50 protein-coding genes and 1 pseudogene (1 of these 51 only partly in view) are annotated in these 56,658 nt (G+C 73.1%); 29 read left to right on the top strand and 22 right to left on the bottom strand.

The genetic code is table 11. From position 1 onward, the window contains the following. The 3 genes in view from ACPYN7_RS12640 to ACPYN7_RS12630 are tightly spaced (at most 40 nt apart) and all read left to right on the top strand, a layout consistent with a single transcriptional unit that may run on beyond the window. A protein-coding gene (locus ACPYN7_RS12640) for a DUF1326 domain-containing protein (protein ID WP_424347876.1) crosses the window boundary here: on the top strand, positions 1-760 show its 3' portion. Its footprint begins 11 nt before the window's first position; only the last 760 of its 771 coding nucleotides appear in the window; the start codon falls outside the window, past its left edge; its stop codon occupies positions 758-760. 11 nt (positions 761-771) lie between these two features. After that, complete coding sequence (locus tag ACPYN7_RS12635; RefSeq protein WP_424347875.1) at positions 772-1,647, top strand: DUF2182 domain-containing protein; 876 nt, start codon at positions 772-774, stop codon at positions 1,645-1,647. A gap of 40 nt (positions 1,648-1,687) precedes the next feature. Continuing rightward, positions 1,688-7,681 carry a multicopper oxidase domain-containing protein gene (locus ACPYN7_RS12630; RefSeq protein ID WP_424347874.1) on the top strand — a complete coding sequence of 1,998 codons (5,994 nt, stop codon included), beginning with the start codon at positions 1,688-1,690 and terminating at the stop codon, positions 7,679-7,681. 599 nt (positions 7,682-8,280) lie between these two features. On the opposite strand, the gene ACPYN7_RS12625 is transcribed toward ACPYN7_RS12630, so the two are convergent. Continuing rightward, complete coding sequence (locus tag ACPYN7_RS12625) at positions 8,281-9,510, bottom strand: FAD-dependent oxidoreductase (RefSeq protein ID WP_424347873.1); 1,230 nt, start codon at positions 9,508-9,510, stop codon at positions 8,281-8,283. Positions 9,511-9,718: 208 nt separating this feature from the next. On the opposite strand from ACPYN7_RS12625, the gene ACPYN7_RS12620 reads away from it, so the two are divergent. Continuing rightward, on the top strand, positions 9,719-10,276 hold the full coding sequence (locus tag ACPYN7_RS12620) for a dihydrofolate reductase family protein (protein ID WP_424347872.1): 558 nt from the start codon (positions 9,719-9,721) through the stop codon (positions 10,274-10,276). Between the two features lie 21 nt (positions 10,277-10,297). Here ACPYN7_RS12620 and ACPYN7_RS12615 read toward each other — a convergent pair whose 3' ends face one another. Further along, positions 10,298-12,061: a RecQ family ATP-dependent DNA helicase gene (locus ACPYN7_RS12615; RefSeq protein WP_424347871.1), complete on the bottom strand. Its 1,764-nt coding sequence runs from the start codon at positions 12,059-12,061 to the stop codon at positions 10,298-10,300. Positions 12,062-12,184: 123 nt separating this feature from the next. Between ACPYN7_RS12615 and ACPYN7_RS12610 the strand changes: the two genes are divergently transcribed. Further along, complete coding sequence (locus tag ACPYN7_RS12610) at positions 12,185-12,937, top strand: TSUP family transporter (RefSeq protein ID WP_424347870.1); 753 nt, start codon at positions 12,185-12,187, stop codon at positions 12,935-12,937. A gap of 27 nt (positions 12,938-12,964) precedes the next feature. Here ACPYN7_RS12610 and ACPYN7_RS12605 read toward each other — a convergent pair whose 3' ends face one another. The 3 genes from ACPYN7_RS12605 to ACPYN7_RS12595 all read right to left on the bottom strand — a co-directional run bounded on the left by ACPYN7_RS12605 (position 12,965) and on the right by ACPYN7_RS12595 (position 15,799). After that, entirely contained in the window at positions 12,965-14,263 is a 1,299-nt protein-coding gene (locus tag ACPYN7_RS12605) for an FG-GAP repeat domain-containing protein (RefSeq protein ID WP_424347869.1), read from the bottom strand. 174 nt (positions 14,264-14,437) lie between these two features. Then, positions 14,438-14,860: a ChaB family protein gene (locus tag ACPYN7_RS12600; RefSeq protein ID WP_424347868.1), complete on the bottom strand. Its 423-nt coding sequence runs from the start codon at positions 14,858-14,860 to the stop codon at positions 14,438-14,440. A gap of 36 nt (positions 14,861-14,896) precedes the next feature. Then, positions 14,897-15,799 carry an SDR family oxidoreductase gene (locus ACPYN7_RS12595; RefSeq protein ID WP_424347867.1) on the bottom strand — a complete coding sequence of 301 codons (903 nt, stop codon included), beginning with the start codon at positions 15,797-15,799 and terminating at the stop codon, positions 14,897-14,899. A gap of 201 nt (positions 15,800-16,000) precedes the next feature. Between ACPYN7_RS12595 and ilvD the strand changes: the two genes are divergently transcribed. Then, entirely contained in the window at positions 16,001-17,692 is a 1,692-nt protein-coding gene (gene ilvD / locus ACPYN7_RS12590; protein ID WP_058873095.1) for a dihydroxy-acid dehydratase, read from the top strand. Between the two features lie 145 nt (positions 17,693-17,837). Here ilvD and ACPYN7_RS12585 read toward each other — a convergent pair whose 3' ends face one another. Then, a complete protein-coding gene (locus tag ACPYN7_RS12585) occupies positions 17,838-18,665 on the bottom strand; it encodes an SRPBCC family protein (RefSeq protein WP_424347866.1) in 828 nt (275 codons plus the stop codon). Positions 18,666-18,912: 247 nt separating this feature from the next. On the opposite strand from ACPYN7_RS12585, the gene ACPYN7_RS12580 reads away from it, so the two are divergent. From ACPYN7_RS12580 to ACPYN7_RS12560, 5 genes are all read left to right on the top strand, one after another. Next, on the top strand, positions 18,913-19,434 hold the full coding sequence (locus tag ACPYN7_RS12580) for a hypothetical protein (RefSeq protein ID WP_058873093.1): 522 nt from the start codon (positions 18,913-18,915) through the stop codon (positions 19,432-19,434). A 12-nt stretch (positions 19,435-19,446) separates the two neighbouring features. Next, on the top strand, positions 19,447-20,649 hold the full coding sequence (locus ACPYN7_RS12575; RefSeq protein WP_424347865.1) for a sensor histidine kinase: 1,203 nt from the start codon (positions 19,447-19,449) through the stop codon (positions 20,647-20,649). Continuing rightward, positions 20,646-21,350, top strand: coding sequence for a response regulator (locus ACPYN7_RS12570; RefSeq protein WP_058873091.1), 705 nt, complete (start codon positions 20,646-20,648; stop codon positions 21,348-21,350). The genes ACPYN7_RS12575 and ACPYN7_RS12570 overlap by 4 nt, the downstream gene beginning before the upstream one ends. A 180-nt stretch (positions 21,351-21,530) precedes the next feature. Then, on the top strand, positions 21,531-22,067 hold the full coding sequence (locus ACPYN7_RS12565) for a hypothetical protein (protein WP_424347864.1): 537 nt from the start codon (positions 21,531-21,533) through the stop codon (positions 22,065-22,067). Between the two features lie 151 nt (positions 22,068-22,218). Continuing rightward, positions 22,219-22,542: a hypothetical protein gene (locus ACPYN7_RS12560; protein WP_058873089.1), complete on the top strand. Its 324-nt coding sequence runs from the start codon at positions 22,219-22,221 to the stop codon at positions 22,540-22,542. On the opposite strand, the gene ACPYN7_RS12555 is transcribed toward ACPYN7_RS12560, so the two are convergent. The 4 genes from ACPYN7_RS12555 to ACPYN7_RS12540 form a co-directional block, all read right to left on the bottom strand. Continuing rightward, positions 22,517-23,044, bottom strand: a complete 528-nt coding sequence (locus ACPYN7_RS12555) for an Lrp/AsnC family transcriptional regulator (RefSeq protein ID WP_058873248.1) — start codon at positions 23,042-23,044, stop codon at positions 22,517-22,519. The genes ACPYN7_RS12560 and ACPYN7_RS12555 overlap by 26 nt on opposite strands. A gap of 315 nt (positions 23,045-23,359) precedes the next feature. Then, on the bottom strand, positions 23,360-24,373 hold the full coding sequence (locus ACPYN7_RS12550; protein ID WP_424347863.1) for a permease prefix domain 1-containing protein: 1,014 nt from the start codon (positions 24,371-24,373) through the stop codon (positions 23,360-23,362). 5 nt (positions 24,374-24,378) lie between these two features. Beyond that, positions 24,379-24,735, bottom strand: a complete 357-nt coding sequence (locus tag ACPYN7_RS12545; RefSeq protein ID WP_424347862.1) for a PadR family transcriptional regulator — start codon at positions 24,733-24,735, stop codon at positions 24,379-24,381. Positions 24,736-24,909: 174 nt separating this feature from the next. Continuing rightward, on the bottom strand, positions 24,910-26,313 hold the full coding sequence (locus ACPYN7_RS12540) for an aldehyde dehydrogenase family protein (RefSeq protein ID WP_424347903.1): 1,404 nt from the start codon (positions 26,311-26,313) through the stop codon (positions 24,910-24,912). Positions 26,314-26,530: 217 nt separating this feature from the next. On the opposite strand from ACPYN7_RS12540, the gene ACPYN7_RS12535 reads away from it, so the two are divergent. Then, complete coding sequence (locus ACPYN7_RS12535; protein ID WP_424347861.1) at positions 26,531-28,084, top strand: GMC family oxidoreductase; 1,554 nt, start codon at positions 26,531-26,533, stop codon at positions 28,082-28,084. Positions 28,085-28,093: 9 nt separating this feature from the next. Here the strand turns inward: ACPYN7_RS12535 and ACPYN7_RS12530 are convergent, their stop codons facing one another. Then, a complete protein-coding gene (locus tag ACPYN7_RS12530) occupies positions 28,094-28,885 on the bottom strand; it encodes a nitroreductase family protein (protein WP_058873085.1) in 792 nt (263 codons plus the stop codon). A 30-nt stretch (positions 28,886-28,915) separates the two neighbouring features. Beyond that, positions 28,916-29,314, bottom strand: coding sequence for a hypothetical protein (locus ACPYN7_RS12525; RefSeq protein WP_058873084.1), 399 nt, complete (start codon positions 29,312-29,314; stop codon positions 28,916-28,918). Between the two features lie 129 nt (positions 29,315-29,443). Between ACPYN7_RS12525 and ACPYN7_RS12520 the strand changes: the two genes are divergently transcribed. From ACPYN7_RS12520 to ACPYN7_RS12500, 5 genes are all read left to right on the top strand, one after another. Further along, positions 29,444-30,211: a methyltransferase domain-containing protein gene (locus tag ACPYN7_RS12520; RefSeq protein ID WP_424347860.1), complete on the top strand. Its 768-nt coding sequence runs from the start codon at positions 29,444-29,446 to the stop codon at positions 30,209-30,211. 54 nt (positions 30,212-30,265) lie between these two features. After that, positions 30,266-31,480 (top strand): NAD-dependent epimerase/dehydratase family protein, encoded by a 1,215-nt coding sequence (locus tag ACPYN7_RS12515; RefSeq protein WP_058873082.1) that lies wholly within the window; start codon positions 30,266-30,268, stop codon positions 31,478-31,480. 8 nt (positions 31,481-31,488) lie between these two features. Beyond that, the gene (locus tag ACPYN7_RS12510; RefSeq protein ID WP_058873081.1) at positions 31,489-32,646 is read left to right on the top strand and encodes a glycosyltransferase; all 1,158 of its coding nucleotides are present in this window, start codon (positions 31,489-31,491) and stop codon (positions 32,644-32,646) included. A gap of 114 nt (positions 32,647-32,760) precedes the next feature. Next, complete coding sequence (locus tag ACPYN7_RS12505; RefSeq protein ID WP_424347859.1) at positions 32,761-34,164, top strand: rhodanese-like domain-containing protein; 1,404 nt, start codon at positions 32,761-32,763, stop codon at positions 34,162-34,164. Between the two features lie 401 nt (positions 34,165-34,565). Beyond that, positions 34,566-35,393 (top strand): hypothetical protein, encoded by an 828-nt coding sequence (locus tag ACPYN7_RS12500; protein ID WP_157571285.1) that lies wholly within the window; start codon positions 34,566-34,568, stop codon positions 35,391-35,393. Between the two features lie 65 nt (positions 35,394-35,458). Here ACPYN7_RS12500 and ACPYN7_RS12495 read toward each other — a convergent pair whose 3' ends face one another. Next, positions 35,459-36,541 (bottom strand): FUSC family protein, encoded by a 1,083-nt coding sequence (locus ACPYN7_RS12495; RefSeq protein ID WP_058873078.1) that lies wholly within the window; start codon positions 36,539-36,541, stop codon positions 35,459-35,461. A 78-nt stretch (positions 36,542-36,619) separates the two neighbouring features. Here ACPYN7_RS12495 and ACPYN7_RS12490 point away from each other — a divergent pair, with 78 nt between their 5' ends. The 3 genes from ACPYN7_RS12490 to ACPYN7_RS12480 all read left to right on the top strand — a co-directional run bounded on the left by ACPYN7_RS12490 (position 36,620) and on the right by ACPYN7_RS12480 (position 37,814). Next, entirely contained in the window at positions 36,620-37,030 is a 411-nt protein-coding gene (locus ACPYN7_RS12490) for a fluoride efflux transporter FluC (RefSeq protein WP_058873077.1), read from the top strand. After that, positions 37,027-37,398, top strand: a complete 372-nt coding sequence (locus ACPYN7_RS12485) for a fluoride efflux transporter FluC (protein WP_424347858.1) — start codon at positions 37,027-37,029, stop codon at positions 37,396-37,398. Before ACPYN7_RS12490 ends, ACPYN7_RS12485 begins: the two co-directional genes overlap by 4 nt. 158 nt (positions 37,399-37,556) lie before the next feature. Further along, positions 37,557-37,814, top strand: coding sequence for a DUF6480 family protein (locus tag ACPYN7_RS12480; RefSeq protein WP_082696946.1), 258 nt, complete (start codon positions 37,557-37,559; stop codon positions 37,812-37,814). Between the two features lie 39 nt (positions 37,815-37,853). Here ACPYN7_RS12480 and ACPYN7_RS12475 read toward each other — a convergent pair whose 3' ends face one another. Continuing rightward, a complete protein-coding gene (locus tag ACPYN7_RS12475; protein WP_058873075.1) occupies positions 37,854-38,723 on the bottom strand; it encodes a VOC family protein in 870 nt (289 codons plus the stop codon). 339 nt (positions 38,724-39,062) lie between these two features. Between ACPYN7_RS12475 and ACPYN7_RS12470 the strand changes: the two genes are divergently transcribed. The 3 genes from ACPYN7_RS12470 to ACPYN7_RS12460 all read left to right on the top strand — a co-directional run bounded on the left by ACPYN7_RS12470 (position 39,063) and on the right by ACPYN7_RS12460 (position 42,410). After that, positions 39,063-40,061 (top strand): zinc-dependent alcohol dehydrogenase family protein, encoded by a 999-nt coding sequence (locus tag ACPYN7_RS12470; RefSeq protein ID WP_058873074.1) that lies wholly within the window; start codon positions 39,063-39,065, stop codon positions 40,059-40,061. A gap of 128 nt (positions 40,062-40,189) precedes the next feature. Further along, positions 40,190-40,705 (top strand): flavodoxin domain-containing protein, encoded by a 516-nt coding sequence (locus ACPYN7_RS12465; protein ID WP_424347857.1) that lies wholly within the window; start codon positions 40,190-40,192, stop codon positions 40,703-40,705. Positions 40,706-40,802: 97 nt separating this feature from the next. After that, positions 40,803-42,410, top strand: a complete 1,608-nt coding sequence (locus ACPYN7_RS12460) for a DUF4389 domain-containing protein (protein ID WP_424347856.1) — start codon at positions 40,803-40,805, stop codon at positions 42,408-42,410. A 43-nt stretch (positions 42,411-42,453) separates the two neighbouring features. Here the strand turns inward: ACPYN7_RS12460 and ACPYN7_RS12455 are convergent, their stop codons facing one another. Then, positions 42,454-43,215, bottom strand: coding sequence for a DUF6544 family protein (locus ACPYN7_RS12455; protein WP_424347855.1), 762 nt, complete (start codon positions 43,213-43,215; stop codon positions 42,454-42,456). Continuing rightward, a complete protein-coding gene (locus ACPYN7_RS12450; RefSeq protein ID WP_424347854.1) occupies positions 43,212-43,910 on the bottom strand; it encodes a hypothetical protein in 699 nt (232 codons plus the stop codon). Before ACPYN7_RS12450 ends, ACPYN7_RS12455 begins: the two co-directional genes overlap by 4 nt. A gap of 91 nt (positions 43,911-44,001) precedes the next feature. On the opposite strand from ACPYN7_RS12450, the gene ACPYN7_RS12445 reads away from it, so the two are divergent. The 4 genes from ACPYN7_RS12445 to ACPYN7_RS12430 all read left to right on the top strand — a co-directional run bounded on the left by ACPYN7_RS12445 (position 44,002) and on the right by ACPYN7_RS12430 (position 48,483). Then, the gene (locus ACPYN7_RS12445; RefSeq protein ID WP_424347853.1) at positions 44,002-46,017 is read left to right on the top strand and encodes a serine hydrolase domain-containing protein; all 2,016 of its coding nucleotides are present in this window, start codon (positions 44,002-44,004) and stop codon (positions 46,015-46,017) included. Between the two features lie 129 nt (positions 46,018-46,146). Beyond that, the gene (locus tag ACPYN7_RS12440; protein ID WP_424347852.1) at positions 46,147-46,395 is read left to right on the top strand and encodes a hypothetical protein; all 249 of its coding nucleotides are present in this window, start codon (positions 46,147-46,149) and stop codon (positions 46,393-46,395) included. 278 nt (positions 46,396-46,673) lie between these two features. Further along, positions 46,674-47,909, top strand: a complete 1,236-nt coding sequence (locus tag ACPYN7_RS12435; RefSeq protein ID WP_424347851.1) for an FG-GAP repeat domain-containing protein — start codon at positions 46,674-46,676, stop codon at positions 47,907-47,909. 163 nt (positions 47,910-48,072) lie between these two features. After that, positions 48,073-48,483, top strand: a complete 411-nt coding sequence (locus tag ACPYN7_RS12430) for a hypothetical protein (protein ID WP_424347850.1) — start codon at positions 48,073-48,075, stop codon at positions 48,481-48,483. A gap of 63 nt (positions 48,484-48,546) precedes the next feature. Here the strand turns inward: ACPYN7_RS12430 and ACPYN7_RS12425 are convergent, their stop codons facing one another. The 6 genes from ACPYN7_RS12425 to ACPYN7_RS12400 form a co-directional block, all read right to left on the bottom strand. Continuing rightward, positions 48,547-49,599, bottom strand: a complete 1,053-nt coding sequence (locus tag ACPYN7_RS12425) for a hemolysin family protein (RefSeq protein ID WP_424347849.1) — start codon at positions 49,597-49,599, stop codon at positions 48,547-48,549. Then, positions 49,596-51,104 (bottom strand): hemolysin family protein, encoded by a 1,509-nt coding sequence (locus ACPYN7_RS12420; protein ID WP_424347848.1) that lies wholly within the window; start codon positions 51,102-51,104, stop codon positions 49,596-49,598. The genes ACPYN7_RS12425 and ACPYN7_RS12420 overlap by 4 nt, the downstream gene beginning before the upstream one ends. Before the next feature lie 165 nt (positions 51,105-51,269). Further along, positions 51,270-52,277 carry a DNA topoisomerase IB gene (locus ACPYN7_RS12415; RefSeq protein WP_424347847.1) on the bottom strand — a complete coding sequence of 336 codons (1,008 nt, stop codon included), beginning with the start codon at positions 52,275-52,277 and terminating at the stop codon, positions 51,270-51,272. Positions 52,278-52,370: 93 nt separating this feature from the next. Then, positions 52,371-53,468, bottom strand: coding sequence for a hypothetical protein (locus ACPYN7_RS12410; protein WP_058873066.1), 1,098 nt, complete (start codon positions 53,466-53,468; stop codon positions 52,371-52,373). Between the two features lie 123 nt (positions 53,469-53,591). Next, complete coding sequence (locus tag ACPYN7_RS12405; protein ID WP_058873065.1) at positions 53,592-53,969, bottom strand: TIR domain-containing protein; 378 nt, start codon at positions 53,967-53,969, stop codon at positions 53,592-53,594. 136 nt (positions 53,970-54,105) lie between these two features. Further along, the gene (locus tag ACPYN7_RS12400) at positions 54,106-55,074 is read right to left on the bottom strand and encodes an NAD(P)/FAD-dependent oxidoreductase (protein ID WP_058873064.1); all 969 of its coding nucleotides are present in this window, start codon (positions 55,072-55,074) and stop codon (positions 54,106-54,108) included. Positions 55,075-55,293: 219 nt separating this feature from the next. On the opposite strand from ACPYN7_RS12400, the gene ACPYN7_RS12395 reads away from it, so the two are divergent. Both ACPYN7_RS12395 and ACPYN7_RS12390 read left to right on the top strand, forming a co-directional pair. Beyond that, on the top strand, positions 55,294-56,403 hold the full coding sequence (locus tag ACPYN7_RS12395; protein ID WP_082696945.1) for an iron-siderophore ABC transporter substrate-binding protein: 1,110 nt from the start codon (positions 55,294-55,296) through the stop codon (positions 56,401-56,403). A gap of 13 nt (positions 56,404-56,416) precedes the next feature. Continuing rightward, positions 56,417-56,658: pseudogene (locus tag ACPYN7_RS12390) on the top strand (iron ABC transporter permease); the annotation flags it as partial.

The raw sequence follows: 56,658 nt of genomic DNA, 5'->3' as shown, positions 1-56,658 counted from the left end.
ACTGACAGGCGACTTTCTCGAGGCCTGCGACTGCACCGTCATCTGCCCCTGCTGGGTGGACGACGACCCTGTGGAGGGACACTGCACCGGGTTCGTCCTGTGGGAGTTCACCCAGGACGGCCAGGGCATCGAGTCGAGGATCGATGACCTCGTCGTCACCGGATGCAAGGTCGTCAGTGTCGCGATCCACTCGGGCAACCGCCGCGACAGCGCGGCCCCAGCCACTTCGATGATCTACATCGACGTCTCGGAGCGCACCAACAAGGGAGCCACCGAGGACCAGCTCATTCAGGCCTTGCGGAGTGCTTTCGCCGAGCATCCCACGAAGAAAGGAGGGGGCATCGGGCCGCTGGCTGAGCTGGCCGAGATGAGTGGAACTGTGGTCGGGGCCGAGTCGGCCAGGATCTCCTTCGACTTCGACAAGGACGGCGACGCGGACAAGAACGAACGCTTCTGGACGGCCACAGTCACCCGTACCCGAACGAACCCGGAGGAACCGGAGGCGAGACCCATTGAAGACCGGCTGATCCATGCCACCGGGCAGCCGGAGCGGTTCGACGTGGCCGAGGACGCTAAGAGGCAGCCGCTGGAGCTGTCCAACACCGCGCTTTCCTACGAGCTGCAGGCTCAGAACCCGGTGACTGCCCAGGCGGGGGAGGAACTGATCATCAACGTCGGGGCCCTGCCCGGAGGCAACATCCACGTCAAGGACCGATCAGGCATGCGCGGCACCTTTCGCTACCACCACCCCGCAGCCTAGGAAGCGCCGGCATGACTACCACCTCCTCGGCGACTCCTCACCGGTCCGTGGCACCCCGCCGCCTCGACATGAATCTCCTTGTTCTGGGCACGCTTGTGATGGCAGCGATGGCCTGGGGAGTCCTGCTGTTGACCCACGGGCCCGGGGGCCACGGCCTGGAAGGCCACACAGTGACCTCTGAGGTGCTCGCCCCGGGCGGGGCCGGGGAAGTACACGCTCAGCATGGTGGTACGACCGCGTTCGTGATTCCTCCTGCTCTGGTCGGTGGTGCGATTGCCATGGGCGCCTGGGGTTTCATGGTGGTCGCCATGATGCTTCCGCCAGCACTTCCGCTGCTGCAGACGGTGCGACGGCTGGTCTCCCACCAACCGGACCCGTGGCGTCTGACGATTTTGAGCGCCATGACTTTCGTGGGGGCCTGGATGGTTGTCGGGGCGGTTCTCGTCGCAAGCGATCTGGGTGTCCGGGAGTTGGCTTCCAGCGGATGGCTGGTGATCGATCCCCGCTGGGTGACAGGGGCCGTCCTGATTGGCGCCGGTGTCTATCAGTTCACCCCGCTAAAAGATCTGTGCCTGCGCGGCTGCCGGAGCCCACGCAGCTTCGTGCTGGCGCACTGGCAGGGTCGACGCTCCTCCGGCGCGGAGACCTTCGCCCTGTCCGGTGCCTACGCGCTGTCATGTATCGGGTGCTGTTGGGCGCTGATGCTCATCTGCTTCACCGTCGGCACCGCGGCCCTGCCTGCGATGGTCGCGTTGAGCGTAGTCATGGCCGCAGAGCGTCTCGTCTCGTGGGGCCGGCGCCTCGTTCGACCGGCCGGGTTCGCCCTCATCGCTCTGGGAGCGGCTACGGCGCTGATTCCCGTTATTTCACAGTCACATCTGTTGTAGACCTTTTCTGCCGCTGAGCGGCTCGATCACGGAGCTCACCATGTCGCGCACCCAATTCCGCACGTACCACGTTGTGGCCATGTCCTTCCCGATCGTCTACTCGCTCGAGGGCGACCACGATCCTAATGGTCTGCTCTACACCTTGCGCGTGTACCAGCCCCTCTTGGAGTGGGTGAAGGAACAACGAAAGAAGAACGGCGAATACCTGACCACGATGCACCGTAAAACCCAGCTCATGGAGACAGTGGTCTACGCCGTGCCACGGTTCCTCGAGATGCGCCGGATCCTATCCGAAGGACGGGAAGGGAATCGCTACCTCCTGCAGGAGTTCGGTGGTGAATCCGAGGTTCTCGACCGGGAGGACCGGGACTCCCACAGCCCACGGTTGGAACCGCACGACCGGGCGATACGCCAGAACTACCGGGCCACGGTGGATGAGTTGGTCTCCGCTTTGCGGGAACTGACCGCCGGGCGGATCTCCAGCCTCCACCCCAAGTCTTTGCAGAGCCCTAAGCGACAAGGGGAACAGCAGGCGCAGGAAGAGCAGGACGATATTGAGCAGGCCCTGCAGCAGCTCCTGGGGGAGTTGAGCACCTCATGGCTAGGGCAGCTCGAGGAGGCCGAGCGAGCCATCGAGGAGCAACTGGAAAAGCTCCGCCACGACTGGCCGGAGACACTGGCTTGGTACCGGAGGCATCGCCCTGGCTCTCAGCTGAAGGATAAGGACATCGAGCGGCTGATGTTCAACGACCACAGCCCTGACGTGCTCCATGAACATAGACATGAACGCGAACAAACTCCGCCGTACAACCGGTGCAATCCGCTCAAGCCCATCCCCCTGGTGCGTCCGCTGGTGCTGCGGGCATGCCGGGGAGAGCAGGTGAAGGTGCGGTTCGAGAACAGCATCCGCGGCCGCGAAGTGGGCATGCACGTGCAAGGAGACGGGCTCGGAGGCACCATCCCAGGTCGCGGCACCGGTACCGGGGTCCGGTACGGGGATGGGGCGTGCGTGGGCGACAACGACCCCACCACTGTCCCCTACCAATCGAAGATGACGTACCGCTGGACGTGCGCTCGGGAGGGCGTGTGGCCGATCAACGATCTGGGCGACATCCGCGGAACCGACCGTGGCACCAACAACCACGGGTTGTTCGCCGCTCTGGTCGTCGAGCCCGAGGGCGCGAGGTGGTACGACCCCGAGACCGGGCAACGGCTCGACGACACGGACCACCCCGACGGGCTCTACGCCGACGTCGTGCCCCGGGAGGAACACGGCCTCAAGGACGGGAAGGTGGCCACTCCCCAGGAGGACTGCCGCGACGACCAGCATGAGGATTGCCGGGTGGGCAATCGGTGCCGGAAATGGCGGAAGGAAAACTTCATCGACTTCCACCACGCGAAGAAGGATCCGGAGCAATTCGCCGGCAACTGCAGTTTCCGCGAGTTCACCGTCTTCTTCCACGACGAACCTGAGACGCACAGCGGCATCCCTCACCCCCTGCCTCACTCGGCGATGCCCCTGTCCTACCGTGCCGAACCCATGCACAACCGTCTTCCCTACCGGCTGCACCAACGCCTGCGCAAAGGCGCCCCGCAAGCAGAACCCGACGAGAACGGGATCGACCACTCAGCAGTCGAAGTCAGAATCGACCAGGAAACACTCGGAGAAGAATTCTGGGTGGCCAAAGACGAGAACGGCACATTCCTCGAGCGCGTCTCCGGTGAGGAACAGCATCACAGTTCATGGCTGTTCGGCGAACCGGTGACGCCGATCCTGCGCGCCTACCGCGGGGACCCCAGCCGAGTGCGGCTGGTGCACGCCGGGGTCAAAGAGACCCACGTCTACCACCTGCACGTCCACCAATGGCGAGCCGTCGCCCAGGACACCGCTGAGCCCTCAGTGTGGAAGACGGGCGAGCACCACGGCTCGCAGCTGCTGGACTCCGTGTCCATCGGCCCGCAGACAGCCATGACCATCGACCCGCTCTACGGCTCGGGCAGCCGCCAGCACGCGGTGGGCGACATCATCTGGCACTGCCACCTCTACCCCCACTTCCACCACGGCATGTGGGGACTGTGGCGCAGCTTCGACCGAATGGTCGACGGGGAGAGGGCCTACCCCGACGGCACGCCCTGTCCCGCGCTGAAGCCATTGCCCGGCCGCAACCCCGACCCCTGGACCGACGAACAACCCGGGTTTCCGTGGTTCATGGACTCCAGCTATCCACGCAAGTCTCCACCGCCGCCCTCACCTAACAAGAACGACGTGCAGAAAAGGGATGCGAACGCGACGATCCCGGTTGACGGGCGACGCCAACTGTTGCGGATGCCCAACTGCTCTGAGAAGGAGCGGGCAGCTTTTGCACCCAACTGTCGATCAGGTGCACAGCCCGGCGCCCTCTTCGTCGACTTGGACGGCCTCGCCCAGGACTGGAACACCAAGGCGAAGGTGCCCGAGCGACGGATCATTCACTACGACATCGCCATGGCGGAACGGGGAATGATCTACAACTCCGCCGGCTGGTACGACCCCCACGGCCACCACTATCGGCTCGAGGGAATCAGTGTCACCCGTCTCGACGATGACGGACCCCGGGAGGGGGACCCGGTGCCGTTCAAGCCGCCGGTCACCGAGAAGGACGGCGGGGTGGACGCGTTTTTCCCACGGGCCAATCACGGCGACATCGTGGAACTGCGCCTGCACAATACGGTGGGCACCGTCGAAGGCGACCACTTCGACTTCCCTGGTCACCCAGTGGAATGTGGCTTGCACGTCCACCTGGTGAAGTTCGACGTGCTCGCCGCCGACGGCTCAGCCTCCGGCTGGAACTACCTCTCGGGTGCCAGTTCCCCCGATGCCATTCCCGACGATGAGATCGGCGATCCCCCCGCGAACGTTTCTTTGCACCGGTGGGTGGTGGATGAGGAGTTCGGCCCGTGCTTCTTCCACGACCATCTCTTGGCGAACTTCCGGCAAAAGCGGGGCCTGTTTGCAGCCCTGATTGCCGAGCCCAACGGCACCCGCTGGTACCTGCCCGACCAGCAGACCCCCGCATGGGTTGGATCCCAAGCCGTGATCGTGCCGCGGAATTCGGACGAGCACGGGGACGTCGCTTTGAAGGAACCCTTCCGGGAAGCCGGATTGGCACTTGGGGACTTCGTTCCGCTGAACCGACCGAAGGACGACCGTCCTCCAATCCCCGTCCCTCCTCAACCTCGGCCAGAGGATGATCCGCTGAATGAGCCGAACCTGTTGGGTGGTGATGACGATCCCGGTGTTATGGGCGTCAACTACCGGTGCGCCCCCATGCGATATCGCGGCAAGGACCCCTCCGAGTGGTTCAGTTCCAGCCGTTCCTCGTTGGAGAACGAGGAAGAGCAGCAGCGGAAGGTCCTCGACGTGCAGGCCCCGCAGATGTCTCCGCCCCTGCCTGTGCCGCCGAAGCACAAGGGTGACCCTGACACGCCGGTGATCTACACCTACCCGGGGGAACGACTGCGCATCCGCATCTTCCAGGGCTCCCACGAGGAGCAGCACAGTTTCATGCTCAACGGCATGCGATGGCGCAAGGACTGGCAGAACCAACAGTCGCCGTGGGTGAACCAGCAGACACTGGGCATCTCTGAGGCCTTCACCATGGACATCAACCCACCGGAAATCGGAGCCGACGGAGAACCCGTGGTGACGAGCCCGTACGGTGTCGGCGACCACTTGTGGCAGTTCACCGTCATGGACGACCTGTGGCTGGGATGCTGGGGTCTGATCCGTTCGCTCCAGCCCAGCTCGGAAAACTTCCGAGAGCTCCCGCCGTTGCGGTCCATCACCAAGCTCGTGCCCGAAACCGAGGATGACAGGGGACGCGGGGCGCCTGCCACCGAGCAGGAACTGAACGAGGCACTGGACCTGTTCCGCCTCTCCCAGTCCAACGGATTCCTCCCCGCTCGCCCCCTCCGGATGCCCGGAGGAACGTCGTCGGGAGGAAAGGTGCGGGAGTACGTAGTGGTCGCCCAGCGCCACGAGCACCAGTACGCCGGCCAAGCGCTGACCGACCCGTGGGGTCTTATCTACCGGACAGCCGAAGAGTTCGTCGCCGAGACCAGAACCGACGGAAGCGAGACCGGAAATCTCCGGGCAGTGGACGTGGACGATTGCGACCAACCTCTGGTCCTACGGGCACATCCCGGGGAATGGATCAAGATCACCCTCATCAATGAGGTACTCCTACCGCAGGAGAACCTCCCCGACCAGGACTTCGCGACAAAGAATCCCCGGCTGCCGGACTTCGGACCGGAAGTGAGCCCGCCGCGGCTGCCCGTCGAGCACCGTGACCATCTGGGCTACCCGGACCGTCGAACGGTCAGCCCCCGGGTCTCCCTGCACCCCAGCCTGCTGCTGTACGACGTGCACAGCGACGACGGCGCGTACGTGGGGCTGAACCAGGACGGCACCGTGGCCGCCCTGGACGTGGACGATGGTGCTCACGTCGTGCACGGCGGGCACGACGACGCGGTCAATGCCGTGGTGCACCGCACCGACCACGGGATCGGGCACCGGGACGCAAACTGGCGGGAGTATTGGTGGTACGCAGATCCGGCCCTGGCTTTTGACACATATCAGGACGGGCGCGAACGAGGCCAAACCTGCTACCTGTTCGATATGGGCGACATCCGCAATCACCGACATCACGGCCTGATCGGAGCTGTCGTGATCGAGCCCAGAGACATCACCCCGGTCGACCCGCAGAACGAGGACGAGCCGAAGTGGACAGGCTCCCATGTCCATCTGAAGAAAGGCGAGGAAATCATAGCCCAAGAATTGGTTTTCTTCCTCCAGGACGGGCTGCGTCACTTCCTGCACGGTGATATCGATCAGCCACTTCCTGACATCTCTCCGAGCGACCCGCCCGTGGATGTCGGGCAGAAGGCCATCAGCTACCGATCTCCGCTGACGCCACACCAGAACCCCATGGCGCTGCCCAACCTCACCGCCCCGATCCAGCACGCCAGCAGGGACCTGCCCATCTGGTGGCGACTGGTGTGCGCAGGCGACAAACCTCGAAACCACACCTTCACTGTCCACAACTTCGCCTGGGACGTTGCCCCCTGGGTGCGAAAGGTAAAGAACTCTAGTCCCGAAGCCGGGTCGGTCACCGCCATCTCGGCCGGCTTCACCCAGGACCTGGTCATGGAGCCCGAAGGACGCTGGGATCCAGGGGACCACGCCTACCGCAGCGGTTCCTTCCGCTGGGCAGCCAGTCAGGGGATGTGGGGCATCATCCGCATGGATGACAAGAGCGCCCACAGCAGAAACGGAACGGGACAATCAGCACTACAGCGGTTGAGGTCACACTGGGCCAGCAAACTGCCCGAGCTGGTCAGTTCACGGCGTCGTCACATTCCGAAACAGGGAGGCAAGATAGGCGGAAGATCAACCAAAAGCAAAAGTCATGATGTAAATGCGGAAGGAGGAGCGTCAGGTCGCGGCGGAGGGCGTGCTGGGCGAACATCCAGTAATGCGGACGTCGGGCAAGAAGAACGTGCTGTCACGGCTCATGACTGCCTGCATGAAGTACGGGAGTACTTGCAAGGGCATATCGAATCCAACGAATCAGATTCCGCCCTTCACTTCGTCTTGAAAGACAATCCCCAAACCCTATCCGATTTGATGGAAGAATTCCGGTACTGCTCCGACCGGCTCGGTAGCATTCTCAACGAAATGCCACGGCCGGAAAGAATCCTAGCCATGGAGCAGGGAGACCCACCTCGTACGAAATCAGAAGAAAATTGGTTCGACAATTTGGAGCGTCATCGAGTCACCAGGTCCAGTGTCAGGCTGAAGTTGAATTCATTCCGCCGAGCAGCTGGTACTCGCATCAACAAGAAGTTCAAAGACTTGAAAAATCCTCGCAGTGTGGCCATGGCCCTGGATGTTGCCGTCACAGTGGTAGGAAGTATTTTGTCAGACGTTCCCGGATCGAGTGCAATCTCAGAGGCATTGGAACTGGGAAAACAAGTTGCGGAATCTTCTCCCTAGTGGTCCGTCTTTGAAGTCGTTGAGCAACTGGCCTTTTCCAGGATCTCGCTGCTGGTCCTTGTCCACGCCAAAAAATGAGACCGGTCGTTCCAGCCGGTGACGAAGGCCCGATTCCGCTTGTTGCACCCGGCTGCCGAGGCGATGTCGGTCCGGCGATCGATGATGCCCAGCCACGACTCGGCCGGGTTCAGCCATCACGCCGACGTCGAGATGAAGTGTCTGCGGAACCTCGAGTTCTCGGCCAGCCGAGCCTTCGCCGCATGAATCTCGTGCACCGCAGAGTTGTCCATCACAAAGTGTAGTTGCACCCTGAGGCAGGTCAGGATCGCCTGTTGCAGGAACGTCAGGACCTGTTGGCGAGCCCGCCGCCGTAGCCCCGCCGCGGCCCTGGTCGTAGAGAGGGGAATCGGGCTCGTCACCGCAGTCACCATCCTGGTCATTTGAACCCCTCCCGGACAGGTCAGGGACGGAACTGCCTTCACCTCGCTGGGCGGAGCGCGCACCCTCGTAACGCCGCCACAGAGTGGGTAGTTGACGGAATGACCGTGTTTCACGGAGGTGTCCACGGCGAGGAACTGCCCGGGCACGTCCGTGCGGGATCAGAGCGGACGGACGTGCTCGGGCCGGAGGCCGATGCCGATGGCCCGTCCGGTCACGTGGGGCAGGAACGGCAGCGCCCGCACCACGCCCAGCGGCACCGGCGGCCGCGGCGCCTGCCCGGGCCGGGAGGGGACCAGCCGGCGGGCCAGCACGAGCTGGAACAGCTGCGTGACGCGCGCCGGCCACGCCCGCCGCCGCTGCACCCGCGCGAGGTCCCGCGCCCGCACCCCGCCGTGCAGCAGGCGCGGGCCGAGGAGGTTCGCCGCGGCCACCGCGTCCTGGATCGCCAGGTTGATGCCCACGCCGCCGGCCGGGGACATCGCGTGGGCGGCGTCGCCGAGGAACAGGACGCCGGGCCTCCACCAGCGGCGCAGCCGGTCCACGCGCACGCGCAGCAGCTTCACCTGCTCCCAGTCCTCGATCGCGGCGAGCCCCTCCCCCAGCCCGGGGGCGAGCGCGCGCACCCGGTCCCGGAAGGCCTCCAGCCCCTGGGCGCGCAGGGCGTCGTGCTCACCGGCCCGCACGATCATGGCGGCCTGCCAGTAGCCGGTGCGCGGCAGGGCGACCACCGCCCCGTCCCCGGCGTTGAACAGCGGCTGCTCCTGGCCCTCGCTGCGGGGCACGCGGAACCACAGCACGTCCATCCGGGACGGCGAGGCCCGCGGGACCAGGCCGGCGGCGGCCCGCAGCACGGAGTCGCGGCCGTCGGCGGCCAGCACCAGCTCGGCCCGGACCTGCACCGGGGTCCCGTCGTCGTCGTGCGCCGTGACGCCGGTGCACCGCCCGTCCTCGACGAGCAGGCCGTCGGCGGCCGTGGAGCGCAGCAGCCGGAAGCCGGGCAGCGCCTGGCCTTTCTCGGCGAGCAGGTCCAGGAAGTCCCACTGCGGCAGGAACGCGATGAACGGGCAGCGCACGGGCAGACGGTCGAAGCGGCCGACCACGACCGTCTCCCCGCCGAGGGAGACGGTGGCGCGCTCCACGCGGGTGTGCGGCAGCGCCAGGACGTCCTCGAGCCAGCCGAGCTCGGCCATCACCTCCAGGGTGGAGGGGTGCAGGGTGTCGCCGCGGAAGTCCCGCAGGAAGTCCGCGTGCTTCTCCAGCACGACCACGTCCACGCCCTGCCGCGCGAGCAGCACCCCGGCCAGCAGCCCGGCCGGGCCTCCGCCCACCACGCAGCACGTGGTCCGCACCTGCGCCACCGTCCGCCCGGTCGCCTGCTCCGCCGCCACGGGTGCCTCCCGGACCCTCGCCGAACCCTCGTCCCTGCCGAGGGTCCCACCGCGGCCCCGGCCGCGCAAGAGCGCGGCACGGGGGACCGGCACGCCCCGGCCGCCGGCCGATCCCGTCATGGGGCGCCGAGTCCTTTCCACCGCCGCGCGGCCACGCCAGAGTAGGAACCGCAGACAGGAGCACCGACCGCACCGGCAGGAGATCCCCGTGGGCCAGCTGATCATCACCGAGTTCATCACCCTCGACGGCGTCGTCGACTCCCCCGGCGGCGGCCCGCACCCGCACGCAGGCTGGACGTTCCAGCACGTCCCCTACGACGAGGCCGCCTACGAGCTCAAGGACCGGGAGCAGAAGGAGGCGGCGGCGATGCTGATGGGCCGGGTCAGCTACGACGAGTTCGCCCCCGTGTGGCCCTCGATGGAGGAGTTCGCGGAGTACAACGCCATGCCCAAGTACGTGGTCTCCTCCACCCTGGAGGACCCGCAGTGGCACAACACCACCGTGCTGCGCTCCCTCGACGAGGTCGCGCGGCTGCGGTCCACGGTCGACGGCACCGTCCTGGTCCACGGCAGCGCCACCCTGGCCCAGGGCCTCGCCGCCGCGGGACTCGTGGACCGGTACCACCTCCTGGTGTTCCCCGTGCTGCTCGGGGCGGGCCGCCGCCTCTTCGACGACAGCACCGACACGTTCCGCAGGCTCGAGCTGGTCGAGCACGAGGCCTACGCCAACGGCGTCCTCAAGGCCGTCTACGACGTCGTCCGCTGACCGGCGGGCGCCTCCCGGGGCTCACGCGCCGTCCTCCCGCCGCTCCTCGGGGCCGCGCTCCAGCAGGCCCTCGTGCTCCTCGACGAGCCGCAGGGACAGCTCCTTGTAGCCGACCGAATCGAACAGGACGATGATCCGGTCCGGCTCCGCGCCCATGACGATCCCGTGCCCCCACTCGCGGTGGGTGACCGGGGTCTGGATCTCCCACCCGTGCGGGGTGGCGGCGGCCCGCTCCTCGGCCTCGGCGGCGGAGCCCGTCTCCGCACAGTTGTCGCAGTTGCCGCACCAGCCGCCGGTCTCCTCGCCGAAGTAGTTGAGCAGCCAGTCCCGCCGGCACCCGTCCGTCTCGGCGTAGCCGCGCATCATGTCGATCCGGGACCGGTCGATCCGGTGCCGGGCCTCGGCCTCCGCGAGCGCGGCGGCGACGGCGGATTCCGGCGTGGCGCCGTCCACGGCACGGCAGCCCTCGCGCCGGGCGAGCACGCCGCCGCTGTGCTCGAGGAGGTGCAGGGCCCGGGCCTGGGCGCGCGGGCCGAGCCCGGTGTGCTCGCGCAGCTCCCGGGACCGGACCGGCCCGTGCCGGCGGACCGCGCGGAAGACCTTCTCGAGGTCCTCCGGCTCGGGGGCGGCCCCGGCGAAGTACTGCTGCAGCCCCAGGTCCTCGGAGCGGTAGTGCAGCACGGCCAGGGCGGGCCGCCCGTCCCGGCCCGCCCTGCCGATCTCCTGGTAGTAGCTGTCCAGGGAGTCGGGGATGTCCGCGTGCACCACGAAGCGCACGTCCGGCTTGTCGATGCCCATCCCGAAGGCGGTGGTGGCCACGACCACGTCGAGCTCGTGGTCGTGGAACCGGGTGTGCACCTCGTCCCGCTCGGACTTCCGGCGCCCCGCGTGGTAGGCCTCGGCGCGCACCCCGCGCCGGGTGAGCTCCGCGGCGTAGTCCTCGGTCTCCTTGCGGGTGGCGACGTAGACCAGCCCGGGGCCCCCGAGTCCGGCGACCTCGTCGAGCACCGCACGGCGCTTGTCGGAGGAGCGGTGGTGGCGCACGACCCGCAGCTCGATGTTGGGCCGGTCGAAGCTGTGCACCAGGACCAGGGGGTCGCGCAGGCCGAGCCGGTCGACGATCTCGGCCCGGGTGTGCGGGGAGGCGGTGGCGGTGAGGGCCACGACGGGCGGGCGGCCCAGCCGTTCGGCCGCCTCCCGGAGCACGAGGTAGTCGGGGCGGAAGTCGTGGCCCCAGGAGGAGATGCAGTGCGCCTCGTCCACCACGAACAGGGACGGCGGGTGCGCGGCGAGCCGCTGCGTCGTCTCCTCCCGGGCCAGCTGCTCGGGGGCGAGGAAGAGGAACTTCGCGTCCCCGCGCTCCACCGCCGCCCAGGCGGCACGCTCGCGGCGGGCCCCCACCGCGGAGTTCAGCGCGAACGCGACCTCCGCCCCCAGGTCCTCGTTGATCGCCTCGACCTGGTCGTGCTGGAGGGCGATCAGCGGGGACACCACCACGGCCGTCCCGGGCAGCGCGGCGCCCGGGACCTGGTAGATCGCGGACTTGCCGTGGCCGGTGGGCATCACCGCCAGGACGTCCCGGCCGGTGGCCGCCGCCGCCATCGCCTCGAGCTGCCCCTCCCGGAACTCGTCGATGCCGAAGCGGGACGCGGCGACCTCCCGGAGCCGTTCCGCGGAGACCTGCGCGGTGCGCTGCGCCGGGCCGGAGCCGCTGTCCCCGGCGGTTCCGGCGCCGGCGGAGAACCCGTGCTCACCGGTGCAGACCAGGTCTCGGGTGATGCTCATGGCGCGCCTTTCGGTCGTCGTCGTCCCGCAGGGACCTCGCGTAACAGCAAGGGTACTTATCGAATCCGGGAAGTGCCACGACCGGCCGCGTGCGCACCGGGACCGGGCGGACGGGGGCGCAGAATGGGACCCGTGGAGATCATCGTCGTCGCCGCCCTCGCGATCCTCGTGGGCTCGGTCCTGCAGCGCGTCTCGGGCACCGGGGTCGGCCTGGTGGTGGCCCCGACCCTCGCGCTGCTGCTGGGCCCCGCCACGGGCGTGCTCGTGACCAACGCGACGACGACCGTCTCCGGGTTCCTCATCATGCTCTCGGTGTGGCGCCACGTGGACTGGCGGCGCTACGCGCTCATCGCCCCGGCCGCCGCGGTGGGCGCCGTGCCGGCGGCGCTCGTGGTGCGCGAGCTGCCCGCGGCCTGGCTGCAGGTGGTCGTGGGCGGCGTGGTGCTGCTGGCGCTGACCACCATGTTCGGGCTCCCCCGCCTGCCCGAGTGGCCGGGGCGGCTGCCCACGGTGCTCGCCGGGGCGATCGGCGGCTTCTTCAACACCACGGCGGGGGTGGCCGGGCCGGTCATGGTGATCCACTCCCGGCTGGCCCGCTGGGATCAGCGCTCCTTCGCCGCGACCCTGCAGCCGGTGTTCATGACGATGGGCGCCCTGTCGGTGCTCACCAAGACCCTGCTCGGGGCGGCCGGCACGGACGGGATGCCCCCGTGGTGGGTGGCGCCCGGCGTGGTCCTCACGGTGGTGCTGGGGATCCGGATCGGCGCGGTGGTGGCCCGCCGGGTACCACTGAGCGCCGCCCGCACCACCGCACTCGTGCTCGCCGGCCTGGGCGGAGCCGTCACCCTGGTCCGGGGCCTGCTGGCCCTGTCCTGAGGCGTCCCGCCCGGTGGGTGCTGCGCGTCAGAGCAGCCGGACGTACGTGCGTGAGACGCCGAATCCGACGATGTCCGCCCGGCCGTCACCATTGACGTCGGCGAGCTCCCGCGGATGCTCGCCCACGCGCCAGCCCTGGGCGACCCCGAAGTCGCCGACCACCAGGGACGCGGGAGCCAAGGTGCCGTCCGCTCGCGACTCGGCCGCGTAGACCCCGGCGTCGCCGAAGCCCACCACGTCGTCCCGGCCGTCCCCGGTGACGTCGGCGACGGCCCGCGGGTGCAGCTCCACGCGCCACCCGCCGTCGTACCCGAAGCTGCTGGATCTCAGTTCCGCCTCGTCGAACCAGCCGTTGGGGATGCCGTCGGGACGGGAGGCGGTGGCGATCCAGGTGCCCGCGTACCCGAAGCCCACGATGTCAGCCAGCCTGTCCCCATCGACGTCCCCCAGCACCCGGGGGTGCCGGTCGCCCCGCCAGCCGTAGTAGCCGGCGGTGAAGTTGCTCCCCCTGGTCTCGGGGTAGGTGAACCCCCCGGGCTCCTGGAAGAAGGAGACGACGACGGAACTGTCGGAGAAGCCGATGATCTCCGCCACGCCGTCCCCGGTGATGTCGGCCAGCTCCCGCGGGTGGTCCTCGACGGTCCACCCGCCGCGGCTGCCCATTTCCGGACCCACCCGCATCGTCTGCAGGACGGCGGGAGCGAAGGTGCCGCCGGGGAGCGACCGGGAGAGGTACGTGCCGGCGTCACCGAAGCCCACCAGGTCGGCCCGCCCGTCCCCGTCGACGTCGGCCGCGCGGCGCACGTGCAGGTCGGTCCGCCACCCCTGGGCCCAGCCGAAGTTGCGCACCACGAGCGCTGCGGGCCCGAACGTGCCATCGGCCCGGGCATAGGCCACGTGCACGCCGGCGTCACCGAAGCCGAGGAGATCGGCGCGCCCGTCGCCGTCGACGTCCATCACCTTCCGGGGGTGACGGTCCACCCGCCAGCCCTGGGCCCAGCCGAAGTCGCGCACGGCCAGGACTGCGGGGGAGAACGTGCCGTCGGCTCGGCCGCGGGCGACCAGGACGCCGGCGTCGCCGAAGCCGACAACATCGGCGCGCCCGTCTCCGTCGACGTCGGCCACCGCTCGGACGTGTCTCTCACCGCTCCACCCCTGGGCCGCGGAGAAGTCGTCGACGGCGGCTGCGGGGGCCACCGCCGTGACGCCGGGCGTCGCCTCCGCCGCCGTGCCGCCGCCCGTGAGCACCAGCACGGCCGCCGAAAAGCCCGCGGCCCCGCGCGACCGGGATCGTCGGAGCAGCCCCGGCCACATCGAGGTCTTCATGGGAACGCTTCCTTTTGGGGCACGAGCCCTGTTCGTTCGCACCGGCCCGGCTGTCCGAAGCCCACGACATCCGTTCGGCGGCGCCGGGCCCGGCCGAGGATCGGGCCCGTTCCCAGGATAGGTTCGGCGACGAGATGCGCTCACAACGAAACCATCACGACGCCGAGCAGCCCCTCAGCTCCCCCGCGCCTCCCGCGTCGCGGCGTCGTTGGCCTTCCGGATCGCGTCGACGAGCTCCTTCTTGGTCATGTAGGAGCGGCCCTCGACGCCGAGCCGCTTCGCCACCTCGTAGAGGTGCTGCTTGGAGGAGTTCGCGTCGACCCCGCCGGCGGTCTCCGCACGGGAGTCGCGGCCCCCGGCGGCGTGCTCGTCGGAGGGCCCGGGCTCCTCCTTGCCCTCCCAGTGGTCGCCGACCTTCTCGTGGGTGTGCTTGAGCGCGCTGTAGGCCGTGCGCGCCGCGCGCGCCTCGTCGTCGTACTGCTCGAGCGCGGAGTCGTAGGTCTTGGCGAACGTGTCCTGCGCCTTCCGCCCCGAGCGCTGCAGGGTGGAGGGCAGCTCGCTCTTCTTGGCGTGGTCGTCCTGGCCGGTCTTGGGCACGAGGTGCTCCTTCCGTAGGGGTGCGGGGGGCGCCGCTCAGAAGACGGGCATGCCGCCGGTGACGCCGAGGACGATGCCGCTGACGTAGCTGGCCTCGGCCGGGCTGGCGAGGAAGACGTAGGCGCCGGCCAGCTCGGCGGGCTGGGCGATCCGCCCCAGGGGCGTCTCCTTGCCCATGTTCGCGACCGCCCCGGGCTCCTTGGTGGCCGGCCCCAGCGGGGTCCACACGGGCCCGGGGGCCACGGCGTTGACGCGGATGCCGTCGGGGCCGAGCTCGGCGGCGAGGTTGGCGGTGACGTTGTTGAGGGCCGCCTTCGTGGCGGCGTAGTCGACCATCGACACCGAGGGGTCGTAGGCCTGCACGGACGTGGTGTTGATGATGCTGTCCCCGCGGCCGAGGTGCGGCAGCGCCGCGCGGCTGATCCACAGGGTGCCGTAGAGGTTGGTGCGCACGGCCCGCTCCAGGTCCTCCGTGGCGAGCCCCTGGAGCCCCGCCTCCCCGCGCGCCCAGTGGAAGCCCGCGTTGTTCACGACCACGTTGAGCCCGCCGAGACCCTCGACCGCCCGGTCCACGATCTCCTGACAGTTCCGCTCCTCACGCACGTCGCCGGGGACCAGGACCGCGGTGCGCCCGGCCTTCTCGATCCAGCCCACCACGTCCTGGGCGTCCTCCTGCTCGTCGGGGAGGTAGTTGATCGCGACGTCGGCGCCCTCCCGGGCGAACGCGATCGCCACGGCCCGGCCGATCCCGGAGTCCCCGCCGGTGATCAGGGCCTTGAGCCCCTCGAGCCGGCCCCGCCCCTCCCAGGACGCCTCCCCGTGGTCCGGCACGGGGTCCATGGCGGCGGTCAGGCCCGGGGGCGTCTGCTGCTGCTCGGGCATCCCGCCCTCGTCGTCGGCCATCGCGCGGGCGTGCTGGGAGACGGGCGCCTCGGGCATCTGGGGCTCCTTCGATCAGGTTGCTTATCGTTGCCTGCTCCCACCCTAGGAGGGCCGGGCACGCCTTGTCTTCCCCCTGCGGGCACAAAGTTCCGCGCCGGCCATGGACATCGCTCGACGTTCCTCGAGTTCCGTTGATAGGTTCGCGGCACGCCCTGCCCCGCGCATCCCACCGCGCACCGACGACCCGGGAGAGACCGCATGAGCCCCGACATGAAGCCCCGCAGCCGTCAGGTCACCGACGGCATCGACGCGACCGCCAGCCGCGGCATGCTCCGTGCCGTGGGCATGGGCGACGCCGACTGGGAGAAGCCGCAGATCGGCATCGCGAGCTCCTGGAACGAGATCACCCCGTGCAACCTCTCCCTGGACCGGCTCGCGCAGGGCTGCAAGGAGGGCGTCCACGCCGGGGGCGGCTACCCCCTCCAGTTCGGCACGATCTCGGTCTCGGACGGGATCTCGATGGGCCACGTGGGGATGCACTTCTCGCTGGTCTCGCGGGAGGTCATCGCGGACTCCGTGGAGACGGTCATGCAGGCGGAGCGCCTCGACGGGTCCGTGCTGCTGGCCGGGTGCGACAAGTCCCTGCCCGGCATGCTCATGGCCGCCGCCCGCCTGGACCTGGCCTCGGTGTTCCTCTACGCCGGGACCATCGCGCCGGGATGGGTGAAGCTCAGCGACGGGACGGAGAAGGACGTCACCCTCATCGACGCGTTCGAGGCCGTGGGCGCGTGCAAGGCAGGCCTGATGGGCCGGGCCGACCTCGACCGGATCGAACGGTCCATCTGCCCGGGCGAGGGCGCCTGCGGCGGGATGTACACGGCCAACACCATGGCCTCCGTGGCCGAGGCCCTGGGCATGAGCCTGCCGGGTTCCGCGGCCCCGCCCTCGGCGGACCGGCGGCGCGACCAGTTCGCCCACCGCTCCGGGGAGGCCGTGGTCGAGATGCTCCGGCAGGGCATCACGGCGCGGGACGTCCTGACGAAGGAGGCCTTCGAGAACGCCGTCACCGTGCTCATGGCCCTCGGCGGGTCCACCAACGCCGTCCTGCACCTGCTGGCCATCGCCCACGAGGCGGAGGTGGAGCTCACCCTGGAGGACTTCAACCGGATCGGTGACCGCGTCCCCCACCTCGCGGACCTCAAGCCGTTCGGCCGCTACGTCATGAACGACGTCGACCGGCACGGCGGCATCCCCGTGGTCATGAAGGCGCTGCTCGACGCCGGGCTGCTGCACGGCGACGCCCTCACCGTGACGGGGCGCACGGTGGCCGAGAACCTGGCCGCCCTGGACCCCGATCCCCTGGACGGCGACGTGATCCGCACGCTCGACAACCCCATCCACCGCACGGGCGGGATCACGGTGCTGCACGGCTCCCTGGCGCCGGAGGGCGCGGTGGTGAAGTCCGCCGGCTTCGACGCCGAGGTCTTCGAGGGCCCGGCCCGGGTCTTCGAGCGCGAACAGGCGGCGATGGACGCCCTCGAGGCCGGCGAGATCACGGCCGGGGACGTGCTCGTCATCCGCTACGAGGGCCCCAAGGGCGGTCCGGGCATGCGCGAGATGCTGGCCATCACCGGGGCGATCAAGGGCGCGGGGCTCGGCAAGGACGTGCTGCTGCTCACCGACGGGCGGTTCTCGGGCGGCACCACGGGCCTGTGCATCGGCCACATCGCGCCGGAGGCCGTCGACGCCGGGCCGATCGCGTTCCTGCGCGACGGCGACCGGATCCGGGTGGACCTGGCGGCCCGTTCCCTGGACCTGCTGGTGGACGCCGAGGAGCTGGCCGGGCGCCGCGAGGGCTGGGCCCCCCTGCGCCCGCAGTACGAGGGCGGCGTGCTGGGCAAGTACGTCAAGCTGGTGCGCTCGGCGTCGCTGGGGGCCGTCACCGGCTGACCGGCCGTCCCGCCGGCCGGCAGTCCCCGGCGGCCGGTGGTCCCCGCGCCCGGTCCGGACGCGGCTCGGCCGCACCGGGCACCCCTTCCGTGCACCGGGCCCCCGACCGCGGCGGTCGGGGGCCCGGTGCACGGAAGGGGCCGGCTCAGAGCGCGCCGCCCGCGGGGCGGTCGTCGATGCGCCGGCTGGTGGGGTCCACGTCCAGGTCCGCGTCGACGGTGTCGTCGGTGAGCGCCTCGTCCACGGTGGGGATCGGCGGGACCTCCCCGGTCACGGTCTCGCCGGGGGTCACCGGCGCCGCGGGGGCCGCCGGTGCCGCGGGCGGCGCCGTCGACTCGAGGGTGACCGGCTCCGTGTCCGGAGCGGAGTCCTTCTTCTTCGCCGCGGCGGCCGCCCCGGCGGCCGCGACACCGGCCGCCGCGACGCCGGCGGCGACGGCCTTGCCCGACACCCCGGCCTTGCCGTCGTCCCCGCGGGAGGCGGCGGCGTGCTCGACTCCGGGCGTGCCGACGGGAGCGCCCTCGTTGACGGAGCCCCGCCAGGCGCCGGTCGCGTAGCCCTCGTCCTCGATGAACTTCTTGAACCGCTCGAGGTCGCCCTCGGCCTGGTTCTCGACCACGTTGAGCTTGTCCCCGACCTTCTCCACGAGACCCTCGGGCTCGTACTCGAGGACCAGGTGCACCTCGGTCCGGCCGTTGCCCGCGTCGTGGAACATCACGGTGCCGGCGTTGGTGGCGCCCTCGGTGGCGGCCCAGGAGACCCGGCGGTCCGGGACCTGCTCCACGATCTTCGCCTCCCACTGCCGGCGGACGCCGCCGATCTCGGCAACCCACTCGAGGCGGTCGTCGCCGAGCTGCGTCACGCTCTGCACGCCGCTCATGAAGTGGGGGAAGTCCTCGAACTGGGTCCACTGGTTGTACACGGTGGTCAGCGGCACGTCGACCACGACAGTCTTCTCGACCTTGGTGCTCATGGCATCTCCTTCGTTCCGTCTCGACGATCAGCGGTGACGAAAAACAACAAATTCGCCAGTCTGCTTACGGTACCGCGCACGGCCCCGCGAGACCAGGGTTCCGGGACCCCCGGAGGCGCCGCGGAACGCACCGGCCGGCCCGCCGGGGACGCCGACTATGGACTTGACGTGGGCGGACGAGGAGAATTGCCGCACGACTCGCGGGGGGCTCGGCATGGCGACACTCGAGACAGAATTCCGGACACTGGTGTCCGTCCAGAACGCGCGAGCGCCCGACGCCGTCGAGGGGCACCTGGCGTGGGGACGGCTGGTGGACAGCGACTACGTGCTGGTGCAGGGCCCGCCGGACTGGCTGGGACGGGACGTCGACCCGGAGGTGCTGATCGCCCGCGTCGCGTCGGGGCGCACGGACGAGGTCGAGCGGATCAGGATCTCGCGGATCCTGCTGCACGGCGTCCTGCACGACCCGGACTCCGAGATGACGGGCATCCGGCTCGAGCACCCGTCCGGGTGCCCCGCGCAGGGCCCCCCGGACGGCGCGGGCTCCGAGCGCCGGCTCGCCACGGGCGCCGAGCTGTGCTCGGCCGTGGAGACCGCGCTGGGGGCACGGCCCGCCGAGGTCCCGGACTGCGCCGAGGACGCCCTGCGACCCGTGGTGGCGTGGGAGGAGATCCGGCGCCACTCGATCGTCGAGGACTGCCGCCTGCCCGCCCCTCCCGTCGAGCGGATGTGGATCTGCACCGTCTTCGGCAGGTCCGTGTGCAGCTGAGCAGGGGGGCCGATGAGATCCTGGAGACACCCCTCGCGCGTGGCCCTGGACCTCGTCGCGGTGCCGGTGCTGTGGGGCATCGAGCTCCAGATCACGTGGGACCGCACGGCGGAGCCCGGCGCGGTCGCCCCCTGGCTCGTCGTGCTCTCGGCGGCGCTGCTGTATCTGCCCCTGTTCTGGCGCCGCCGGTGGCCCCTGGCCGTGCTCCTGCTGGTCGTGCTGGGCGCCGTGGCCGTCGCACTGCTCGGCTTCGGATTCCACCCCATCTTCTGCGTCTGGCTGGCCCTCTTCGCGGTGGCCGCGCACTGCCCGGACCGCAGGGCGGTCCCCGGCCTGGCGATCGCGTTCCTGCCGGTCGCCACCAGCGTGCACGCCACCGTCCAGGACACCCCCGACCCGTCGATGCGGGCGGCCTCGTTCCTCGTCGCGGTCCTGTTCCTCACCGTGGCCCACCTCGTCGTCTTCGGCGTGGGCCGGTGGGTCCGCTGGAGCGTGGCGCAGCGCGAGCTCGTGGCCCGGCTGGCCGCCGCCCGGGCCGAGGCCGAGGAGCGCCAGCGCATCGCCCGGGAGCTGCACGACGTCGTGGCGCACGCGGTGAGCCTCATGGTGCTGCAGGCCGGAGGGGCCGAGCGCGTCATGGAGCGCGACCCGGACCGGGCCCGGGCGGCGCTGCGGCAGGTCGACGAGCTCGGTGAGCAGGCCGTCACGGAGCTGCGGCGCATGCTGGGCCTGCTCTCCCCGGCGCCGGCGGCCCGGGCGGAGCAGGAGCCGGTGGGCCTGCAGCGCCTGGACGGCCTGCTGGACCACCTGCGCGCGGCGGGCCGGGAGGTGGAGCTCTGCGTGGCGGGCGAGCCCTGCGCCCTGGAGCCGGCCGTGGACGAGGCCGCGTACCGCATCGCGCAGGAGGCCCTGACCAACGCCGTCAAGCACGCCGCCCCGGACCGCCCTGTCCGGGTGGCCCTCGACTGGGGCCCCCGGGACGTCGAGCTCTCCGTCCGCACGGACGGCGCCGGGGCCCGCGGTCGCCTCGCCGCACGGCTGTCGACCGGGCACGGGGTGCGGGGGATGGCGGAGCGCGCCCGGGCGGTGGGCGGCGAGGCGACGGCCGGACCCGACCCGCACGGCGGGTACCTGGTGTCCGCGCGGCTTCCCGTCGGCCCCGCCGACCCGCACGGCGCCGCGGCGGCCACCGCGGGCGGGGAGGCCACCGGATGACACGCGGCACGGAACCCGCACCCGTCCGGGTGCTCCTGGTGGACGACGAGGCGATGGTGCGCTCCGGGCTGGCCATGCTCCTCACCGCCGAGCCGGACCTGATCGTCGTCGGCGAGGCCGCCGACGGCGCGGCGGCCGTCGAGGAGACGGCCCGCCTGCAGCCGGACGTGGTGGTCATGGACGTGCGCATGCCCGGCACGGACGGGGTGGCCGCCACCCGGGTGCTCACGTCCGACGCGTTCCTGGACCGGGTGCCGAACGTCGCCACCGTCCTGATGCTGACGACGTTCGACGAGGACGCCGCCGTCCACGCCGCGCTGCGGGCGGGCGCCTCCGGCTTCATCCTCAAGAGCTCCGCGCCGAAGGTCCTGGCGGACGCCGTGCGCTCCCTCGCCCGCGGCGGGGGCTGGCTGGACCCGGACGTGACCCGCAGGCTCCTGACCGAGTTCAGCCGGCACCCCGACCCTGCCGTCCCGCCGCCGGAGCAGCTGCAGCAGCTCACCCGGCGGGAGCGCGAGGTCCTGGTCGCCGTCGCCCACGGCCTGACCAACACGGAGATCGCCCGGCGGCTGTTCCTCAGCGAGGCGACCGTGAAGACCCACGTCCACCGGATCTTCCTCAAGCTGGGCGTCAGCGAGCGCGCCCAGGCGGTGACGGCCGCGTTCAAGAGCGGGCTCGTCAAGCCCACGGACAGCTTCTGAGTCCTGCCCCCGGCCTCCCGCGTACCACCCCGGTTGTACGCCGGAGTTCAACTCCCGGGTGGACGCCGCACGGTGCCCCCGACTGCGAATCTTGTCCTGTCGGTTCGAGAAGTTCCCCGCCGGACCCCGGGGGAGGAACCACCGGCAACCACGCAGTCCCTCTTCCGCAGGAGACCCGAAATGTCCATCGAAACCACCTCGTCCGCAGCCCCGCAGCCGGCCGGCGCCCGCCGCTACGCCCGCAAGGCGGTGCTGTCCCTGGCCTCCCTGACCCTGGCCGCCGGCGCCCTGCCCCTGCTGGGCTCCCCCGCCCAGGCGGCTCCGGCGCCGGCCGACTCGGCACAGTCCTCGGTGCTCGGGACGGAGTCGCACAAGCCGCACCAGAAGCACTGCTCGGTCGACGCCCACAAGCCCTCCTGGACGTGGCACCACGGGAAGAAGATCGTCAAGTACCCGTTCCACGTGAAGTGCCCCAAGGGGTACAAGGTGGAGGTCAAGCAGCACTACTACGCCGTGAGCAAGCACGGCCACCACCACTACACCGGCGGCGACCACTACTACTACTGGGGCGGCGCCTGGGGCGGCGGGCACTACAAGCACCTGGACCACCACGACGACAAGAAGGTCTACCACGTGGTCAAGTACCGCTACTACGACGGCTACTCCTGGTCCCCCTGGTACCAGGACACCAGCCACTGGACCGGTCTCGGTCACTGACCGGACGGCGCCGGGGCCGGCCGCACACCGGCCGGCCCCCGGACCGCCCCCTCCTTCCTTCCGCTCTTCCTCCCTCACCTCCCGTTCCCGGGGCCGTTCCCCGGCGCTGTGCGCCGGCCGGACGGACTCCCCTCCAGCTCAAGAGCCGATCATGGACCTCACCCATCAGCACCCCACCGCCAGGGCCTGGGACCTCACCCCCGGCGACACGTTCCACGGCCGCACCATCACGGCGGTCCACGGCGTGGTCGGCCTGGCGCTCAGCCCGGTGGCCGTCATCTCCTTCACGGAGGACAGCTGTGAGCCCCGCGCCCAGGCCCGCATCGGGGCCGCCCACTGCGAGACCCACCAGTACTACGACGAGATCATGCTCAGCGCCCGCGCGTGGGTCCGCACCCACGGCCTGCACGAGGGCGACGACGTGGACCTGGACCGGCTGCGGGCCGAGGTCATGGGCGCGGCCGCCCGGAACTGACCCCACCCCTCCCCGGCGTCCCGCCCTCCGCGAGCAGCGGCGCCACCCGGTACGGGATGACGGTGCGCAGGAACATGCTCGTCGACGTCCGCAGGATGCCGGGGCACAACCGGATCTCCTCGGAGACCCGGTAGAGGTCCTCGGGGTCCTTCGCGACCACCCGGCACAGCAGGTCCGTCTGCCCGGCGGGGGCGAACACCTCGATGACCTGGGAGATCGCCTGCAGACCGGCGATCGCCTCGTCGAGCTGGTGCTGGTCGAGCTCCACGGCCACGCTCGCGGCGAGACCGTAGCCGAGCGCCGCCGGCGTCACCCGGGTGCTGTGCGGGCGCAGCGCGGGGCTCGCGCGGTAGCGCTCGAGCCGGGCCTGGATGGTCCCGCGCGCCAGGCCCGTGCGCTGCGCCAGGGCCAGCACGGTCATCCGCGGGTCCTCGTCCAGCGCCGCCAGGATTCTCCGGTCCGTCGGGTCCAGCGGCCCCGTCCCGGCCCCGCCGTTCGTCATGCTGACCACAGCAGCCCCTCCTTCCCGACCGAAACTGGTCGATCTGATCAGGTTCAGAGTAGACGTTTGCGCATCGTGCTGACCACGGTGTCAACTGGTGATCACACGGTGCGCCACCGGACCCGGTTCCGCGCATCCCGGCCGGCGCCGGACGCCCACGAAGCGTCCTGCGCTCCGCACCGCTCGGCACCCCGCGGCGGCAGAGGCCCTCTCCCGGCCCGCGGGAGCTCCGAGGAGCTCCCGCGGGCCGAGCGCTGTCCCGGAACAGCACGGCCGCCGCCCGGACCGGGCCCTGCCCGGTCCGGGCGGCGCCGGTCAGTGCTGCCGGGCCACCGACCGGCGGCAGGAGAGGAAGGTCGCCACGAGGTCCCAGACGGTGACGCCTACCACGACCGCGACGCCGATCTGCGCGAACTCGTCGCCCACCCAGCCGCGCTCGCGGAGCACCGGGTTCACCACGGACTCGGTGCGCAGCACGGTGACGAGCAGCGCGGCCATGGCGAGGTCCAGCACGGCGTTGATCCCGAACAGCGCCCACGACCACCGGCGGCGGCGGAAGCGCAGCAGCTCCCACCCCCAGGCGAGCAGCACGATCCCCAGGTAGAGCGGCACCCACGGCGTCCACACGGCCGGGTCGAGCAGGGGCTCGCCGGCGAGCGGGCCCTCGCGGAACAGCGGCCGCGAGAGCAGGAACGGCGCGGCGAAGGCCAGGCCCAGGGCGATGGTGGCCCAGACCAGCTCCCCCGCGGTGCCGTCCCGTTCGGGGCGCGGCGGCGGCAGCCGCTCGACGGTCCACCGCGGGGGCGCCTGCCCCCCGGTCCCACCCCGGTCGCCGCGGCGCGCCGCCTCCGCGGCCTCCGTGCGCTCCACCACGGCGAAGACGACGACGGCGATGCCCGCCCCCATCAGGGCTCCCTGGATCGCGGCGCCGACCGCGGGGGCGAGCGAGAGCACGAGATAGCTGACCAGGTCCTCGCGCCCCGCCTCCCCGAAGAGCCGGCCGAGCAGGGTGAGCCCGCCGAAGAGTCCGGCCAGCACGGGCACCAGGACCCGCAGCAGCTCGAGGAAGTCGTGGTAGTGCGCAGGGCCGATCAGGTGCCGGGGACCGGGACCGTAGTCCTCGGCCAGCAGGGCGGGGTCGCCGAGCTCCTCGAGGGCGCGGCGTTCCGCCTCGTCCGGCGGGAGTCCCTGCGCCACGCCGTCGTCGACCATGTCGGCGACGGTGCCCCGCAGCTCCCGGGACACGTCCGCGCGGGCTCCGGGCGGGAGGCGCCGGGCGACCTCCTGCAGATAGCTCTCGGTGCGCGGGGTGAGGGTGCTGGCGGACACGGCGATCAGTCCTCGGGAGGAGTCGGGCGGGAGAGGGCGGACAGCGCCGCGTGCAGCCGGAGCCGTTCGGCCTCGAGGGCGTCCCGGGCGCGGGCCCCGAGCCCGGTGATCCGGTAGAACTTCCGGGGCCGGGACTCGTCGGTGTTCCAGTCGCTCTCGAGCAGGCCCTGGGTCTCGAGCCGGCGCAGGAGCGGGTAGAGGGTGCCGGCCTCGACGTCGAGCCCGGCATCGGCGAGGGTCCGGAGCAGGGCGTAGCCGTAGCGGGGCTCGTCCAGGACGAGCAGACAGGCCAGGACCGTCGTGCCGCGGCGCAGCTCCTGGGTGTGGGAGGCGACGACCTGGTCGACCGGTTCCGGTGCCATGCCCACATCATAGTGTGCGTCACACACTATTGGAAGAGCCATCCCGTGCGGCCTGCCCCCACCACCGCCGAACTCACCGGCTCCGCCCGAGACCGGCGGATCTCGTCTGCGGTCTCGGGCGGAGCCGGTGAGTTCGACGAAGGAGGGCGGGGCGGGGCGGGGCCGCGGGCTCCGTCAGGACGCGATGACCTTCGGCACGCCGAACGCCTTGAGGCCCTCCACCCCGAACTCCACGCCGAAGCCCGAGCCCTTGATCCCGCCGAAGGGCATGCGGGGGTCGATCGCGCCGTGCTTGTTGATCCACACCGTGCCGGCCTGGATCCGCGCGGCCACCTCCCGGGCGCGGTCGGTGTCGGTGCCCCACACGGAGGCGCCGAGCCCGACGTCCAGCCGGTTGGCCATGCGCACGGCGTCGTCCACCGAGGAGTACTTCACGATGGGCAGGGCCGGCCCGAACTGCTCCTCGGTCACGAGGGGGTTGTCGTCGTCGAGGTCGGCCACCAGGGTCGTCGGATAGAAGTGCCCCGGCCGGTCCTCGTCCGGGTCCCCGCCGAGCAGCACCCGCCCCCCACCGGCCCTGGCCTTCTCCACGAGGTCGGCCACGATCTCGAACTGCGACCTGTTCTGCAGGGGGCCCAGGACGTTGCGCTCGTCCCGGCCCTCGCCCATCGGCATGGCCGCCGCGACCTCGGTGAGGGACTCGCACACGGCGTCGTAGACGTCCTCGTGGACGTAGAGGCGCTTGAGGGCCGCGCAGGTCTGGCCCGTGTTGATGAACGCGCCCCAGAACAGGCCCTCGGCGATGGCCTGCGGATCGGCGTCCGGGAGCACGATGCCGGCGTCGTTGCCGCCCAGCTCGAGGGTCAGCCGGGTCAGCGTGTCCGCGGCCGAGCGCATGATCGCCTTGCCCGTGGCGGTCGACCCGGTGAACGTGAGCTTGTCCACGCCGGGGTGCCGGGACAGTGCCTCGCCGACCTCCCGGCCGCCGGGGACCACGGTGACGAGACCCGCGGGCAGCACCTGGTTCACGACGTGCGCCAGGCCCAGGACGGAGAGCGGGGTGTGCTCGGAGGGCTTGAGCACCACGGTGTTGCCCATGCGCAGCGCCGGGGCGATCTGCCAGACCGAGATCATCATGGGCCAGTTCCAGGGACCGATCGCCCCGACGACCCCGATGGGGTCGTAGGTGAGGACCGCGGTGCCGGACTCGTCGTCGAAGACCGTCTCGGGCTCGAGCGGCAAGGACGCCGCGGCGCGCATCCAGGCCGCCGCGCCGCCGACCTCGAACATGGCGTTCGGCCCCTGGTGCACCGGCTTGCCCTGCTCGCGCGAGAGCAGCTCGGCGAGCGCCGGGGCGTTCGCCTCGATCGCGTCGGCGGCCCGGTGCAGCAGCGCGCAGCGCTCGGCGTCCGGGACGGCGGCCCACTCGCCCTGCTCCTGCCGGGCGCGGGCCAGGGCCTGCTCCAGCTCCTCGACCGTGGACTCGTGGACCCGGCCGACCAGCTCCCCGGTGGCCGGGTCCAGGATCTCGCGGCCCTCCGGGTCGGTGACGGCGGCGAGCAGGTCGCCGTAGGTCATGGGCGCGGTCTCGGTCGTGGTCTCGGTCGTGGTGGTCACGGGGTCTCCTTCGGGACGGACGGATCAGGACTGCCCCCATGGTGACCCGGGACACGTCACCGCGGCTTGTCCGTGCGAGCACGGCTCTTGACCCACAGCGCGGACCGGCGCGCTGTGGGTCAAGCGCCGTGCACGCCGGGACAAGGTGCCGCGGTGTGCCCCGGACCACACTGGGGCCATGGACAACGAGACCGCCAAGACCTACGTCGTCGTGGGCGCCGGCACCGCCGGCAGCATCCTGACCCGCCGCCTCCTGGACGCCGGCCACGAGGTGATCCTCCTCGAGGCCGGGGGCAAGGACCTGAATCCGGCGATCCACCTGGTGTCCCGCCTGGGCGAGCTCTGGCACTCGCCCGAGGACTGGGACTACTTCACCGTGCCCCAGCGGCACGCGGACGGCCGGGTCATCCACTGGCCCCGCGGGCGCGTGCTCGGCGGCTCCCACGCGCTCAACGCCACCATCTGGGTGCGCGGCGCGGCGCAGGACTACGACGCCTGGGCGGCGGACGGCTGCCCGGGGTGGGGCTGGGACGACGTGCTGCCGTGGTTCACCGCGGTCGAGGCCTACGTGCCGCCCGCCGGGGCGGTCCCGGACGGCAGCCGGGGCACCGACGGGCCGGTCCCCGCGGTGCAGGACTACCCGCTCAACCCGATCTTCGAGTCGATCGTCGAGGCCGCCGAGCACGTGGGCGTGCCCTGGAACGAGGACTACAACGCCGGCACGCTCGACGGCGTCTCCCAGCAGCAGATCAACGTCCGCGACGGACGGCGCTTCAACACGTACATGGCGTACGTGGCGCCGGTGGAGGACCACCCGCGGCTGACGGTCCGCACCGGCGTGCTCCTCCAGAAGGTCCTGCTCGAGGAGGCCCGCGCCGTCGGCGTGGCCGTCGTGCCCCTCGACGACCCGGACGGCGTCCCCGAGCGGATCCACGCCGACGAGGTGATCCTGTGCGCCGGGGCGCTCGACTCCCCCAAGATCCTCCTGCGCTCCGGCATCGGCCCGGCCGAGCACCTCGCCGACGTCGGGGTGCCCGTGGCCCACGACCTGCCCGGGGTGGGCGCCAACCTGCACGACCACCTGCTGGCCCCCGTCATCGCCGAGGCGACGAACCGCACCATCGAGCACCCCGCCTCCGACTGGTCCGTCACCCAGACCCACCTGTTCTGGCGCTCCCGGCCGGAGCTGGACGCGCCCGACACGCAGCCGATCCACTTCTCGGTCCCGATGTACGACGACGGGATGACGGGGCCGGCGAACGCCTTCACCCTGCACTCCGGGCTGGTCCGGCCGTACTCCCGGGGGACCGTGCGGCTCACCGGGCCGGGGGTCTCGGACCCCGTGGAGCTGGACCCGAACATCTTCGACGACCCGCGCGACCGCGAGGCGCTGCTGGCCTCCTTCCGCCAGGCCCGCGAGATGGTCGCGGCGCCGCCGCTGGCGCAGGGATGGGGCGCCGAGGAGCTCTACCCCGGGGCGGAGGTGCGCACCGAGGAGGAGGAGATCGCCTACGTCAACAGGTTCGTCACCACCTACCACCACCAGGTGGGCACGTGCCGCATGGGCACCGGCCCGGACGCGGTGGTCTCCCCCGAGGACCTGCGCGTGCACGGGATCGACCGCCTGCGGGTCGTGGACGCCTCGGTCATGCCGCGGGTGCCCAGCGGCAACACCAACGCGCCCACGGCGATGATCGCGGAGCGCGCCGCGTCCCTCATCACCGGAGGGTGACGGCGCCCCTCAGTCGTCCCAGCCCTGCTGCGGCGTGGCGCAGGACTCCCGGAACACGTACTGGGAGATCCGGCGCCGCTCCCGGCTGGACCAGTCGATCGCCGGGCGACGGTGCTCCTCCGGGACGTAGCCCAGCCGGTAGACGGCCATGAGCTCGAGGTCCTCGGGCACGTCCAGGAGGTCCACGATCTCGGCCCACCGGGCGGGGGCCTCCATGGGGAAGGAGATGAACTGGATGCCCATGCCGAGCTCCACGGTGGTCAGCCACAGGTTCTCCATGGCCGCGCCCATCGAGAAGAGCGAGTAGAACCCGGAGAGCTCCCCCGGGCGGTACTCGCGGCGGTCGAGCATCACGCCGAGCAGCAGCGGGGACCCCGCCACGAGCTTGTGGTTCTCCGCGCCCAGGGTCTGCGGCACCCGCAGCCGGTTCATCATCGCCTGCCCGCCCGGGGTGAACGCCTTCTTGGTGAAGGGGCGCAGCACCGCGGGCAGCTTGTCGAAGAGCATCCCGAAGCGCTGCTCGTCCATCTCCTGCTTGCTGAAGCGGAAGTAGCGCTTGTACCGGTCGAAGAACGTCCCCTCGGCCATCACCTGCGTCATCGAGTCGGCGCTGATCCGGGCGATCCGGTCGATGGTCCCCCGGTCCTCGATCAGCACGAAGCGCCAGGGCTGGCTGTTGAACTGGGAGGGCGCGGCCGCGGCCGTGCGCAGCAGCAGCTTCTGGTGCTCCGGGGACACCCGCTCCGGCAGGAACGGGCCGTTCGTGGTGCGGCGGTTGAAGACGACGTCGAGGAACTCCATGTGCTCTCCGGTCAGATCGGGCGGATCGGGTCAGGACGGGCGGGTCGGTCCGCGGGCGGCGCGGGCGCGGCCCAGGGCCGCGGCGTAGAACGGTGCCGCGGACAGCGCCGCGAGCGCGTGGCGGCGCGGGTGCCCCTGGGCCGGCGTGCCGATGCGCGGGAGGGCGAGCAGGGGCAGCAGCGCCGGCGCCAGGGCTCGGCCCGCGGCGCGCCCGGAGGCGGAGGACGAGCAGGCGGCGAGGAGCGCGGCGGCCGCCGTCGTGGTGGTGGTGGCGATGTAGAGGGCGTGGTGGATCCAGCGGAACCGGCCCGTGCGCACGAGCCCGGCGCCCACGGACGCGCCCAGGGCGGCGTTGGCGGCCCAGCACGCGCTCGCGAGACCGATCCACGGCGCGGGCGACGAGCCCACGGCACGCACGGTGTGTCCCACGCGGCCCCCTTCTCCCGTCTGCTCCTGCCCGGCGCCGGCAGAGATCCCCAGTCTAGTGACGGCACGGCACGCCGCTCCCGGCCCGCCGCGCTCCTTGGCGGATCGTGTCGTCCTGCGCAGAATGGGCAGATGCCCTCCGTCCTGCCGCGCGCCCGGCCCGACCTCTCCCGGCGGGACGCCGGGCTGCGCGAGCTCATGGACGACCCCGGCTGCGACCTCGCCGCGCTGGAGCGCACCTACGCGCGCTTCGACCTCGTCAACTCCCTGGTCGCCGGCTGGTCCGCCACCTACCGGCACCGGATCCGGCCCCTCGCCGCGACCGGCCGCCCGCTGAGCCTCCTGGACGTCGGCTGCGGCGGCGGGGACGTCGCGCGCGCCCTGGCCCGGTGGGCGCAGCGGGACGGGATCGACCTGCGCATCACCGGCATCGACCCGGACGCCCGCGCCCACCGCTGGGCGTCGGCACGGACCGCCCGCTGGGCGGTCCGGCACCCGCGGGCGGCGCCCCCGGCCTTCCGGCGGGTCACCAGCCGGGAGCTCGTCACGGCCGGCGAGACGTTCGACGTGGTGGTCTCCAACCACCTGCTCCACCACCTGGACCCCGGGCCCGTGCGGGAGCTCGTGGCGGACTCCGAGCGGCTGGCCGGCCGGCTCGTGGTGCACAACGACCTCGTGCGCAGCCCGGCGGCCTACCGGCTGTACGCGGTGGGCGTCCTGCCCCTGGCCCCGGGCTCGTTCCTGCGCACCGACGGGCTGCGCTCCCTGCGCCGCGCCTATCTGCCCCACGAGCTGCGGGAACTGGCCGGTCCGGCGTGGGCGGTCGGCCCCGGTTCGTTCGGGCACCAGCAGCTGGTCCAGGACCGTTCACTCCGGGTTCACACGCGTCCTCCACGCTGACACCGACACCGACACGACGGGCCCGGCACCGGCCGGGCCGGGAACGGAGCACCAGTGAAGATCCTGATCCTCGGCGGTGACGGCTTCTGCGGCTGGCCCGCCGCCCTGCACCTGTCCGCGCGCGGCCACGACGTGGTCGTGGTCGACAACCTCTCCCGGCGCGCCATCGACGTCCAGCTCGGGACGGAGTCGCTGACCCCCATCCGCGGCCTCGACGAGCGACTGGCGGCGTGGGCGGAGCGCACGGGCCGGCGGCTCGGCACCGCCGAGATCGACCTCGCCGAGGACTACGAGGCGTTCCTGGACCTCCTCGTCATCGAGCGCCCGGACGCCGTGGTGCACTTCGCGGAGCAGCGGGCGGCGCCGTTCTCCATGAAGAGCCCGCGCACCAAGCGCTACACCGTGGACAACAACGTCAACGCCACCCACAACGTGCTGTGCGCGATCGTGGAGTCCGGCCTGGACGTCCACCTCGTGCACCTGGGCACCATGGGCGTCTACGGGTACGGCACCGCCGGGATGCGGATCCCCGAGGGCTACCTGGACGTGGAGGTCCCCGGCCCGCGCGGCGGCGTCGCCCAGCAGATCCTCTACCCGTCACACCCCGGCTCGCTCTACCACATGACCAAGGTGCTGGATCAGACCATGTTCGCGTTCTACGCCAAGAACGACGGGCTGCGGATCACCGACCTGCACCAGGGCATCGTCTGGGGCACCGGCACCGCCGAGACGGCGCTCGACGAGCGGCTCGTCAACCGCTTCGACTACGACGGCGACTACGGCACGGTCCTCAACCGCTTCCTCGTCCAGGCGGCGGTCGGGCACCCGCTGACCGTGCACGGCACGGGCGGGCAGACCCGCGCGTTCATCCACCTCCAGGACACGGTCCGGTGCGTGGAGCTCGCCCTGCTGAACCCGCCGGAGGCCGGGGACCGGGTCAAGATCTTCAACCAGATGACGGAGACGCACCGGGTCCGCGACCTCGCCCGCCTCGTGGCCGGGCTCACCGGCGCGGAGGTGGAGACGGTCCCCAACCCCCGCCAGGAGTTCGCGGAGAACGACCTGCACGTCGAGAACGCCGCGTTCCTGGACCTCGGACTGCGACCCACCACCCTGTCGGAGGGCCTGCTCCGGGAGGTCGAGCAGACCGCCGTGCGCTGGGCCCACCGCGTGGACCTCTCCCGCATCCCGGCGACGTCCGTGTGGAACGCCCGCCGCCGCCCGGGCGTCCCGTCGCGGCCGGCCCACCCCGTGGCCGTGGGCGCCTGAGCCGGCGGATGCGGATCGCGCTGTACACGGACGTCTTCGTCCCGAACGTCGACGGGGTGGTGACGCGCCTGACGCGCACCCTCGACGAGCTCGGGGAGCTCGGCCACGAGGCGCTCGTGCTCACGCCGGGGAACCCGCCCGGGCACTGGGGCCCGCACCGGGTGCTCAGGGTCCCGTCCGTGGCGTTCCCCTGGTACCGGGACGTCCGGGGAGGCCTGCCGTCCCCGCGGGCCGAGCGCGCCGTGTCGGCGTTCCGCCCCGACGTGGTGCACGCCGTGAACCCGGTGTGGTTCGGCGCGTGGGGCGCCCTCTCGGCCCGGGCCCGGGACCTGCCGCTGCTCGCGTCCTTCCACACCGACGTGCCGCAGTACATGAGCGCGTTCAGGCACGGGCTCGGCGTCCTGCGCCGGCCCGTGGAGCGATGGATCCGCACGACCCACAACCTCGCCGGCATCACGCTGTGCACGTCGGACCCCATGGTGGAACGCGCGGAGGCCCTGGGCGTGCGCGGCACGGCGCTGTGGCCCAAGGGCGTCGACACGGAGCTGTTCCACCCCGCGAAGGCGTCCCCCGCGATGCGTGCCCGGCTCACCGACGGGCACCCCGGCGACCGCCTGGTGCTCTCCGTCGGGCGGCTGTCGCGGGAGAAGAACGTGGCGGCGCTGCTCGAACCGCTGCGGCGGCTGCCGGGCACCCGGCTCGCCGTGGTGGGCGACGGCCCGCACCGGGCGGAGCTCGAACGGCGCTTCGCGGGCGCCCCCGTGGTCTTCCCGGGGCGGCTCGCCGGGGAGGAGCTGGCGGCCGCCTACGCCTCGGCGGACGTGTTCGCGTTCCCGTCCACCACGGAGACCCTGGGGCTCGTGGCCCTGGAGTCCCTGGCCAGCGGGGTGCCGGTGGTGGGCGCCCGGGCCGGCGGGATCCCCTTCGCGGTGCAGGACGGGCGGACCGGACTGCTCGTGCCGCCCGGGGACACGGACGCGCTCACCGGCGGCCTGGCCCGGCTGCTCGACGACGCGGCCCTGCGCGCGCGGATGGGCGCGGCCGGCCGGGCCGACGCCGAGGGCCTCGGCTGGCGGGCCGCGACCGAGGCCCTCGTGGCGTCCTACCAGGAGGCGGTCGAGCGGCACCGCACCCGCCGGCAACGATCCCGGCGCCCCGCCCGCTAAATACCCCCGGGGGTACTTGCGCTATACCCCCAGGGGTATTATCGTTGTGCTCAGCACGACGCGGGAAGCCCCGACGGGGCACGCGTCACCAACCAGCGAACCAAGGAGAGCACCATGCTGATCGAGCGCATCTACGACGAGGACCTCGCCCAGGCCAGCTACTTCATCGGCTGCCAGCGCACCGGCCAGGCGCTGGTGGTCGACGCCCGCCGCGACATCGACGTCTACCGGGACCTGGCCGTCAAGAACGGCATGGAGATCACCGCGGTCACCGAGACCCACATCCACGCCGACTACCTCTCCGGCACCCGCGAGCTGGCCGCCGCCACCGGGGCCACCATGCACGTCTCGGGTGAGGGCGGGGAGGACTGGCAGTACGAGTTCGAGGCGGAGCGTCTGCACGACGGTGACGAGATCCGCATCGGCAACATCGTGGTGGCCGCGGTGCACACCCCGGGCCACACCCCCGAGCACCTGTCCTTCCTGGTCACCGACGGCGCCTTCGCCGACGCCCCCGGGTACCTGCTCACCGGCGACTTCGTGTTCTCCGGCGACCTGGGCCGCCCGGACCTGCTCGACGAGGCCGCCGGCGGGGCGGACACCCGCTTCCTCGGCGCGCAGCAGATGTTCGCCAGCCTCCAGCAGAAGTTCCTGACCCTGCCCGACCACGTCCAGGTCTTCCCCGGCCACGGCGCGGGCTCGGCCTGCGGCAAGGCCCTGGGCGCGATCCCCTCCACCACGGTCGGCTACGAGCGCCTCTACGCCTGGTGGGGCCCCTACCTGGCCGCCGACGACGAGGCCGGCTTCGTCGCCGAGCTGCTCGAGGGCCAGCCCGACGCCCCGTTCTACTTCGGGCGGATGAAGCACCAGAACCGCCGGGGCCCGGCCGTCATGGGCGAGCGGGCCCCGCTGCCCGAGCTCGACACCGAGCAGGTCGCCCAGCGCCTGGCCGCCGACGAGGTGACCTTCGTGGACACCCGCTCCGCCGAGGAGGTGCACGCCGGGACCGTGACCGGGGCGCTGAACATCCCGGCCGGCACGTCCATCGCCACCTACGCCGCCTGGGCGGTGAACCCCGAGACCGACCCCCGCCCGCTGGTGCTGCTGGCCGAGGACCAGCAGGAGGCCGCCGACGAGTTCTGGGACCACCTGGTGCGGGTGGGCATCGACGCCGTGGCCGGCTACGTCACCACCGTGGAGGGGCTGCCGCGGTCCACCCCGGGTCTGGTGGCCCCGGAGGAGGTCGAGGCCTTCGACAAGGCGATGCTGCTGGACGTGCGCGCCGTGAGCGAGCACGCCGCCGGCTCGGTGCCCGGTTCCGTGCAGCTGCACGGCGGCCGGGTCCTGTGGAACCTGGACCGGCTCCCGGCCCAGGGCACGATCGTGACCTACTGCCAGAGCGGGCTGCGCTCCTCCGTCGTGGCCTCCACCCTGCGCCACGCCGGCTACGACGTCGTCGAGCTGGAAGGCTCCTACGCCGCCTGGGCCGCCGCCCAGGACTCCGTGGCCGCCCACTGACCCGCGCTCCGCTCCGGCGGAGGGCTCTCCGATCGCCGCGACCCCCGGGTGCCACGCACCCGGGGGTCGCGGCGTGCCCGCACCCGGTCCTGCGCGCGCGGGACAGGATCCCCGCCTCCACCGGCCTGCGGACCCCTCCGGGCGGACGGCCCGGAGGGCTCCGCCCCGACCCGTCGATTCACTATTGCCAACGAAGGCTACCGGCGCGTACTTTGACGGCACAGCAGTCCGTCGGACGCGCCCCGGATCTCCGCGAGCTCCGGGGCGCACGCCGCCCGACCAGCAGCACGACATTTCCTGTCACCCCGCGCGCGGACCGGTGACGCCGGGGGGAGGTCTGCCGCGCGCTGCCGGCCGCGGGGTGGCCCCGGGGCGAGGACCGAGCACAGGAGACACAGGACATGACTGCTGGAAAGACATGGGCGGCCACGGGCGCCGCGGCCGCGATGCTGGCCGGAGGCCTCTTCACGGGCACCCCGGCGGCCCTCGCCGCACCCGGGGATCCCGCCTGCCTGGAGGCCACGGCCCAGCTGGACGCGGCGCTGGCCGGGGCGGGCCTCACGCCCGACTCGCTCGCGGCCCTCGACTCCTCGGCCGAGTCCCTGGCCGCCGCCGAGGCCCAGTACGCCGCACTCGTCGGGGGTGCCGGCGGGCCGAGCCTGCAGGAGCTGGAGGCGGCCGGGGCCGCGCTGATGGCCGCCCAGGAGTCCGGTGACCCGGCGGCGATCGCCCAGGCCGAGGCGCGCCTCCTCGAGCTCGACCAGGAGCTCGCCGCCGCGCTCGGCACGCTCGACCCCGCTGTCGCCGAGCAGGCCCTCGCCGACGCCGCCGTGGCCTTCGAGGCTCTCCTGGCACAGCTGGCCCTCGACGAGGCCGCGGTCGGCCAGTTCCTCGTGCTCCTCGAGCAGGCCATCGTGGCCTGCGAGGCCCCCGCCGCACCCGTGGCCCCGGTGGCCCCCGCCCCGGTGGAGGTCGCGCCGGCGCCCGTCGCGCCTGTCGTGGAGGCTCCCGTCGTGGAGGCTCCCGTCGTCGAGGCCCCCGTGGCCGAGGCCCCCGTCGTGGAGGCCCCCGCCGGGACCGCGACCGCGGCCGTCAATCCGGGCCTCAACATGCAGACGGCCGCCGCGGAGCCGGAGCAGCGCCCCGGCCTCCTGGCCGGGCTGCTCGTGGCCGGGACCGCCCTGGGCGCGGCGGTCGCCCTGCGCCTGCGGCGGCGCAGCCGGGCCTGAGCCGCGCGCCGTTCCCGGGGCCCGCAGGCACCGGGAACGGCGCCGCCCCGCGGCCGGTGCGGGCCTCAGCCCCGCGTCACGGCGCTGCTGCCCGCCGTCGGGGCGGTCGGCGGGTCCAGGACCGCCACGAGCCGGGCGAGGTCCTGGGCCGCGGCCATGACCAGCCGGTCCTCCGCCCGCGAGGGGTCGGTGAGCTCGGCGTGGAGCCGGCCCACCAGGGAGCGGACCCGCTCGGCCGCCTCCTCGGGGTCCTCGCCGTCGGCCCACGCGCGCACCGCGTCGGCGGCGGACTGCACCGCCTCGGCGAGCCGGGCGCTCAGGGCGGCGGGCACCAGCCAGTCGTGCTGCTCGTGGTCGTAGAGCTCCCGCAGCGCGTCCGTGAAGCCCCGGAGGTGGAAGATCACGTTCTCGAGCTTCAGCAGGGAGTCGTAGCCGGGGTCCGCCGAGGCCCCGGCGCGGCGCCGGCGGCGGCGGAGCACCATCCGGGGGTTGCCGCGGGCGCTGCGCGCCGACTCGTCGACCGCCTCGCGCACCTCGCCCGTGATGCGCACGAGCGCGTGGTTGCGCTGGCGCCAGTCCCGTCCCCCGGTGGTCCCGGGCTCCGCGAGCTCCCCGGCGACGTCCTCGAGGTAGTCGACCGCGACGTTCTGCAGCCGGTCGAGCTGCAGCCGGGCGGTGCGGAAGTCCAGGGGCGGGATGACCGTCACGTTGACGAGCAGGCCGATCGCGACGCCCACGGACATCTGCACGAGGAAGCCCGCCGAGAAGCCCTCCGCGTCCTGGCCCCCGACGATGAGCACGAACAGGGCTCCGACCGGGACGTACTCCGCTCCGGCCCCGAGCTGACGGATGCCCGCCAGGAGCACGCCCAGGCCGACCGCCACCGACACGGTCACGAGATTGGGATCCCCGATCAGCAGGACTCCCGCGGCCAGCATGATGCCCAGGGCGATGCCGGCGACCGTCTGCAGGCCCGCGCGCACCGAGCCCAGCACGGTCGGGTACATCGCGGAGATCGCGCCCAGCGGGGCATAGTACGGGTAGTCGTCGATCACTCCGGGCATCCGCTGGGCCACGACCCAGGACAGGGCCACGGCCAGCGAGGTCTTGAGGGCCAGGAGGATCCGGGCACCGCGTATCGTCTGCACCCCGACATCCTACGGACCCGCCGGTAGGATCGAGCCGCCGACCGCTCCCCCGCCGGAGCCCGCCCCCGAGGAGCCCCCATGAGCCGACCGCCGCACCGGCGCCTGCTGCTGGTCCTCGCCGTGGGAGCCGGCGGCGCGCTGGGCACCGGAGCCCGCCACGGCCTCGCCGCGCTGCTGCCGGCGGTGGCCGGCTGGCCGCTGGCCACCCTGGCCGCGAACCTGCTCGGGGCCTTCCTGCTGGGCATGCTCCTGGAGTCCCTCCTGCGGCGCGGCGAGGAGACGCCCCGCGGGATGCTGCTGCGTCTCGGCGTGGGCACCGGGGCGCTCGGCGGGTTCACGACGTTCTCCTCGCTCGCGCTGGAGGCGGAGCGGATGCTGGCCGGCGGCGCCGCGGGGCAGGCCCTGGCCTACGTGGGGATCTCCCTGGGGTGCGGTTTCCTGGCGTGCCTCGCCGGCACCGTCCTCGCGGCCCGGGGGCGGCGCGCGTGACCGCCCTGCTGATCTGCCTCCTCGGCGGGCTGGGGGCGATGGCCCGGTTCGCGGTGGACGGGGCCGTGCGGCAGCGGTGGGCCACGGCCTTCCCCGCCGGCACCGTGGTCGTCAACGTGAGCGGCTCCTTCCTGGCCGGGCTCCTCTCCGGCGCCGCGCTGGCCGGGACGCTGGGCGGGCCCGCCGCCGCGGCCGCCGTGGTCGGCTTCTGCGGCGGGTACACCACCTTCTCCACCGCGATGACCGACACCGTGCGGCTGGCCCGGGACGGCAGCCCGCTCCGCGCCCTGCTCAACGCCGCGGGCACCGGCGCGCTGACCGTGCTCGCCGTGCTCGCGGGGCTGGCCGCGGCCGCACCGCTGTCCTGACCGGCGGCCGGGGCGGCGGAGGGCGCGGGGCCCCGGCGCACGCTCCGTGCCGGAGGACCGGGACCGGTCCCCGAGCGGGCGACCCATTTCACCAGCAGGCTTGCTATTCTGCTGGGAACACCCGTTCCAGCACGTCCGACCGAAGGAAGCAGGACCCCGTGGCCGACATCAATCCCGAGCAGGCGCGCAACGACCCGGAGAAGGCCCGGGAGGCCTTGAACGAGGAGTCCGGGCGCAGCATCGACGGCGACACCCCGCCCGACGCCGGCGTGGGGGTGGGGCCCGACAACCCCGACCTCGACGTCGAGCACCGCGGGGACTCCGCGAAGGGCAAGATCGCGCTGGCGGTCATCCTCGGCCTCGTGGCGCTGTTCGCGGTGCTGTGGTTCGTCGGCGCCGTGGTGGGCATGTTCTGAGGCACCCGTCCTGAGGCGCCGGGCGGCCGGCGGCCGCGCTCACGGCCGGCCGTCGTCCTCGCCGGTGTTCCCTCCGGTGTCCTCTTCGTCCTCCTCGTCGTCCTCCTCCTCGGTCCAGTCCTCCGAGGACGGGCCCATCATGGCGAAGCGCTCGCCGTCCGGGCCGGCGGCGAACACCAGCTCCCCGTAGCCGAACTCCTCCGGCTCCTGGACCAGCGCGCCCCCGGCGGCGACGACCCGCTCGGCCGCGGTGTCGGCGTCGTCGACCTCGAAGCAGACCCACCACAGCGGGGGCGCCTGCTGCAGGTGGTCGACGTCCTCGGCGGGCACGCCGATCCCGCCGGCCGTGCGGTCCATGCCCGGGACCGTGAACACCGCGTACGCCTCGTGCCGCGTGCCGATGTCCTGGTACGTGTAGCCGAACACCTCGGCGTAGAACCGCTCGGCGGCCGCCTGGTCGGAGGTCAGGAGGTCGCACCAGGCCACGGTCCCGTGCTTGCCGACGATGCTGAAGCCGGTGTGCTCCTGCGGCTGCCACACCCCGAAGGCCGCCCCGGTGGGGTCGATCCACACGCCCATGGTGCCGAAGCGGCCCACGGCCATCGGCTCGAACAGCTGACGGGCGCCGGCCGCCACCGCGGCCCGGCCCGTGGCCGCGATGTCGTCGGACGCGAGGTAGACGGCCCACGCGTGCGGGTCGTCCTCCATGTCCGGCAGCGCCGGCGACAACCCCGCCACCGGCTCGCCGTCCACCAGGGCGTTGCAGTAGCCGCCGTACGCCGGATCGGAGGGTGTGAACCGCCACCCGAGCACGGAGGCGTAGAAGTCCATGGAACGGTCCAGGTCCGAGACCATGATGTCCGCCCAGCACGGGGCTCCCGCGGGCCAGTGGTCGATGCGCTCGGTCATGCCTGAGTCCTCTCGTCGCGCGCCGGGACGGCTGCGCCCGGGGGCCGGCGACGCGGCCCGCCCCCGGGCGGTCCTTCGTCCCCCCATGGTCGTCCCCCGCGCCCCGGTTGGGAACACCTCCCGCCGACATCCGGGCCCGCCCGTGCCGGGGCGTTCCCCCGCGGGGCGGACCCGCCTGCGCTGGGCCGTCCCGGGCAGGGGACCGGGGGACGGGAACGGCGGACGGGGCATTAACATTCGTCGTTTCCGGCTGGAGCCAGTGTTCCGTTCCTAGACTCGGAGCAGGACAGGGGTCACGGCCGCGGCCGGAGCCCTCCCCGGGGGATCGACGAGGACAGCATGCGTGCGTGGTGGATCGATGAGCCCGGTCCCGCCGCCGGCGGGCCGATGCGGTTCGGGCAGTGCCCCGACCCCGTGCCGGGAGCCGGGGAGCTGCTCGTGCGGGTGCGGGCCTGCGGGGTGTGCCGCACCGACCTGCACCTCGTGGAGGGCGATCTCCCTCTGCACCGGGCGGGCGTGATCCCGGGCCACGAGATCGTCGGCGAGGTGGTGCGCGCGGGCCCCGGGTGCGGCCGGTTCCGGAAGGGTGAGCGCGTGGGCGTCGCGTGGCTGCGGCACACCTGCGGCCGCTGCCGGTTCTGCCGCCGCGGGCGGGAGAACCTTTGCACCGCCCCGCGCTTCACCGGGTGGGACCAGGACGGCGGCTACGCGGAGCTCACCCTGGCCCCCGAGGCCTTCGCCTACCGCCTGCCCGAGGAGTTCGACGACGAGCACGCGGCCCCGCTGCTGTGCGCCGGGATCATCGGCTACCGGGCGCTGCGGCGGGCCCAGCTGCCGCCCGGGGGCCGGCTGGGCATCTACGGCTTCGGGGCCTCCGCCCACCTCGCCGCCCAGGTGGCCCTGCACCAGGGCGCGGAGGTCCACGTCATGACCCGCTCGGCGGAGGCGCGCGCGCTGGCCCGCGAGCTGGGCGCCGCCTTCGTGGGCGAGGCCGACGAGCCTCCCCCGGTGCCGCTGGACGCGGCGATCCTCTTCGCCCCCGTGGGCACGCTCGTGCCCCCGGCGCTGCGCGCCCTGGACCGGGGCGGCACCCTCGCCGTCGCCGGGATCCACCTCAGCGACGTCCCGGCCCTCGACTACGCCGCGGAGCTCTTCCAGGAGCGGCAGCTGCGCAGCGTGACCGCCAACACCCGGCAGGACGGCGAGGAGTTCCTGCAGCTGGCCGCCCGGCTGCGGCTGCGCCCCACCACCGTGCCCTATCCCCTGCGCGCGGCGGACCGGGCCCTCGCGGACCTGGCCGCGGACCGCATCACGGGAGCAGCCGTCCTGCGCGTGTGAGCCGCGGCCCCGCGGACGGCCCGCACCGCCGGGCCGGCCGCACGGAAGGGAACGCCGGGGACAGCACCGCAGCAGGCAGAACGCGTCGACCGGAGCACAGCGACCGGAGCACAGAGAGGAGACCCGCCGTGACCGTCCTGGTGATCTACGAGTCCATGTACGGCAACACCCACCGGATCGCCGAGGCGATCGTCCGGGGGCTCACGGAGGCGGGGGTCCCCGCGGAGGTGCGCTCGACCGCCGAGGCCCAGCGGCGCCCACCGGGTGCCGGTGACGTGCTGGTGGTCGGCGCCCCCACCCACGGCCACGGGCTGAGCCGGGAGAACTCCCGCGAGCAGGCCGTGCGGGACGCCTCCCGCCACCACCTGGACGTGGACGGCTCGGCCGCCGGTCCCGGGGTCCGCGAGTGGCTGGCCGCCCTCGACGCAGGGACCGGCCGGGCGGCCGCCTTCGACACCCGGGTCAAGGGCCCGGCGATGCTCACCGGCCGCGCCTCGCAGAAGATCGTCCGCGCCCTCCAGGAGCACGGCTACGAACTGGTCGCGGAGCCCGAGAGCTTCCTCGTGACCATGGGCAACGAGCTGGTCCCCGGGGAGGAGGAGCGCGCGCTCGCCTGGGGCCGCGGCCTCGCCGACACACTCTGACCACCCGGACGCCCCGCACCGGGACCGGCCCCCGTCCGGCTCCGCCACTCCGACTCCGCCCTTCCGACCCCACCCGGCCGATCCCGCAGGAGCTCCCATGCACGAGCACCCCGAAACCCGCCCGCCCCGCCCGACCGCCCGGCACGGCACCCCGCGCCGCACCAGGCCCGGGCAGTGGGTGCTGCTGGTCCTGGGCGCCGTCCTGACCGCCCTGGCCCTGGCGGCGCTCGTCAGCGGCCTCGTCCTCGCCGGCGCCGCCGCGGCCCAGCAGGACGGGCGCTTCCTCACGACGTCCCCGGACCGGCACCAGACCATCACCTACGCCCTGGTCGGACCGCCCGCCGTGCTCGACGTCGGCGACGCGCAGGTCTCGCCCGTGCCCTTCCTCGACCAGCTCGGCCGGGTGCAGGTGCGCGTGACGGCGGCGGACCCGCAGCAGGAGATCTTCGTGGGCGTGGCCGGGACCGGCGACGTCGACCGGTACCTGGACGGCGTCGCCCACGCCGAGCTCGGCAGCGCCACGGAGTCCGGGGACGACGCCCCGTCCCGTGTGCCCGGCGAACGGGTGCCCGACCGGCCCGGGAACCAGACCTTCTGGGCGGACTCGGACCAGGGCACCGGCACCCGGGAGCTGACACTGGACCTGCGCTCGGGCAGCTGGACGCTCGTGGTGATGAACGCGGACGCCACCCGGCCGGTCTGGGCGGACCTGCAGCTCGGGGCGCGCTCCGACCTCCTGGGACCCCTGGCCGGCGGCCAGCTGGTGGGCGGCCTGGCCGGCCTGGTCGTGGGCGTCCCGCTGCTGCTGCTCGGTGCCGCCGGACTGGGCCGGGACGTCGATCCGCGCACGCCGCCGCGCGGCACGGGCCCGGGTGCGGCGCTCGCCGGGGCCCCGGACCGGAGCGGGGCCCCGCGGCCGGTCTCCCCCGTGCGCCTGAGCGGGTTCCTCGACGCGGGGCTGTCCCGGTGGCTGTGGCTGGTGAAGTGGCTGCTGGTGGTCCCGCACCTGATCGTGCTGGCGGTGCTGTGGTTCGCGCTCGTGGTCACCACGGTGGCCGCCGGCGTCGCCGTGCTGTTCACGGGGCGGTACCCGCCCTCGTGGTTCTCCTTCAGCGTGGGGGTCCTGCGGTGGAGCTGGCGGGTGGGGTTCTACTCCTACTCGGCCCTGGGCACCGACCGGTACCCGCCCTTCAGCCTGGCCCGCGCGGACTATCCGGCGGAGCTGGAGATCGCGCCCCCGGAGCGGCTCTCCCGCGGCCTGGTGCTCGTGAAGTGGTGGCTCCTGGCGATCCCGCACCTGCTGATCCTCGGGGTGCTCACCGGCGGCGGGAGCACGTGGAGCACCAGCCGCAGCGGCGACGACGGCACGACGACCACCAGCTGGGGGCCGTCCCTGCTCGGGCTGCTCGTGCTCGTGGCCGCGGTGCTCCTGCTCTTCACGGGCCGCTACCGTCCCGAGCTCTTCGCCCTGGTCATGGGCATCAACCGCTGGGTCAACCGGGTCCTCGCCTACGTGCTGCTCCTGCGCGACGAGTACCCGCCGTTCCGGCTCGACCAGGGTCCCGTGGAGCCCCCGCCCCACCCGGCGGCGCCCTGGTCCGCCGGGGCACACGACCGGACGCCGGACCGGCAGCAGGACCTGCCGCACGACCGGTCGCGGGACCTGCCCGGTGAGGGCCCGGAGCGCCAGGACCCGGCCCGCTGAGCCGGCGCCCTCCCGGGACGGCCGGCCGGACAGAAGTGAGAGCTCAGCGGAAGCGGACGTCCTCGAGCCTCGCCCGGAAGAACTCGCCCGCGGCCTGCCGGTCCGTCCCCCACGCCCAGCCGGCGCGCAGGACCGTGGGCACGCGCACGCCCCCGACGTCGGCCTCCTCGGACAGCGCGACCCCGAAGGGGTGACGGCCGAACCCGGTGCCGTCGGGATCTCCCCACCGCTGCATGCTCAGCTCCCGGATCCGGCCCTCCGGGTCGACCCGGAGCAGGGCGTCCTCGCGCACCCCGTCGAGGACCCAGGACATCACGGCGGTGTCCGGGTCCGGGCCCGCGGACCACTCGGCACCCAGGCAGGCCGGGGGAACCGTGATGCTCTCCCCGGCGAGCCGGCCGGCGGCGCTGCGGGTGATGTCCGGGCCGGCGGCCGACATCACGGGCACGAGACCCAGCAGCCGCCACCGCAGCTCGCCCCCGCCGGGGCCGTACCGGTCGTAGCCCGCGACCGGCAGGCCGAGGACCCGGGTGCGGGCGGCCCACACGAAGCCGGTCCCGGGGACGAGGACCTGCCGGGCGGAGAACGCCCGCCAGGAGCCGCCGAGCCGGATCTCGCCGCGCATCGACAGCTCCGCCACGGACCACGCCGGGGTGCCGGGCGGCACGGCCCGCTCCAGCCAGCGGCGAGCGGGCTCGGGCAGGGCGGCCACCGCCGCGGCGTCCACCGCGGGCGGTGGCTCCGATCCCGGGCGTTCCAGGGCCGCCCAGTGCCGGCGCGCGCCGCGCGGCAGCCGCCCGGTCACGGCCGGTCCCGGAGCATCACGACCGCCGCCGGCAGGTACCACAGGACGGGCACCAGGCGCAGGGCCGTGGTGAGCCCGCCGAGCGGGGAGAGCGGCCCCGCGGTGGGCACGAGGGAGAAGACGGAGAGGAGGGCCGCGGCGGCCGCCCCGGCGGCGATCCCGCCGAGCCACCGCGGGTACGCGCCGCGGGCGAGGGAGAGCGCGGCGACAGCGGCGAACGAGACGGCGAGGGGCAGGTTGGCCAGGGCGAGGAGGACCACGCACAGGTCCATCACCGCGGCCGCCGTCCCCGGGTCCATCGACGCCGCCGCCGGCATGGTCAGCACGAGCTGCACCCCCTGGCCGGCGATGTTCAGGGCCGCGGCCAGGAGCCCGGCGCCGAAGGCCACGGCGGAGACCGTGCCGGGCGGGCCCTCCGCCCGGAGCAGGCGGGCGCGCACCCAGCCGAGGAAGCAGACCAGTGCCCCCTGGCCGAGGACGAAGAGCATGCTCTGCGCCAGCAGGGGGCCACGGTTGCGCCCCAGGAACGGCCCGACAGCGGGGTCCCCGGCGGCCGGCCAGGGGCCGGAGAGCGCGGTCTCCATGAGCCCTCCGGCGATGCCGAGGAGCACGGAGAGCAGTCCGGCGGCCGCTCCGGCGACCGGCCACAGGACGGGGACGGGAGCGGGCTGCGACAGGGGCCGGGACCGGGTCATGCCCCCAGGCTAGACCGGCGGCCCGGAGCCGGTCCCGCTCCGGGCCGGCCGGACGCCCGGATTCCCCGGTCACACTCGGACACGGGGCCCGGTGGAGGAGCAGGATGGGCTCATGCGCGTGCACCGGTTCCCGGCACCGCCGCCGTTCCCCGCGGCGCCCCCGCGGGCGCAGGGGGCGCTGCTCGCTCTGCTCCTCGTGGCGCTGCTGCTGCTCGCGCACCCGGTGGCGCCCTCCGCCGCCGCGCCGGAGCGCGGAGGCCAGGAGGAGCAGGGCGTGCGGGAGCTGACCGCCGAGGACGTCGGCCCGTGGCTCGACGGCCTGGTCCCGGCTCTCCTGGACGCCGAGCGGCTCCCGGGGGCGACGGTGGCGGTCGTCTCCGGCGGCGAGATCGTGGCGCTGCGCGGGTTCGGCGCGGCGGACCGTCCCCGGCCCGTGCCGGGCGCCACCCCGGTGGACCCCGGGCACCACCTGTTCCGGATCGGGTCGCTGACCAAGCTCTTCACCGCCACGGCCGTGCTGCAGCAGGTGGAGCGCGGTGCCCTGGACCTGGACGCCGACGTCCGCGAGCACCTCGACTTCCCGCTCGAGCTCCCCCGGGGGACGGTGACGCTGCGGCACCTGCTCAGCCACACCGCCGGCTTCGAGGAGCGCGTGGACCACCTCATCACCCCGGACCCCGGGAAGGTCCGTGACCTGCACACCGAGCTGGCCGAGGACCCGCCGGCGCAGATCTTCGCGCCGGGCACCACCCCGGCGTACTCCAACTACGGCCTGGCCCTGGCCGGCTACGTCGTCCAGCAGGTCACCGGCGTCCCCTTCGAGGAGTACGTGCGCCGGGAGGTCCTCGAGCCGCTGGGCATGACCTCCAGCACCGCCGAGCAGCCGCTGCCGGCGGCGCTCGCCGGCCGGCTGGCCGGCGGCTTCCCCGCCCCGGAGACTGCGGCCGCGCCCTTCGAGCACATCTCCGTGCCGCCCGCGGGGTCCGTGAGCAGCACCGCGCGGGACCTGGCCGCGTTCCTGAACCTGCACCTCGGCCACGGCCCCGACGCCGTCCTCGGCCCGGAGGCGATGGCGGCCATGCACGCCCCGGCACTGCCGCCCGCGTCCCTCGGCGGGCTCGGTGCCGCCGAGCAGATGTCCCTGGGCTTCCGCGGCCACGAGGTGCGGGGGCAGCGGGTGCTCTCCCACGGCGGCGACACGAACCTGTTCCACAGCGAGCTGGCCCTGTTCCCCGACGCGGACACGGGCCTGTTCGTCTCCGTCAACGGCAACGGGGTGCGCGCGCTCAGCACCGCGGTGCTGCGGCAGCAGCTGGTCGAGCAGTTCGCCCGCCGCTACGTCGCCCCGCCCGCCCGGGAGGAGCCCGCGCCCCCGCGCGGCACCGAGGAGCGGACCGCCGCCGTGGCCGGCCACTACCGCAGCGAACGGCGGGCGGAGTCCAGCGCCGCGGCGCTGGTGGGGGCGCTGGGGATCACCACGGTGCGCGCCGGCCCGGACGGGACGATCCGCGTCGGGTCCCTGGCCGCTCCCGCCACCACGATGCGCGAGGTCGAGCCGTGGCTGTGGCGGGAGCCCGGGGGCACGGCCACCCTCGCGGCGCGGACCGGCGACGACGGCACCGTCCGGGACGTCGCGCTGGTCGCCTACCGCACCGAGGGCAGGGTGAGCGCCTGGCACGGCCTGTTCGTGCCCCACCTGCTGCTGCTCGCGGCGCTGCTGGTCCTCGTCCTGGCCCTGGTCGCCTGGCCGGTGAACCGGCTGCGGCGGCGCCGGCGGTGGGGTCCGCCGGGGACCGGCGCCCGGGCCCGGCGGGTGCGGCGGCTGGCCTTCGCGGCCCCGGCGGCCGTGCTCGCGGGGCTGGTCCTCTTCGCCGCGAGCGTCCAGCCGGACCTGTCCCTGCTGCGGCCCCTCACCCGCCTGGGGCAGGCGCTCCTGCTGCTCGGCGTCCTGGGCGTGGTGCCCGCCGCCCTGCACCTGGCGGGCGCGATCCGGCACCGCCGCGGGGTGGTCGCCGTGGCCGGGGCCGCGCTGCTGGTCCTGGCCCTCGCCTGGGTCGCCGGCTACACGGTGGCCTTCCGCGTCCTGTGGCCCGACATCAGCGTCTGAGCGGCGCCGGGCACCGGCGCGGGAGGCGGGCGTTGACTGCCGGCGGCGCCCGCACCAGCATGAGAGCCACGGGCCGCCCACGGAGCGGCCGCCGGGACCACCGGGTCCCCGAGCACCGGGAGGACGACCATGACGCGCACCGGAACGAGAAGGCGCACCGGCCGGAAGAGCATCCAGTGGAAGGACCTCACGCCGGGGCAGCAGACCGCGCTGCTGACGCTGGCCTCCGTGCAGGTCTCGCTGGCCGCCACCGCCTGGGCGGACCTCGCTCTGCGCCCCGCGGAGGAGGTCAACGGCGGCAAGGGGAAGTGGGCGGCGATCATCGCGATCAACTTCGTGGGACCGGTCCTGTACTTCCGGCGCGGCATCCGCCGCTGAACGGCCCGGAAGCCGGTCCGGGCAGAGGGCGGGCACGGGGTCCGGGATAACGATTCGGCACGGAGCGGAGAGCACTTAGCCATGGCACACGCGCGGATCTAGACTGGTCCCACCAGCAGTTCCGTCCGCTCGGCGGGAAGCGGTCACCGGTGGACCACGGTCCCGGGACCCCGGCCGAGCCCACGGCCAGACGCCGGTCGGTGGGGGTCGACCGGCTCCCACCCGAGGTCCGGCGATCCGGACCGCGTTCTCCGCTTCCGGAACCTGGAGGTTCCACCATGAAACGCTCACCGATGACCCGTCTGCTCACCGGGGTCTCCGCGACGGCACTGGCCGCCACCGGCATCGCCCTCGCCGGACCGGCCCACGCCGTGTCCACCCAGGGATTCCTCTCCTACGTCGACGGCTGGCGGGTCGACCAGCACGTGCGCGAGCTCGCCGACGTCGACGGGGACGGACGCGCCGATGTGGTGGCCTTCGGCGACCCCGGCGTCTTCGTCGCCCACGGCCGGGCCGACGGCACCTTCACCGCGCCGGTCCTGAGGGTCCGCGACTTCGGCACCGCGCAGGGCTGGCGCACCGACCGGCACCCGCGGCAGGTCGCCGACGTCGACGGCGACGGCCGCGCCGATCTCGTCGGCTTCGGCGACGCCGGGGTGCTCGTCGCCTACGCGCAGCCGGACGGCAGCTTCACGGCGCCGACGCTGACGGTTCGGGAGTTCGGCTGGAACCAGGGCTGGCGGGTCGACCAGCACGTCCGCGAGCTGGCCGACCTCGTCGGGGACGGCGCGGCGGACGTCGTCGGCTTCGGGTACTCCGGCGTGACGATCTCGCACGGCCGGTCGGACCGCACCTTCTTCGGCACCGGCAAGCGGATCGACAGCTACGGCTGGGACCGTGGCTGGCGGGTCGACCGGCACCCGCGGATGCTCGCCGACATGGACGAGAACGGAACGGCCGACATCGTCGGCCTCGGGGACGCCGGCACGTACGTCTCCTACTTCTCGGCGCTGGGCGACACGTTCACCCAGCCCGCCCTGGAGGTCCGCGACTTCGGATACGCCCAGGGCTGGCGGGTCGACCAGCACCCCCGGGACGTCGGCAACGTCAGCGGGCACCTCGCCCCGGACGTCGTCGGGTTCGGCCACCGCGGCGTCCTCGCCGCCTACTCCCGGCCCTACGCCCCGGGCGAGCCGAAGTACCTCCCGGTCACCCTCGAGCTCGCCGACTTCGGCATCGCGCAGGGCTGGCGCACCGACCGGCACCCCCGGGACCTCGCGGACATCAACGGCGACGGGATCCTGGACGTGGTCGGATTCGGCAACGCGGGTGTGCACGTGGCCTACGGGGACGACAACGCCTTCTTCGGGCCCGAGCTGACGTCCACCGCCTTCGGCTGGTCGGCCGGCTGGGACCCGGCGCGGTTCCCGCGCCTGCTCGGGGACGTGAACGGCGACGGCCGCGACGACGTCGTCGGCTTCGGCTACTCGGCCACCTCCGTGGAGCTGTCCTGACGCTCCCGGCGGAGTCCGCCGGTCCGGTTCCGGCCCGGCCCTGGGCGCCGGGGACGGCGGTCGCCACCGTGTCGCCGGGAGGCTCCGGCGGCTAGGGTGGGTGGTCCCAGATCGATGCACTCAGACCGGAGCACGTCCCACCCGAACACCGAGGAGCACGCTGATGACCCGACGCACCATGACCCTCGCCGCGGCCGGCCTGGCCGGGGCGCTGCTGCTGACCGCCTGCCAGGACGAGACCCGCCTGACCCAGCTGGACCAGTCGGAGGTCTCCACCGAGGAGCTGGTCGGGCAGGAGATCACCCTGACCAACGAGGTGGAGGAGATCTACGGCGAGGAGTTCCTGACCATGGGCGACGAGCAGACGGTGGTCTTCGTGACGGAGATGCCCGCCGATCTGCGCCCCGGCGACGAGGTCGAGGCCACCGGCACCGTCGAGGCGGGCGACCTGTTCAGCGAACCCGGCGACCGCGACCGGCTGATGCGGCTCACCGACGAGGAGACCGCCAACCATCTCGTCAACCGCGAGACCGAGCCCTATCTCACCGAGGCCACCGTCACCGTCGTCGAGTAGGCTCCCGCCCCGGCCGGTCCGGCGGCGCGGCGGCCTCGAGGGCCCCACGCCGCCGGAGCCGGCTCAGGACGGGCGGCTGGTCGCGTCCCGGACCTCCCCGACCAGCTCCTCGAGGACGTCCTCGAGCGCGACGACGGAGGCGGCCCCGGCCGTCGACCCCTGTCCTTCGACGAGGGCCAGGTGGGCGTTGCGCTGCTGCATGGCGCGCACGACCTGCTGCAGCTTGGCGCCGGCGGGAACCGTGCCGAGCCGCCGGACCGCCTCCTGTGGGACGGGGGCGTGGCGGCGCTCCGCCGGGGTCCCGAGCAGGTCCTTGGCGTGGACGTAGCCCACCAGCGTCCCGTCGTCCGCCCGGACGGGGAACCGGGAGAAGCCCGTGCCCGCGCAGATCTGCTCCAGCTCCGCCACGGTCGCGGAGCGGGGCACGGTGCGCAGCTGCTCCGCGGGGATGGCCACGTCGGCCGCGGTGAGGTGCTCGAACTGCAGTGCCCCGGTGAGCAGGGTGATCTCGTCCTCGTCGAGCAGTCCCTCGCGGCCCGACTCGGCGACGAACCCGGCGACCTCGTCCGAGGTGAAGGACGAGGCGACCTCGTCCCGGGGTTCGGCCTTGAGCACGTGGCGGACCACGAGGTTCGCGGACTGGTTCATCAGCCAGATGAAGGGGCGGAAGACCAGCACGAAGACCCGCAGGACCGGGCCCAGCAGCAGGGCCGAGGCCGCGGGCTTGGCGATGGCCATGTTCTTGGGCACCATCTCCCCGATCACCATGTGGAAGAAGGTGACGACCAGCAGGGCGATGACCAGGGCCACGGGGTGCACGAGCCCCTCGGGCACCCCGAGGTCGGCCATGGGGCCCTCGATGAGGTGGGCGATCGCGGGCTCCCCCACGGCGCCGATCAGCAGGGAGCAGGCGGTGATGCCCAGCTGGGTGGCGGCCAGTGACGTCGAGACGTCCTCGATGCCCTTCAGCGCGGACCTGGCGGCCCCGGAGCCGGCTGCGGCCCTCGGCTCGATCTGGTCGCGGCGGGCGGAGACCATGGCGAACTCCGCGGCCACGAAGAACGCGTTGCCGCCCAGCAGCAGGACCAGGAACAGGATGGCGAGGCCCTCGCTCATCGGGACCCACCTCCCTCGGTGTCGGCGGCCGTGGAGCCGCCCGCATCGCCGGCCCTCCCGAAGGAGGTCTGCGCCGCCTTCTCGGCGGACGTCCCGGCGGCCTTCTCGGCGGACGTCCCGGCGGCCTTCTCGGCGGACGTGGCGCCGGTGTCGGCCCGGCGGCCGTCGCCGCGCCGGACGACGATCCGGTCCACCCGGTGCCCGTCCATCCGGACCACGGTGAGGGTGACGTCGGTGCTGGTGGGCAGGTTGTCGTCGTCGCGGTGGACGTGGTCGACGGCCTCGAACGAGACCGTGTCCCCGGCCAGGGGCAGCCGGTCGAGCTTCTCCGCCATCAGCCCGCCGAGGGTGTCGGACTCCTCCCCCTCGGGCAGCTCGAGGCCCATGACGTCGCCGAGCTCGTCGGGACGCAGCAGCCCGGACACGGAGATCGCCCCGTCGCGGGTGCGGCGGTACCGGGCGACCGTCTCGTCCTGCTCGTCGTCGATCTCCCCCACGATCTCCTCGATCAGGTCCTCGAGGGTGACGATCCCGGCGGTCCCCCCGTACTCGTCGACGACGACGGCCAGCTGCAGGCCGGGCCTGCGCAGCTCGCGCAGCAGCGGGTCCAGGGTCATGGACGCGGAGACGGTCGTGGCCGGGACCGCGATCTCGCGCACGGTGCGCGTGCCCCGGTCCTCGTACGGCACCGCGAGGGCGTGCTTGAAGTGCACGACACCCACGATGTCGTCGACGGAGTCGCCCTCCACCGGGAAGCGGGAGTGACCGGTCTCGGCGGAGATCTCCACGAGGTCCTGGACGGTGTGGTCGTCGAGGAAGGTGACCTGCGGGCGCGGGCGCATGACGTCGGCGGCCGTGCGGTCGCCGAACTCGATGGACCGGGCCACCAGCTCGGCGGTGCCGGGGTCCAGCGTGCCCTCGGCCCCGGAGCGGGAGACCACGGCCATCAGCTCCCCGGCCGTGCGCGCGCTGGCCACCTCCTCGGTGGGGGTGAACCCGAGCAGCTTGAGCACCCAGTTGGCGGAGGAATTGAGGATCTTCACCAGCCAGCCCAGCAGCAGCATGAAGATCCGCTGCGGGTGGACCACGAGCCGGGACACGCGCATCGGCTCGGCGATCGCCCAGTTCTTCGGCACGAGCTCGCCGAAGACCATCTGGGTGAACGTGGCGATCACGAACGCGGCCGTCGTGGCGATGCCGGTGGCGGCCGCCGGGGACAGCCCGGTGAGGCCCAGCCCCTGCGCCAGGAGGACGCCCAGCGAGGGTCCGGCGAGGAAGCCCACGATCAGGCTGGTGAGCGTGATGCCCAGCTGCGCGCCGGAGAGGTTGGTGGAGGTCTTCGTCAGGGCCCGCTCGACGGCGGCGGCCCGCCGGTCGCCGGCCTCCTCAGCGGCCCGGACCTCGTTGCGGTTGACGGTCAGGAAGGCGAACTCCACGGCCACGAAGAGGGCGTTGCCGAGGACCAGGAGAACGGCCACGGCGAGCAGGATCCATGCTTCTAGCACGCGGCGCTCCCCTCGGACGGGGCGGTGCGGTCAGGGGAACCCGTACTTCGGGGCTCCGTTTCGTCCGGACCGGCGGGGGCGCGGTGCGCGCCTCCGGGGGGCCGGGAGTCGTGGGAAGGCATGGTCCCAGGATAACGGCACGCCCAGGGGGTGCGGTGCTCGCCGTCAGGTGAGGAACGCGCGCAGGGACCGCTCCGCAGCCCGGTAGGTGCCGGCGCCGATGGTCTCGCCGCCCATGAACCGGTCGATCACCCGGGGGTCCGTGTAGGAGCTGCGGGCGATGGCGGCCGTGTTGCCCAGGTGCTCGGCGACCTCCCGCATGGCGGCGGACACGGCCTTCTTCCGGGCGCTCTCGCTGGGCCGGGTGTCGGCGCGGGCGGCGAGCGCCATCGCGGCGGTCACCGTTCCCTGCCAGGTGCGGAAGTCCTTGGCGGTGAAGCCGGCGCCGCACCGGTCCCGCACGAAGTCGTTGAGCCGGGCGCTGGTGATGCCGGTCCACTGCCCGTCCTCGTCCCGGTGGGCGAGCGCGGTCTCGTCCGGGGCGCGCTCCAGCATGGGCGCGAGCGCGGCGGCGAGGTCGGCGTCCCGGAGGCTCAGCGTCCAGCGGTGCCCGCTCTTGCCGGGGAAGTCGAGGTGCACGTCCGCTCCGTCCACCCGGACGTGCTGGACCAGCAGGGTGGTCACGCCGTAGGAGCCGTTCGACTGGGCGTACTCCTCGTTGCCGACGCGCAGGGCGGCCTCGTCCATGAGCCGGAAGGCCGCGGCGCAGGCCTTCTCGGCCGTGGCGCCCTCGGAGCGCAGCAGCCGGGTGACGGCCGGGCGGGCCTGCGGGAGCGTGTCGCCGAAGTCCAGGACGCGGTCGAACTTCTCGCGGTCCTTCAGCTCCCGCCAGCGCGGGTGGTAGAGGTACTGGCGCCGCCCGGCGTCGTCGACGCCCGTGGCCTGGATGTGCCCGTTGGGCTGGGGGCTGATCCACACGTCCTTCCAGGCCGGGGGGATCGCCAGCTGCCGGATCCGCTCGAGCTCGGCCGGCTCCTGCACCTTCGTGCCGTCGGCGCGCCGGTAGGAGAAGCCCTTGCCGTGGCCGCGGCGGGTGATCCCGGGACGGTGGCAGTTGCTGCGCCGCAGGCGGGGCGTGCGGGTCTTCGCTGGGCTCTGCTGCGTGGCGGCCATGGTGTCCTTCCGGATCGGCTCCGGGACCACCCCGGGAACACCAAGTCTACTGACTGTCGGGGTGCGCGTCGTGCGGCCCGGCGGCGGCCCCGGTCAGGGCTCGGAGCGGGTGTACGCGGCGGCGCGCACGGCGTCGTCGTCCTCGAGCCCGGCGCCGAGGGCGCCGCCCACGGTGGCGAGCGTGGCGGTCAGCCACGCGAGCTTGACGTACTCCACCGCCCCGGCCGGGGCGCCGATCACGGCCGCGAAGACGTCCCCGTCCACGAGCAGCAGCGCCCCCAGCCAGGACAGGGCGAAGACCGCGAGGTAGAAGACGGACACGCCGATGGCCACGGTGGCGGCCGTGGCGAGGTTGAACAGGGCCACCTGCTCCCGCTCGGCCCGCCGGCGCGGGCGCTCCCACAGCCGGGCGCCGACGACGAGCGCGCCGGTCACCGCGGCGATCGACAGCAGCGCCAGCAGCCCCAGCCGCCAGGGCCCGTAGGCGGCGGCGAGCAGCCACAGGTCGGAGGCGACCAGGGTGAGCACCCCGGTGGCCGCGGCCAGGGCGAGGAGCCGGGACAGCCGCGCCACCAGGGTCCAGGGCCGGTTGGCGCGGATCATCCCGAGGAGCAGGCGCACGTTGCCGCCCAGCACGCGGGCGGTGAACTGCACGGCGTTGTCCTCGGGCCGGTCCTCGAGGTCCTCCGAGCGCTGCCGTGCGCGCCGGACGAGCTCCGCCTGCGCGTCGGCGTCGCCCGCGTCCTCGGTGTCGTGGCCGAGCAGGTGGCCGACCACCCGCACGGTCGCCTGCCGGACCTTCTGCCCGACGTGCAGGGCGCCGAGGGCCGGGACGGCGAGGAGGCCCACACCGTGCACGGGGCTCAGCTGCGTGAGCACCGGGCTGCGGCCGTCCTTGAGCGGGACGTCCGTGAGGACCACGACGAGGTCCCAGTCCTCGTCGAGCATCCGGTCGCGCGCCGCCTCGAGCAGGTCGAGGCCGTCGGCGGGCGGGACCACCAGCCGGTCGGTCACCGCGCTCACCCGCCAGCGGACCCCGGGATAGCGTTCGTGCAGCGGCCCGGACACGGAGGCCGCGAGGTCCCGGGGCAGGGCACCGGCGATCTGGGGCGAGAGGACGAGGCCGACCAGCAGCTCGGGCACGGGCTCGTGGCCGGGAGCGGGGTCTGCGGCAGAAGGGTGGTCGGGCACCGGTCAATCCTGGGACAGGACGCCCGGAAACGCCATTCGAGCCGGTGCGGGGTCACCTCTGCCCTCCCCCGGGACCCGCGGCCGGCGCCGCGGGCCCGGCCGCGGGTCCCGGCGTCCGCCGGGTCAGAGGCCGTCGAGGAAGTCCCCGATGTTCTCCCAGGTCCAGCTCTCGCAGCGCGCCGGGCCCATCTCGGCGGGCTTGCCCCGGTGCTCGGGCTCCACCCACAGGCCCAGCAGCGGCTTGCCCTCGGCCACCGCGCAGCGGAGCTGCCACCGCGCCGCGGGCGAGTCCGAGGTGCCCCCGCCGATCAGCGCGATCACCCCGTCGCAGCCGCGGATCCGCTCCCGCACGTCCCGCTGCCACTGCTGCGGACACACCCCGTCCACGGGCGGGGCCAGGAACCGCGCCTGGTCCCCGGCCCGGGACCACTGTGCGGTGAACACGTCCCGGAACAACTCGTCCTGCTCCGCGAAGGCCAGGAACACGGTCTTCGGCGCCATTGCCGTCAACTCCCCGAAATAGAAATCCATGCAGAACCGCACTGTATGCTCCGGGGCCGTCCGGAGGACAGGCACCGGGACACACGCCTTAACGAAGGTGCCGGAGCCGTGGAACCGGGGAGCCGGGGCGAGGTCGTCAGCGCGCGGTGAACCAGCGGGTCGGCGGGGCCGGGGCGGGGGCCGGCCCGGCGCCGGGGTGGCCCCGCAGCGAGGTGGCGCACGCCACCCCGGCGGCCGCCCCCTTGCCGATGGCGATGGGCACCAGCTGCAGGCCGGCGGTGATGTCGCCCGCGGCGTAGACCCCGTCGACGCTGCTGAGCTGGAACCCGTCGACGGCGATGCGCCCCTCGTGGTCGAGCTCGCAGCCCAGCTGCCGCGCGAGGTCGTTGCCCGGGTGGTGCGCGTAGGAGAAGAAGACCTTGTCCCCCTCCACGAGCTCCCCGCCGGCCAGCTGGACGCCCGCCAGGGCGCCGGGCGCCCCGATCAGCGCCTCGGCGACCCCGTCCACGACCTCGGCCCCGTGGTCGGCCAGGACCGCGCGCTGCTCCTCGTCGAACGCCGGTCCGGTGGTGCCGGTGACGATCCGCACGCTGTCGGCCCAGTCGAGCAGCTCCGCGGCGTAGGCCGGCACGTGCCGGCCGGAGCCGAGGACGACCACCACCTGGCCCCGGGCGGTGTACCCGTCGCAGGCGGGGCAGTGGTGCACGTCGACGCCGTAGTGCTCGGCGATGCCGGCGATCTCGGGCACCTGGTCGCGGACCCCGGTGGCCAGCACGACCCGTTCCGCGGCGATCTCCGCGCCGTCGACGTCGGCGCGGAACAGGCGGCCCTCGTCCCGGCGCAGGCCGGCGACCGTTCCGTGGTGGAGCGTCACCTGCGGGTACTGCGCCAGCCCGGCACGCGCCTCGGCCAGCAGCTCGCCCGGGGTGGTCGGGTCCCTGCCCAGCAGGCCGTGGGCGGCCTCGGCGGCCAGGTTGCGCTGCTGCCCCGCGTCCACGACCACGGTGGAGCGCTGGTAGCGGCCCAGCCAGGTGGCCGCGGACAGGCCCGCGGGGCCGCCGCCGACCACGAGCACGTCGACGGAGGACGGGAGGTCGGACGTCATGGGTTCTCTCCTCCGGCTCGGGGGAACGCTGCATCGGTCGCCCGGCCCACTCTACGCACCGGGTGGAAGACGGCCCGGTGGCCACCCCGGCCGGATTAGCACATGCTCGTGTTGCGTATTGCCCGGATCACGACCTAGGGTGATGGCTGTTCCGAAGGTTAGGCAACCCTTGCCTCACCCCGCTCCGCACCGACGGCCCTGTCGTCGACCTCCGAAAGGGTGGCCGTGGCCTCTCTGCTCCTCCGTGCTCCGCGCACGCCGTTCCCCGCTCCGCGCCCCTCGCCCCGCGTCCTCGCCCCGGCCGCCCTGCTGGCGGCGGGCGCCCTGGTCCTCACCGGGTGCTCCACCGGCCCCGCGGGCGGGGAGTCCGCGGGCAGCTCCGCGTCCGGGGAGGGCGCCACCGGCGAGTTCCCCCGGACCGTGGAGCACGAGTACGGCGAGACGACGATCGAGGAGGCGCCCGAACGGGTGGCCACGGTGTCGTGGGTCAACCACGACGTGGCGACCGCTCTCGGCGTGGTGCCCGTGGGCGTGCCCACCACGGACTTCGGCGCCAACGAGAACGGGTCCACCGACTGGTTCGACGCCGCGCTCGAGGAGTCCGGCGCCGAGGCCCCGGAGACCTACGCCGAGACGGACGGGATCAACTACGAGGCGATCGCGGCGCTGCAGCCCGACGTCATCCTGGGGGCGTACTCCGGGCTGACCCAGGAGGAGTACGACAAGCTCTCCGAGATCGCCCCCGTGGTCGCCTTCCCCGAGGACGCCGTGGCCTACGGGACCTCCTGGCAGGACTCCACGGAGCTCATCGGCCAGGCCCTGGGCCGGGAGGAGCGGGCCGCGGAGGTCGTGGCGGACGTCGAGCAGCAGATCGCCGACACCGCCGAGCAGTACCCGGAGCTGGAGGGCACCTCGTTCGTCTACGGCACCATCGACCCGGCGGCCGCCGACCCGATCTTCGCCTACACCGCGGTGGACAACCGCCCGAAGTTCCTCGAGTCCCTCGGCATGGTCCAGTCCGAGGCCGTCCAGCAGGCCGCCGAGGGCAAGGAGGACGAGTTCTTCGTCACCTGGTCCCCCGAGCGGGCCGACAAGCTGACCTCGGACGTGTTCGTCAGCTGGGCCGAGGACGAGAGCGTGCGCGAGACCATCCAGGACGACCCCCTGCTCAGCAGGATCCCGGCCGTGGCCGACGGCGCCCTGGTGCTCCAGACCGATCCGCAGGAGGTGCTCTCGGTCTCCGCGGCCTCCCCCCTGAGCATCCCGTGGGCGCTCGAGAACGTGGTCCCGGACATCGCCGAGGCCGCCGCGGCCGCCGGCGGCGAGTGAGACCGCGGCCCCGGTGAGCACCACCAGCACCGCCTCCCCCGCCCGGCAGGTCCCCGGCGCCGCACCGCGGCGCCGGGGCCCCGCCCTGTCCGCGGCCGTGCTGCTGCTGGCGGCCGCGGCCGCGGCCTCCCTGTTCTGGGGGGCCCGCTCGGTGGACCCGGCCACGGTGCTCGCCGTGCTCACCGGGCTGCCCGCGGCCCTGCTCGAGGGCGGCTGGTCCCAGGTCTCCGCCGGGCTGGGCATCGACGCCGCCGT

The sequence above is a fragment of the Kocuria sp. CH-021 genome (assembly GCF_049716185.1).
Classification (GTDB): domain Bacteria; phylum Actinomycetota; class Actinomycetes; order Actinomycetales; family Micrococcaceae; genus Kocuria; species Kocuria cellulosilytica.
This window is presented reverse-complemented; position numbering and strand designations above follow the sequence as displayed.

Bases quoted from the DNA above. Each gene is read 5' to 3' on its own strand.
- ACPYN7_RS12635 (WP_424347875.1), top strand. From the start codon at position 772: ATGACTACCACCTCCTCGGCGACTCCTCACCGGTCCGTGGCACCCCGC.
- ACPYN7_RS12630 (WP_424347874.1), top strand. From the start codon at position 1,688: ATGTCGCGCACCCAATTCCGCACGTACCACGTTGTGGCCATGTCCTTC.
- ACPYN7_RS12615 (WP_424347871.1), bottom strand. From the start codon at position 12,061: ATGAGCATCACCCGAGACCTGGTCTGCACCGGTGAGCACGGGTTCTCC.
- ACPYN7_RS12610 (WP_424347870.1), top strand. From the start codon at position 12,185: ATGGGACCCGTGGAGATCATCGTCGTCGCCGCCCTCGCGATCCTCGTG.
- ACPYN7_RS12605 (WP_424347869.1), bottom strand. From the start codon at position 14,263: ATGAAGACCTCGATGTGGCCGGGGCTGCTCCGACGATCCCGGTCGCGC.
- ACPYN7_RS12595 (WP_424347867.1), bottom strand. From the start codon at position 15,799: ATGCCCGAGGCGCCCGTCTCCCAGCACGCCCGCGCGATGGCCGACGAC.
- ilvD (WP_058873095.1), top strand. From the start codon at position 16,001: ATGAGCCCCGACATGAAGCCCCGCAGCCGTCAGGTCACCGACGGCATC.
- ACPYN7_RS12585 (WP_424347866.1), bottom strand. From the start codon at position 18,665: ATGAGCACCAAGGTCGAGAAGACTGTCGTGGTCGACGTGCCGCTGACC.
- ACPYN7_RS12575 (WP_424347865.1), top strand. From the start codon at position 19,447: ATGAGATCCTGGAGACACCCCTCGCGCGTGGCCCTGGACCTCGTCGCG.
- ACPYN7_RS12570 (WP_058873091.1), top strand. From the start codon at position 20,646: ATGACACGCGGCACGGAACCCGCACCCGTCCGGGTGCTCCTGGTGGAC.
- ACPYN7_RS12565 (WP_424347864.1), top strand. From the start codon at position 21,531: ATGTCCATCGAAACCACCTCGTCCGCAGCCCCGCAGCCGGCCGGCGCC.
- ACPYN7_RS12560 (WP_058873089.1), top strand. From the start codon at position 22,219: ATGGACCTCACCCATCAGCACCCCACCGCCAGGGCCTGGGACCTCACC.
- ACPYN7_RS12555 (WP_058873248.1), bottom strand. From the start codon at position 23,044: ATGACGAACGGCGGGGCCGGGACGGGGCCGCTGGACCCGACGGACCGG.
- ACPYN7_RS12545 (WP_424347862.1), bottom strand. From the start codon at position 24,735: ATGGCACCGGAACCGGTCGACCAGGTCGTCGCCTCCCACACCCAGGAG.
- ACPYN7_RS12540 (WP_424347903.1), bottom strand. From the start codon at position 26,313: ATGACCTACGGCGACCTGCTCGCCGCCGTCACCGACCCGGAGGGCCGC.
- ACPYN7_RS12535 (WP_424347861.1), top strand. From the start codon at position 26,531: ATGGACAACGAGACCGCCAAGACCTACGTCGTCGTGGGCGCCGGCACC.
- ACPYN7_RS12530 (WP_058873085.1), bottom strand. From the start codon at position 28,885: ATGGAGTTCCTCGACGTCGTCTTCAACCGCCGCACCACGAACGGCCCG.
- ACPYN7_RS12520 (WP_424347860.1), top strand. From the start codon at position 29,444: ATGCCCTCCGTCCTGCCGCGCGCCCGGCCCGACCTCTCCCGGCGGGAC.
- ACPYN7_RS12510 (WP_058873081.1), top strand. From the start codon at position 31,489: ATGCGGATCGCGCTGTACACGGACGTCTTCGTCCCGAACGTCGACGGG.
- ACPYN7_RS12505 (WP_424347859.1), top strand. From the start codon at position 32,761: ATGCTGATCGAGCGCATCTACGACGAGGACCTCGCCCAGGCCAGCTAC.
- ACPYN7_RS12500 (WP_157571285.1), top strand. From the start codon at position 34,566: ATGACTGCTGGAAAGACATGGGCGGCCACGGGCGCCGCGGCCGCGATG.
- ACPYN7_RS12490 (WP_058873077.1), top strand. From the start codon at position 36,620: ATGAGCCGACCGCCGCACCGGCGCCTGCTGCTGGTCCTCGCCGTGGGA.
- ACPYN7_RS12475 (WP_058873075.1), bottom strand. From the start codon at position 38,723: ATGACCGAGCGCATCGACCACTGGCCCGCGGGAGCCCCGTGCTGGGCG.
- ACPYN7_RS12470 (WP_058873074.1), top strand. From the start codon at position 39,063: ATGCGTGCGTGGTGGATCGATGAGCCCGGTCCCGCCGCCGGCGGGCCG.
- ACPYN7_RS12460 (WP_424347856.1), top strand. From the start codon at position 40,803: ATGCACGAGCACCCCGAAACCCGCCCGCCCCGCCCGACCGCCCGGCAC.
- ACPYN7_RS12450 (WP_424347854.1), bottom strand. From the start codon at position 43,910: ATGACCCGGTCCCGGCCCCTGTCGCAGCCCGCTCCCGTCCCCGTCCTG.
- ACPYN7_RS12440 (WP_424347852.1), top strand. From the start codon at position 46,147: ATGACGCGCACCGGAACGAGAAGGCGCACCGGCCGGAAGAGCATCCAG.
- ACPYN7_RS12435 (WP_424347851.1), top strand. From the start codon at position 46,674: ATGAAACGCTCACCGATGACCCGTCTGCTCACCGGGGTCTCCGCGACG.
- ACPYN7_RS12430 (WP_424347850.1), top strand. From the start codon at position 48,073: ATGACCCGACGCACCATGACCCTCGCCGCGGCCGGCCTGGCCGGGGCG.
- ACPYN7_RS12425 (WP_424347849.1), bottom strand. From the start codon at position 49,599: ATGAGCGAGGGCCTCGCCATCCTGTTCCTGGTCCTGCTGCTGGGCGGC.
- ACPYN7_RS12415 (WP_424347847.1), bottom strand. From the start codon at position 52,277: ATGGCCGCCACGCAGCAGAGCCCAGCGAAGACCCGCACGCCCCGCCTG.
- ACPYN7_RS12405 (WP_058873065.1), bottom strand. From the start codon at position 53,969: ATGGCGCCGAAGACCGTGTTCCTGGCCTTCGCGGAGCAGGACGAGTTG.
- ACPYN7_RS12400 (WP_058873064.1), bottom strand. From the start codon at position 55,074: ATGACGTCCGACCTCCCGTCCTCCGTCGACGTGCTCGTGGTCGGCGGC.